The sequence below is a fragment of the Marinoscillum furvescens DSM 4134 genome, assembly GCF_003386095.1.
GTDB classification, from domain to species: domain Bacteria; phylum Bacteroidota; class Bacteroidia; order Cytophagales; family Cyclobacteriaceae; genus Marinoscillum; species Marinoscillum furvescens.
The window spans coordinates 100172-157842 of the sequence record NZ_QREG01000013.1 but is presented as its reverse complement, the minus strand read 5'-3'; the positions used below and the strand labels follow the sequence as shown (position 1 = coordinate 157842).

General features: G+C 46.4%; 48 protein-coding genes (1 of these 48 cut by a window edge). 25 read left to right on the top strand and 23 right to left on the bottom strand.

The features are described from left to right. A protein-coding gene (locus C7460_RS14390) for a fibronectin type III domain-containing protein (RefSeq protein ID WP_170148023.1) crosses the window boundary here: on the top strand, positions 1-1745 show its 3' portion. The gene continues 1081 nt to the left of window position 1, outside the view; the window shows 1745 of its 2826 coding nt (coding positions 1082-2826); its start codon lies beyond the left edge, outside the window; it ends in the stop codon at positions 1743-1745. Between the two features lie 12 nt (positions 1746-1757). On the opposite strand, the gene C7460_RS14385 is transcribed toward C7460_RS14390, so the two are convergent. The 5 genes from C7460_RS14385 to C7460_RS14365 are packed head-to-tail and all read right to left on the bottom strand — an operon-like array spanning position 1758 to position 6333. Then, positions 1758-2741: a hypothetical protein gene (locus tag C7460_RS14385; RefSeq protein ID WP_115868816.1), complete on the bottom strand. Its 984-nt coding sequence runs from the start codon at positions 2739-2741 to the stop codon at positions 1758-1760. Between the two features lie 9 nt (positions 2742-2750). Next, complete coding sequence (locus C7460_RS14380) at positions 2751-3374, bottom strand: HAD family hydrolase (RefSeq protein WP_115868815.1); 624 nt, start codon at positions 3372-3374, stop codon at positions 2751-2753. Next, positions 3371-4120 carry an SDR family oxidoreductase gene (locus C7460_RS14375; protein ID WP_115868835.1) on the bottom strand — a complete coding sequence of 250 codons (750 nt, stop codon included), beginning with the start codon at positions 4118-4120 and terminating at the stop codon, positions 3371-3373. The genes C7460_RS14380 and C7460_RS14375 overlap by 4 nt, the downstream gene beginning before the upstream one ends. 10 nt (positions 4121-4130) lie before the next feature. Next, the gene (locus C7460_RS14370; RefSeq protein ID WP_115868814.1) at positions 4131-5465 is read right to left on the bottom strand and encodes an FAD-binding oxidoreductase; all 1335 of its coding nucleotides are present in this window, start codon (positions 5463-5465) and stop codon (positions 4131-4133) included. A gap of 4 nt (positions 5466-5469) precedes the next feature. Continuing rightward, positions 5470-6333 carry a decaprenyl-phosphate phosphoribosyltransferase gene (locus tag C7460_RS14365; protein ID WP_115868813.1) on the bottom strand — a complete coding sequence of 288 codons (864 nt, stop codon included), beginning with the start codon at positions 6331-6333 and terminating at the stop codon, positions 5470-5472. 55 nt (positions 6334-6388) lie between these two features. Here C7460_RS14365 and C7460_RS14360 point away from each other — a divergent pair, with 55 nt between their 5' ends. Then, a complete protein-coding gene (locus tag C7460_RS14360; RefSeq protein WP_115868812.1) occupies positions 6389-7954 on the top strand; it encodes a hypothetical protein in 1566 nt (521 codons plus the stop codon). A gap of 60 nt (positions 7955-8014) precedes the next feature. Here C7460_RS14360 and C7460_RS14355 read toward each other — a convergent pair whose 3' ends face one another. The 3 genes from C7460_RS14355 to C7460_RS14345 all read right to left on the bottom strand — a co-directional run bounded on the left by C7460_RS14355 (position 8015) and on the right by C7460_RS14345 (position 11496). Then, positions 8015-8695: a TolC family protein gene (locus tag C7460_RS14355; RefSeq protein ID WP_115868811.1), complete on the bottom strand. Its 681-nt coding sequence runs from the start codon at positions 8693-8695 to the stop codon at positions 8015-8017. Continuing rightward, positions 8692-10164: an O-antigen ligase family protein gene (locus C7460_RS14350; protein ID WP_115868810.1), complete on the bottom strand. Its 1473-nt coding sequence runs from the start codon at positions 10162-10164 to the stop codon at positions 8692-8694. The genes C7460_RS14355 and C7460_RS14350 overlap by 4 nt, the downstream gene beginning before the upstream one ends. 63 nt (positions 10165-10227) lie before the next feature. Continuing rightward, positions 10228-11496 (bottom strand): glycosyltransferase, encoded by a 1269-nt coding sequence (locus C7460_RS14345; protein ID WP_115868809.1) that lies wholly within the window; start codon positions 11494-11496, stop codon positions 10228-10230. 232 nt (positions 11497-11728) lie between these two features. Here C7460_RS14345 and C7460_RS14340 point away from each other — a divergent pair, with 232 nt between their 5' ends. Continuing rightward, positions 11729-12889, top strand: a complete 1161-nt coding sequence (locus C7460_RS14340) for a polysaccharide pyruvyl transferase family protein (RefSeq protein WP_170148022.1) — start codon at positions 11729-11731, stop codon at positions 12887-12889. An 11-nt stretch (positions 12890-12900) separates the two neighbouring features. Here the strand turns inward: C7460_RS14340 and C7460_RS24080 are convergent, their stop codons facing one another. The 3 genes from C7460_RS24080 to C7460_RS14330 form a co-directional block, all read right to left on the bottom strand. Beyond that, positions 12901-13068 (bottom strand): hypothetical protein, encoded by a 168-nt coding sequence (locus tag C7460_RS24080; protein ID WP_221409531.1) that lies wholly within the window; start codon positions 13066-13068, stop codon positions 12901-12903. 83 nt (positions 13069-13151) lie between these two features. Beyond that, positions 13152-15038: an ABC-F family ATP-binding cassette domain-containing protein gene (locus tag C7460_RS14335; protein WP_115868807.1), complete on the bottom strand. Its 1887-nt coding sequence runs from the start codon at positions 15036-15038 to the stop codon at positions 13152-13154. A 79-nt stretch (positions 15039-15117) separates the two neighbouring features. Then, positions 15118-15966, bottom strand: a complete 849-nt coding sequence (locus C7460_RS14330; RefSeq protein WP_115868806.1) for a DUF6503 family protein — start codon at positions 15964-15966, stop codon at positions 15118-15120. Positions 15967-16107: 141 nt separating this feature from the next. Here C7460_RS14330 and C7460_RS14325 point away from each other — a divergent pair, with 141 nt between their 5' ends. From C7460_RS14325 to msrA, 3 genes are all read left to right on the top strand, one after another. Further along, positions 16108-17892: a M61 family metallopeptidase gene (locus tag C7460_RS14325; RefSeq protein ID WP_115868834.1), complete on the top strand. Its 1785-nt coding sequence runs from the start codon at positions 16108-16110 to the stop codon at positions 17890-17892. 60 nt (positions 17893-17952) lie between these two features. Beyond that, on the top strand, positions 17953-18285 hold the full coding sequence (locus C7460_RS14320) for an ArsR/SmtB family transcription factor (RefSeq protein ID WP_115868805.1): 333 nt from the start codon (positions 17953-17955) through the stop codon (positions 18283-18285). 275 nt (positions 18286-18560) lie between these two features. Further along, positions 18561-19181, top strand: coding sequence for a peptide-methionine (S)-S-oxide reductase MsrA (gene msrA / locus C7460_RS14315; RefSeq protein WP_115868804.1), 621 nt, complete (start codon positions 18561-18563; stop codon positions 19179-19181). Here msrA and C7460_RS14310 read toward each other — a convergent pair. Further along, positions 19178-19426 carry a DUF7218 family protein gene (locus C7460_RS14310; RefSeq protein ID WP_115868803.1) on the bottom strand — a complete coding sequence of 83 codons (249 nt, stop codon included), beginning with the start codon at positions 19424-19426 and terminating at the stop codon, positions 19178-19180. The genes msrA and C7460_RS14310 overlap by 4 nt on opposite strands. 464 nt (positions 19427-19890) lie before the next feature. Between C7460_RS14310 and C7460_RS14305 the strand changes: the two genes are divergently transcribed. Beyond that, positions 19891-20304, top strand: a complete 414-nt coding sequence (locus C7460_RS14305) for a Dabb family protein (protein WP_115868802.1) — start codon at positions 19891-19893, stop codon at positions 20302-20304. Here C7460_RS14305 and C7460_RS14300 read toward each other — a convergent pair. Then, entirely contained in the window at positions 20301-21497 is a 1197-nt protein-coding gene (locus C7460_RS14300; RefSeq protein WP_115868801.1) for a GAF domain-containing protein, read from the bottom strand. The two genes, C7460_RS14305 and C7460_RS14300, sit on opposite strands and share 4 nt — an antisense overlap. Before the next feature lie 212 nt (positions 21498-21709). Beyond that, the gene (locus tag C7460_RS14295) at positions 21710-22789 is read right to left on the bottom strand and encodes a formylglycine-generating enzyme family protein (RefSeq protein ID WP_115868800.1); all 1080 of its coding nucleotides are present in this window, start codon (positions 22787-22789) and stop codon (positions 21710-21712) included. A 161-nt stretch (positions 22790-22950) separates the two neighbouring features. On the opposite strand from C7460_RS14295, the gene C7460_RS14290 reads away from it, so the two are divergent. The 5 genes from C7460_RS14290 to C7460_RS14270 all read left to right on the top strand — a co-directional run bounded on the left by C7460_RS14290 (position 22951) and on the right by C7460_RS14270 (position 26686). Continuing rightward, positions 22951-23298 carry a VOC family protein gene (locus C7460_RS14290; protein ID WP_115868799.1) on the top strand — a complete coding sequence of 116 codons (348 nt, stop codon included), beginning with the start codon at positions 22951-22953 and terminating at the stop codon, positions 23296-23298. A gap of 71 nt (positions 23299-23369) precedes the next feature. Next, positions 23370-23813: an SRPBCC family protein gene (locus tag C7460_RS14285; protein ID WP_115868798.1), complete on the top strand. Its 444-nt coding sequence runs from the start codon at positions 23370-23372 to the stop codon at positions 23811-23813. A gap of 99 nt (positions 23814-23912) precedes the next feature. Then, positions 23913-24506: a nitroreductase family protein gene (locus C7460_RS14280; protein ID WP_115868797.1), complete on the top strand. Its 594-nt coding sequence runs from the start codon at positions 23913-23915 to the stop codon at positions 24504-24506. Positions 24507-24530: 24 nt separating this feature from the next. Further along, complete coding sequence (locus C7460_RS14275; RefSeq protein ID WP_115868796.1) at positions 24531-25250, top strand: pirin family protein; 720 nt, start codon at positions 24531-24533, stop codon at positions 25248-25250. 287 nt (positions 25251-25537) lie between these two features. Next, a complete protein-coding gene (locus C7460_RS14270; RefSeq protein WP_115868795.1) occupies positions 25538-26686 on the top strand; it encodes a DUF4493 domain-containing protein in 1149 nt (382 codons plus the stop codon). A 72-nt stretch (positions 26687-26758) separates the two neighbouring features. Here C7460_RS14270 and C7460_RS14265 read toward each other — a convergent pair whose 3' ends face one another. Beyond that, complete coding sequence (locus C7460_RS14265; RefSeq protein WP_245986370.1) at positions 26759-27790, bottom strand: PorP/SprF family type IX secretion system membrane protein; 1032 nt, start codon at positions 27788-27790, stop codon at positions 26759-26761. A 177-nt stretch (positions 27791-27967) separates the two neighbouring features. Between C7460_RS14265 and C7460_RS14260 the strand changes: the two genes are divergently transcribed. From C7460_RS14260 to C7460_RS14245, 4 genes are read left to right on the top strand one after another with little or no spacing between them, the layout of a single operon-like run. After that, positions 27968-32200, top strand: coding sequence for a PKD domain-containing protein (locus C7460_RS14260; RefSeq protein ID WP_115868793.1), 4233 nt, complete (start codon positions 27968-27970; stop codon positions 32198-32200). A 6-nt stretch (positions 32201-32206) separates the two neighbouring features. Beyond that, positions 32207-32794, top strand: coding sequence for a hypothetical protein (locus C7460_RS14255; RefSeq protein WP_115868792.1), 588 nt, complete (start codon positions 32207-32209; stop codon positions 32792-32794). Between the two features lie 21 nt (positions 32795-32815). Next, positions 32816-33175 (top strand): DUF4198 domain-containing protein, encoded by a 360-nt coding sequence (locus C7460_RS14250; RefSeq protein ID WP_245986368.1) that lies wholly within the window; start codon positions 32816-32818, stop codon positions 33173-33175. Then, complete coding sequence (locus C7460_RS14245; protein ID WP_147302961.1) at positions 33175-35985, top strand: FlgD immunoglobulin-like domain containing protein; 2811 nt, start codon at positions 33175-33177, stop codon at positions 35983-35985. The genes C7460_RS14250 and C7460_RS14245 overlap by 1 nt, the downstream gene beginning before the upstream one ends. Here C7460_RS14245 and C7460_RS23805 read toward each other — a convergent pair. After that, the gene (locus tag C7460_RS23805) at positions 35982-36137 is read right to left on the bottom strand and encodes a hypothetical protein (protein ID WP_170148021.1); all 156 of its coding nucleotides are present in this window, start codon (positions 36135-36137) and stop codon (positions 35982-35984) included. The genes C7460_RS14245 and C7460_RS23805 overlap by 4 nt on opposite strands. Positions 36138-36219: 82 nt before the next feature. On the opposite strand from C7460_RS23805, the gene C7460_RS14240 reads away from it, so the two are divergent. The 3 genes from C7460_RS14240 to C7460_RS14230 all read left to right on the top strand — a co-directional run bounded on the left by C7460_RS14240 (position 36220) and on the right by C7460_RS14230 (position 39102). Further along, the gene (locus C7460_RS14240; RefSeq protein WP_115868789.1) at positions 36220-37179 is read left to right on the top strand and encodes an L-threonylcarbamoyladenylate synthase; all 960 of its coding nucleotides are present in this window, start codon (positions 36220-36222) and stop codon (positions 37177-37179) included. 60 nt (positions 37180-37239) lie between these two features. Beyond that, positions 37240-38436 carry a phosphoglycerate kinase gene (locus C7460_RS14235; protein ID WP_115868788.1) on the top strand — a complete coding sequence of 399 codons (1197 nt, stop codon included), beginning with the start codon at positions 37240-37242 and terminating at the stop codon, positions 38434-38436. Positions 38437-38553: 117 nt separating this feature from the next. Beyond that, complete coding sequence (locus C7460_RS14230; protein ID WP_221409530.1) at positions 38554-39102, top strand: helix-turn-helix domain-containing protein; 549 nt, start codon at positions 38554-38556, stop codon at positions 39100-39102. A gap of 5 nt (positions 39103-39107) precedes the next feature. On the opposite strand, the gene C7460_RS14225 is transcribed toward C7460_RS14230, so the two are convergent. From C7460_RS14225 to C7460_RS14210, 4 genes are all read right to left on the bottom strand, one after another. Then, positions 39108-41036: a RecQ family ATP-dependent DNA helicase gene (locus tag C7460_RS14225; RefSeq protein WP_115868786.1), complete on the bottom strand. Its 1929-nt coding sequence runs from the start codon at positions 41034-41036 to the stop codon at positions 39108-39110. An 11-nt stretch (positions 41037-41047) separates the two neighbouring features. After that, complete coding sequence (locus C7460_RS14220) at positions 41048-43156, bottom strand: ComEC/Rec2 family competence protein (protein WP_115868785.1); 2109 nt, start codon at positions 43154-43156, stop codon at positions 41048-41050. Positions 43157-43225: 69 nt separating this feature from the next. Next, complete coding sequence (locus tag C7460_RS14215; RefSeq protein ID WP_115868784.1) at positions 43226-43657, bottom strand: GNAT family N-acetyltransferase; 432 nt, start codon at positions 43655-43657, stop codon at positions 43226-43228. Then, entirely contained in the window at positions 43654-44601 is a 948-nt protein-coding gene (locus C7460_RS14210) for a PhoH family protein (protein WP_115868783.1), read from the bottom strand. The genes C7460_RS14215 and C7460_RS14210 overlap by 4 nt, the downstream gene beginning before the upstream one ends. Positions 44602-44690: 89 nt before the next feature. Here C7460_RS14210 and C7460_RS14205 point away from each other — a divergent pair, with 89 nt between their 5' ends. Together C7460_RS14205 and C7460_RS14200 are read left to right on the top strand one after the other, a co-directional pair. After that, positions 44691-45473: an SAM hydrolase/SAM-dependent halogenase family protein gene (locus C7460_RS14205; RefSeq protein WP_115868782.1), complete on the top strand. Its 783-nt coding sequence runs from the start codon at positions 44691-44693 to the stop codon at positions 45471-45473. Continuing rightward, positions 45470-45781 (top strand): putative quinol monooxygenase, encoded by a 312-nt coding sequence (locus C7460_RS14200; RefSeq protein WP_115868781.1) that lies wholly within the window; start codon positions 45470-45472, stop codon positions 45779-45781. Before C7460_RS14205 ends, C7460_RS14200 begins: the two co-directional genes overlap by 4 nt. A 227-nt stretch (positions 45782-46008) precedes the next feature. On the opposite strand, the gene C7460_RS14195 is transcribed toward C7460_RS14200, so the two are convergent. Together C7460_RS14195 and C7460_RS14190 are read right to left on the bottom strand one after the other, a co-directional pair. Next, the gene (locus C7460_RS14195) at positions 46009-48879 is read right to left on the bottom strand and encodes a T9SS type A sorting domain-containing protein (RefSeq protein WP_115868780.1); all 2871 of its coding nucleotides are present in this window, start codon (positions 48877-48879) and stop codon (positions 46009-46011) included. Between the two features lie 109 nt (positions 48880-48988). After that, complete coding sequence (locus C7460_RS14190; RefSeq protein WP_147302960.1) at positions 48989-49471, bottom strand: hypothetical protein; 483 nt, start codon at positions 49469-49471, stop codon at positions 48989-48991. 127 nt (positions 49472-49598) lie between these two features. Between C7460_RS14190 and C7460_RS14185 the strand changes: the two genes are divergently transcribed. From C7460_RS14185 to C7460_RS14175, 3 genes are all read left to right on the top strand, one after another. Continuing rightward, the gene (locus C7460_RS14185) at positions 49599-52523 is read left to right on the top strand and encodes an ATP-binding protein (protein WP_115868778.1); all 2925 of its coding nucleotides are present in this window, start codon (positions 49599-49601) and stop codon (positions 52521-52523) included. Then, positions 52523-53422 (top strand): mechanosensitive ion channel family protein, encoded by a 900-nt coding sequence (locus C7460_RS14180; protein WP_115868777.1) that lies wholly within the window; start codon positions 52523-52525, stop codon positions 53420-53422. The genes C7460_RS14185 and C7460_RS14180 overlap by 1 nt, the downstream gene beginning before the upstream one ends. Positions 53423-53522: 100 nt before the next feature. Next, positions 53523-55679 (top strand): M3 family metallopeptidase, encoded by a 2157-nt coding sequence (locus C7460_RS14175; protein ID WP_115868776.1) that lies wholly within the window; start codon positions 53523-53525, stop codon positions 55677-55679. Positions 55680-55953: 274 nt separating this feature from the next. Here the strand turns inward: C7460_RS14175 and C7460_RS14170 are convergent, their stop codons facing one another. Beyond that, positions 55954-56154, bottom strand: a complete 201-nt coding sequence (locus C7460_RS14170) for a YwbE family protein (protein WP_115868775.1) — start codon at positions 56152-56154, stop codon at positions 55954-55956. Between the two features lie 627 nt (positions 56155-56781). Here C7460_RS14170 and C7460_RS14165 point away from each other — a divergent pair. Continuing rightward, positions 56782-57417, top strand: a complete 636-nt coding sequence (locus tag C7460_RS14165) for a hypothetical protein (protein ID WP_115868774.1) — start codon at positions 56782-56784, stop codon at positions 57415-57417. The last annotated feature ends 254 nt before the right edge of the window (positions 57418-57671 follow it).

Here is a 57671-nt window from a genome sequence, read left to right as displayed (position 1 = left end):
AGTGGGTAAAATCTGAACCTATAGAACTACCCGGCGCCAACAGTAACCCTCCTGTGTTGGCTGCCAACAGCTCAGTAACTCTGCCCGTGAGCAACAACACCTCCGAGTGGAATGAAACGTTGAAGCTTACAGCCACACCAGGCTTTCCGTCTTACGACTGGTACCTTGATGGCTCTTTCATTACCAACACCTCTGAGCCTGAGCTCATGCTCAATGATAGCTCTGGCCTGGAGTTTACCTCATCAGATGCTGGAGTGTACGAAGTGCGTATCCCACAGTACGGAGCATGTGGCGGAAGCAGTAGCGAAAGCACCATTACGGTCACCTATACCAACCCTCAACCTACCAGCAACCCTCCATCAGGCCTTACGGCCACAGCTCTGTCTTCCAGTGAAATAAGGCTCGACTGGACAGACACCGGATATGAAATCTACTACGAAATATGGCAACAGCGAGCGCATACGCTGGATATTATCAATGGCACCGGATATTTAGGTGAAGATTTCTACTATCGTGGAAAAGTAGACGCCAACATTACCACATTTACGGCTGATGACTTGAGGCCGGATGCTGATTACACGTTTGTAGTCCGTGCCATTCGTCCCAATGAAGCAGGAGCTACTGCCTCTGATGCCGTAGATGCCAGCACAGGCAATGACACACAGGCACCTTCAAAGCCTTCCAGTTTTACCACAAAAATGGTCAAAGAAGATGCGATCGAAATTAGTTGGGAACCTGCTGATGACAATGACGTGGTGGTGAAATACGAGCTCTATGATGCCGAAATCAAAATAGCAGATATCCTGAGTGACACGCTGGATGGCAACCCCGCTGATGGATCTCCGGCTCCTCCTACCAGCTATGTAGTTACCAACTTGTCTCCAGCGACCTCCCATACTCTAAAAATCCGCGCTGTAGACTATCAGGGCAATCGGTCCCCTTTTTCTGAGATTATCAGTATCAGTACCCCTGGAGGCAATGGTGTATTGTATACGTACTACGAACAAGGGTTTTGGCCAGAGCCTATGGCTACTTTTTTCGAGACAGACCCTGCCCCAGTCACCAGTGCGCAGACCTCCAACTTCGATGTGGATGTGGCAGAGCGCAAAAACAGATACGTAGTAGCGTATGATGCTCTACTGGAGATCAAAGCAGCAGGAAACTACACCTTTTATACCAAATCCAATGATGGCAGCATGCTGTATATCAATGATCAGGAGGTAGTAGACAATGACGGCACGCACAAGTCCAGAATACGACGTGGGGTGCATCGGTTTACCAAGCCAGGGCTTTATCCCATTCGAGTGGTCTTTAATAAATACCACACCATGTATACGGGTGATGCGGAGCTAGTAGTCAAATACCAGCAAGGTGTGCCTAATGATCAAGACCAAAACAAGCACGATGATGGCTATGACTCAGCCTACGTCATCCCTGACAGCAGACTATATCTTTCGGATAAAATGGCGGACCCACTCAGTGCAAAGCCTGTATCAGCAAATACCCTGAACAGACTCATTCTGTTTCCGAACCCTACGAAAGCCACCATCAGGCTCCAGGCCGACAATAGCAACTTTCAGCAAGCAATGACCTATGAGATCTACCACCTTTCGCAAGGTCAGGAGGTAATGTCTGGCGAAGTGCAATTTGTCAATGGCCAAAGCGAGATCAACCTTATGCAGCTCCGACGGGGCACTTACCTGATCCACATAGGAGATAAGAAAATGAGGTTTGTGAAAAACTGACCCTTCGTTTGATCAACCAGTAATACGATCTTCGTACCACCTTTCTACCAATGTGAGAAAGGCCGGTACGAAGATTATGATTTGAGGCACCAGGAAGAGACGAGTTTCTACCACGGTGCTTTTCAAAAAATGAATAACCACCCAAATAGGCACTATCAACCAAAACCAGCCTCTTAGCACAGAGTGAACCTGCCCAAGTCGCCACACTACTATCAAAGGCACCACACTTAATGTACCCAGCAGCAACGGCACCAGGCGAGCAAAGCTCAGGTTAAACCACAGATACTCAGAAGCAGAGGTCATGCCATGGATACCCACAGCTGGTTGCAACCCAAAATACCATCGAACCGCAACAAAGGCCACTCCATACACTAGCATGGCTGCTCCTACGGCTATCAGGCGACTTCTAGCAAACATTCTGGGATGTGATGTCCCCAGCGGTACCAATATCATCAATGGAATCAATCCGCTCGTTTCACGGTTGAGCGCTGCAAGCAGCATGAGTGGCACTACCCACACGTAGCGTTCTTTTAAGATCAGCAGTGCAGCACACAAGTATGCAATCACATCAAAATACGTATCGAAAGACAGGTCCGACTTATAAGCACTGCTCGCCATGCTGTAGCTAATGAGTATCAGTCCCACTATTTGCAGCATTGGATTGGAAACACCCAGCTGTCGGAAATACGCCACACTTAGCAAACAGATAGCCAAAATCTGTAGGAAATGAATCCCATAAAACACCACACGAGGCGATAGGACGGGCACCGTGGCTTTGGTAAGGTCCAGAGCGCCCTGAACCACTGCAGTGGAAAGCACCCGGTATTGCCAGGGGTTGTAAAAGGGAGATTCGCCCGCCACCTTTCGTTGGTGCCTGTTTAGCTGCAGCTCCCATGGCACCGCATCACCGTCAGTTACATGCTCATATACTACATATCCCGACAGCAACACAGCGATGCCCAAAAGCATGGCTACCGATATTCTTTGATGGATCATAAGTCTATTTTAAATGGTCAAAAAAGTGTCCGCAGCCTTGCGGCGAAAAGGCCTGTAATAGCAGAAGTTGGCCAGCTCCAACATGGGGAGATCTCCTTCAGTATCACCATAGGCATAGATGGGACGATGATCGGAAAGACAGAGCTGCTGCCGAATCCGTGTTACTTTTTCCAGTCCCTGACAGTTTTGCCCTTCTATCCTGCCCGTGATCTGTCCCTTGTTTACCTCTAGCTCCGTAGCAATTACCTCTAGCCCCATGGCATGCCCCCAAAGCGCCACCCATCTACTGGGAGATGCAGAGACCACCACTACACGATGGCCAGCAGCCTGATGTTTACTCAAACAGGACAAAGCTTTAGGCCGAAGTATAGCGGGGAGCTCGTCCGTCACAAATCGCGAACAATACCCTTCAAATTCGGATACGCTCATCCCTCCAAAAAAATACTTCAAAACCTCCTCTTTTCCCTTTTGCCGGCTCCACAGACCTGTAAGCGTCATGCCAATAGCAGGGGCCAGATACATTAAGCCACTTCGGTATTTATGCTTGCCATGCACATAGCAGATCAGCGCAGCCAGTGAATCCTGAGTTGTTATGGTACCATCAAAATCAAATAATGCGAGGGGTTTTTTCATAACTTCAGACGTTTGAATAACTGTTCGGGAATGAGTGCAATGCAGGTCATTATCAGTTTCCAGACAGGTAGGACATACACCACATTGTTGCGCTTATAATAAGCTCGGCAAATAGCTTTTGCCACTTGCCCAGGAGCGGCCGTGAGGCTGGCAGGCAGGTCCAGAGATTCGGTCATTCTTGTAGCTACAAACCCCGGCTTAATAGTGGCTACATGTACACCATAGTGGTAGCATCTACTTCGCAACCCTGACAGGTAAGTAGTGAGTGCAGCTTTGGCACTTCCATAGAGGAAATTGCTCCCCCGTCCTCGATCGCCAGCCACAGAGCTTACCCCAATGATCGTACCCAGGCCTCGGGCATTAAACTCATTTGCCACCAGATTGAGAATAGATACCGCTCCTGTATAATTTACCTGGATGATCTGCTCTGCCTCGCGCCATTGTTTCATTCCTTTTTCTTGTTCGCCCAAATATCCAAACAGGCAAACACACAGCTCGGGCACGATTTCCAGAGACTGAAAGAAGGTCTTGTGGGTGCCAGTGTCCGTAGCATCAAAATACCTCGACTGCACGCTAGATCCTGAGCGAATTTGGAGGTCATTGGCTATCCTGTGCAGGTAATCTTCATTTCGCCCCGTGAGTATCAGTGACCACCCCTCAAAAGCCAGGCACTCGGCTACAGCCATGCCTATATCTGATGTACCTCCCAGTATCAATGCCGACTTATTTGCTGGTATTTTGCTCATGCGCTCTTTATTAAAGTTCAAGCCTGCGCGAAAGCAGGGATTCGAATTTTTTAAATGCTCCGGTCAACTTGCGTATGCTCCTAAACTTATCGATACGCGGGTACCCCTGCTGCAGCACATGACGCTTGCTCCGAGCGTCCTTGGCCAGGTAAATTCTACCTCCATGGGCCACTACAAGCTCATCTAGCTCATCTAGCAAAGCAAAAAGCCTCGAGCTCATGGGTATGTCCAGCGCAAGTGTATAGCCAGGCATAGGGAAAGAAACCGGGGAGCTTTCTGGGCCCATTAGCTTGAGTACTGCCAAAAAGGAAGCGGCGCCATGCTTGCAAATTCGCTCCAAAACAGCATCCAACGCCTGCTCTCCCCCATCAAAAGGCAACACAAACTGGTATTGCAAAAAGCCTTTCCGCCCATACATTCTGTTCCAGTCTTTTATTCCATCCAGAGGATAAAAAAACGTATCGTAGTGTACCTGAAAATCCTTTTTACTCCATCGGTATTTGGCATAAAAATATGCGTTGAATAGCTGCACTGCAGGCCGACTGAGGGCAAAATGTGGAAAATGAAAAGGAATCTTCCATCCAGCTGCCTGATGAACCGTCAAAGGCTCTTTTTGATGCTTTTCGGCCAAATCCCTTCTGGTGCTATGCTCCCCGAGCATCACTACACCTCTACCCCGGTGCTTACCTCGCGCCAGACAGTCTATCCAGGCCACGGAGTAGGTAGCGTCACCATTGGCCCTGAGCAGCTCCAGTAGTCTCTTCAGGTTAGGAGCTACTATATTGCGTTGGTTGATATAAGAAGTCTCTATTTTCTTGAGCTGCAGAGTGACATCCAATATCACGCCTGTGAGCCCCATACCTCCGCAAGTATGCATAAAAACATCTCTGCTTTCTGTAGCGCTACAGTGCATCAAGACGCCATCGCCTGTCATGAGCCTGATCCGACGAATAAAGTTGGCTATACTCCCTTCTGCATGGTGGTTTTTGCCATGCACATCAGCAGCCACAGCGCCCCCAAGGGTCACATTTTTGGTACCAGGGGTTACAGGCAAAAACCAACCCTTCGGCACAATCACCTCCAAAATATCACGTAGTGTAACTCCACTTTCGGCACGCAAGACACCTGTGTAGGGGTCAAAAGAAAGGATTTTATTGAAATAATGTGTGCTGAGCACATGTTCACCCAGCGAAGCATCACCATACGACAAGCCAGCACCGCGTGCTATGACTTTTGGCGACTCCCGCAGGAGCTTTTGCAACTCCCCTGAGGTACGGAAAGAGTAAACGGTGCTTTCCACTTCAGGAAAATTGTTCCAGTTTTTTACCGACTGTACTTTGGCCATAGGCTTATAGATAAAGGGTGATGAAAAATGCCAGCACCCAGCCTGCCACCGTAAACTGAATGATTTTATCCGTCAGAAAGATGCGTGTAGGCGATCCACTTTTGCCGGTAACGAGTGTGATCTGCAGATACCTTAGTATCCCACCAAAAACGAATACCGAAGTGATGTAGAGGTAATTTTCACCTATCCTGTCTCTGACGTTTTCACTAAACGTATACATCAGATATGAAACCATGATCACTCCAGCGATTAGCGAAAGGCAGGTATTGATAAAATCCAGCGTATAATACCTGCACGACTTACGGCGTTTTTTGCCTATCTCTTTTTCGAGTATCAGGTCATGCCTTCGTTTGGAAAAGGTAAGTAGCAAGGCCAGCAGAAAGACCATAATAATCAGCCATTGGGAAATAAAGATATCACCCAACACTCCTCCTGCCACTACTCGGATGAGAAATCCTGATGACACCAAAAACACATCCACTAGCGACACGTGCTTTAGACCAAAGGAATAGCCAATATTGACCAACAGGTAAAGCAACACAGTGAAGCAAAAACCGGGTTTGAGCATATATGCCCAAAACAATCCTCCAGCACCGAACACTAACATTACTCCTATGGCCGTGGCTACCGGTACTTTGCCAGAAGCTATGGGGCGATTTTTCTTCTGAGGGTGTTTGCGATCTTCGCGAAGGTCTTTGAGGTCATTGAGTATGTAAACAGCAGATGCCACCAAACAGAAGCTGAAAAAACCTTTGATCATCAGCCATACCAACGCTTCATCCAGAATATTTCCTGAAAAGAAAAGTGGTACAAACAAAAACAGGTTTTTCACCCAGTGGTGCATCCTTATAAGGAAAATGTAACGCATGCGAATGGTTTAAATCCATACATTTGAATCATTACAAAAATTGAGATTTTTCTGCATGAAGGACCGATTTAACTACTTACAATCCAATTACATAGCACTCATCGACCTGATGATTTGCTTACCTTTTCTGATCGTACCGCTAATGCTGGATGTACCCTACAGGGTGAACATCTTCCTGTCATGGGAAGGCGCCTACCGACTCCTCTTGGGACAGTTTCCTTTTGTGGATTTCGGATTGCCTTTGGGCTTTGGCTACTGGCTGATTCCGGCTTTGTTTTTTAAGCTCTTCGGACCGGAGCTGATTACGCTCATCAAAGCGCAGGTTTTTATCAATGCCCTGAGCCTGCTGGCAGTACGCGGTATCCTGTACCAACTGCGCATTAAACCTCTGCTCGTATCTCTGGCGCTCATTGTCTTTTGTCTCACCTATGTGATTTTCAATTTTTGGCCCTGGTACAATCATTCAGTTATTGTATTTGAGCTTATCGCCCTATACTTCATCGTGCGGAGTGCTACTTCGGGTAGCTACCACCTCGCAGCCCTGATTGCTGCTTCGCTATTTGCCTTTTTGGCCTTTTTCACCAAACAGGATGCCGGAGCCATTGCTTTTGTGATCGGAGCAATCGTACTGTTATACCAGGGAATTTCCCATGGTGGCGCGGTACCACTTCTCACCTACATCATTTCTTTTATGGTGATAGCCACCATCACGATTGTTCCACTTATTCCGCATGATTTTCTGTACTGGTTTAACTATGGCCAACCTCCGCACAACCCAAGAATCGGCCTAATTCCTATTTTAGACGTGGTTTTTAGTGCTCGCGCCATTTGGGAAAAAACCTACCTGCTACTCATAGGCGCCTGTTTGCTCGCATTACCAGCGACTCAGCGCAATCAAATGCTCAAAGACCGTCATGTAGTCATTCAACTCATCATCACAGTGGCACTCATCGGGCAGGCCATGATCACACGTGTGAGCAGTCCACTGCCCACCAATCACATGACTTACTTTCATGCTTTTGGAGTAGTGATGCTCTGCAGGTTAGCACCTGCAATATATCTCCGCACTCAGCGATGGACAGGATTTATCCCTGCGGCTCTGATGGTCACGCTCTTGTTTTCTGGAGGTTACTGGAAATACATGAAAGGCATTCTAGGCCTCACCGCCTCTAAACATGACAGCAACATCCCACGCCGTGCAGAGCCATGGAAAACCACCGATGTAACGGGCTTCAAAAACGTGAAAATGCCGTCAGAAACTGTGCAAGGCATCCAACAACTGCTAGCCTCACCATTGGCGGGCAAAGAAGACCTCAAAGTGCTTAACATGACAGAGCTTACTCCTTTGGCGCTAGAGCTCAACTACACCCCTCCCACTAATCAGCCGTTGTGGTATCACCTCAACGTGGGCATATTTCAGAAAGAGATAGATGAACTCTCCCGGCGTGTGCGTGAAGGACACTATGACCTGGTACTCTTTCAAGACATTCCTGGCCTTATTCACTTCTTCCCATATGATGTACAAGCTACTCTCAAAGAACATTATGAGCTAAAGCAGCGATTTCTGGCACCGAGAAAGCTAGAAAACAGCTACATAGAAGTCTATAGTCAGGAGCCATAAAAAAGCCACTGTACGCACAATGCGCAAGTGGCCTGGTAAAACAACGAGGGAAATTATTGACTATTGAATGCTTTCCAGCTCAGTGCCAAGCAGCTCTTCCAGGCTGGCTTTGGCACTACGCAGCGTCGCTTCTGCCTGATAGTAGGTGATCTTACGCGCATTGTATGCCTCACGTGCCACCGAGTAGTCTTGAAAAGATATCTCACCTGCTGTAAACTGATCTTCCTTGGCCTTGAAAGTGTTTTCCATATCCATCAGCACTTCCTCCTGCAGTCGAAAGATCTTTACTTCTTTCACATAGGAATGGTACCTGCGTAGCACTTCTGCTTCTAGTGTCTTGCGCTGATCCTGAACCACGGCCTGTGCCACCTCCACTTGTTCCTTTCGCTTTTTTGTGGTCACAGGTATGGTAAAAAACATTCCCAGGGTAATACTGCCACGTACATTGTATCTGGGCAAGAACTGTGACCTGTTGTAGACATCCTGCTCCGGGTCAATATTAAACTCATTGAGGTTACCCGAAACCTGCACAGTATTGAGCCACTCGAGATTAGACAGTTTCACATCATACTCAGCTATTTCCAGCTGACTCTGAGCCATGTCGTATTTCGGGTTGTTTTGCAGTGCTACACGTACCAGCCGTTGTGCAAAGGCTTCGTCATACTCCTGAAACCCCTTAGCTACCTGCCCGAGAGCTACGGTATAGCTGATCAACATCAGCGTGCTTATCAGTATTCTCATGCTTCTAATTCACTTTTTGATTGTACAATTGATTGGGATGAGCTGGATGTAGTGCCATTACGACGGTCCAACTCTCGCGCCTGCGCCAAAATGGCCAGTGCTGCCATTACCAGCAAATCCACTGGTTTGGCAAACAGAGCGTTTTGTGCATAGTGTGCCACAGTAGCAGCAAAAAAGGGCACCAGCACAGTTAGTACTATTGTTTTTACTTCTGGGTCTTTTACCTGGAAAAACCGATCTACCCCTACGGCTGTAACCACAAACACAAACCCCATGAGCAGCACCAAACCGATCCACCCAGACTCCATGGCGGTCTCCAGGTAGCCACTGTCCGGATCAAAACCGGCAAAAGGATGCCCCGGAGCATAGCTAAGTCCAAAAAACGCTGTGGTATAAACACCCCCACCAAAAGGATGCGATCGTACAAACGGTTGATAACGAATCCGCTTGTCATCGCGCACACCCATAGAGGCATCTTCAGAGGGCATAAATGCTGACCGTATGCGGTTGACCTGCCAGCCATGAAAGGGTCCAAAGAAAATCACTGCAGCCACCACTCCTATGCTTACAAGCATCATCATCGATCGGGCCGATCGCATCGTAAGCACGATATAAAACAGCATACCTACAGCGATCATGGCATAGCCGGTGCGTGTCCCAGAAAAGCTCAACCCTACCAATATCACCAGTGCCATGAGTCCATACCAAAAGCGTGTTTTGCCGGAAGACCGGATAGCTAAGACCATGCATGCCAGAGCACTAAAAGCAGTAAATATCCCGTATGCGGAGGGATCTGAGAGGAATGAAAAGTTGCGCAGCTCCCCCCATACCAAATAAATACTTACCCGGTCAGGGTCAGCATAGATCCAGCGTAGCTCTGCCTCCGAGAGACCAAAAACTTCCTGATGTATGCCGTATAATGCCACAATTACCGCCATGGACAACCAGATTTTCATGAAATAGCGCAGATGCTTTTTGTGCAGTGATACCTGTAGAAATAGCAGGTAAAGGATAAACAGAACATTGCGCCGCAGCGAAACCAACCAGGCAAGTTTCGTCCCCATAGGATTAAAGACCTGTATCAGGTGGTATCCAATCATCAACAAAAACATGATCGTGATAGGGTTAAAGAAATTGGACCAGTCGAGTTTTTCTTTATTGGTAAGCAGCATGGCGCCAAACATGACCATCACTAAGAAGTCATACACCACCCCAAACGGAAAGTCCGTTTGAAAGGTCCGCTGAATGTAAAACATGAAAATGCTAATGAAAAACAGCACCGCTAGCCCCCACTGGTAGCGATATACGATGAGTATCACCGCTGTAGCTCCTATCAATGCGGCCGGCAAAAGCATGCCTTTGGCCACAGGTATAAATACCGAAAAATAGGCAATGGCTACAGCCCCGGCTACCAACAGCACCAAAAGTGCCAGCTGCGCAGGTTTGTGTAGGTGTCTAATGGCTTGCATATCAACGGAGAAATACGATTTTCAAGAAAATGAGCAGATACACTCCCATGAGCAGCATTTTGATCAGCAATCGGACAAGTTGCGCGTCGGATTGCTTGCGTCTGTCTGTATAGGATTCGGTGTATTTTGCCATGAGCGTTGTTTTGTTAGTACTTTTAAAAATTTACTTGCCCGGTCTTCCCAGCTATTCGAAGCGGCAAATTCCATCCGCATTTCCTGCTTGTAGTCATCATCCATGATGATGGACTGGCGGACTTCACGGATAAATGCTTCGTGAGAATCTGCCACGCTTACCACGCCACCAAACCCCTTGATTTCCTCCGAGAAAGGGGTGGTCACCACTGGCTTGCCAGCAGACAGGTATTCGTTTACTTTGAGCGGATAAATACTTCTGGTGAGCGTATTGCATAAGAATGGAATGATGGCACAGTGAGAATGCTGCAAATAAGCAGGCAGTTGCTCCAACTTTTTCTTTCCGGTAAAAACGACATTGGCATGCTTATGCAACCGGTGCTGCCTGTAGGCGTCACTACTGATGGGACCCACCATTAGTAAAATGTGATTGGTCAGTCGCTCGGCGATTTTTACGAGCAGTTGATAGTCCAGGCGGTGGCAGATATTGCCACAGTAGACCACTACTTTCTTATCTTTTGGAAGCTTCGAAAGCTCAGGGGGCACCGAAAGGGTTTCGTTCATAGCACGCTGAAAGAGCCTAACATCTGCAGCATTTGGAATGACTTCTACCTGATCATTTTGATCGGACTTGAGCCTGGCCAACTCTCCAGAGGTAGTTACTACCAGATCGGCCTTTTGGGCAGCTACTTTCTCTTCTCGCGTGCCATGTTTAGCCACATAGGGCGACTTGCTGATGTCGTCTACACAGTGATAAATGCTCGGACGTGGCCAAAAATCATCAGGAAAATGATTTCCATACAGAGGGTTGAAACTGTTGATATAAGCGAAATCTCGCAGCTGAAACTTATTGATAGTTTTACTAATGACGTGGAATACAATCTTGTCATTGATGCGAGCCAACGCATGAAAGAGCTTGCCTTTTGGGAGCCAATTGATGGACCAGGTCATGCGTGGAGTGACTACCACAAAGTTGGGAATACCGGGTATGGGGCGTGAAAAAGAATTCCAGCCAAATAGCAGAGCAGGTAGTCTCCTCCAAATTTGGCGAGTGCCTAGCCCTAGCAACACATCCTTTATAGTAAAAGGATTGTCCAGATAAAACACCCTGTGTTCCCGGGCAAAAACCTTGGCTAGGGAGAGAATGGTAGAAGAGTATTTACCGTCCCAACGGGACAGAGCAAGTATCATTATATCCATGACTTAAAGCTAGCCATTGCCTGGAGGGGCACAGGGTATCTGTGGCTTACAAAACCCTTACAGATTTCAGCAAAATCCTTACCTCCCCATCCTTCTACACAAGCTGGTTATCAAGGCATTACAATCACTTACAATCCCCTTACGAAATCACCAAAAATGCAAGTTACCTGTACCTAAGCCTTACCTTTCTGCATTGAGTTTAGGTATGACACAAACAAAACGCAATCGATCCATGAATGCACCGAAAGTAGGAATCATGACTTTTTGGGAGACCAATGAAAACTATGGACAGCTGGCACAAGCGTGCGCCCTTCAGATTTTTCTGGAAGAGCACGGATTTGATCCATTTCTCATCAAGTATGACAAGTCCAGAGCTGTAAAAGCTCAGAAGCCCGGGTGGCTGGAACAGACTTTTCGAAAAGACTGGACCAAGCTACTGGATCCTGAAAAGGTATTAGACAAAGTGAAGTCCTTCACCGAGGAAGCAGCACCCGCCCCTGATCGTCACTTCGATGACTTCAAAGCTGACTTTATAAAATTTCACCACAAGCTATACAGCTCTCCTGAAGAACTCAGGAACGACCCGCCCGAAGCAGACATTTACATAACGGGAAGTGACCAGGTATGGAACCACCTCTATACTGGTGATCCTGCGCCCTTCTTACTTCAGTTTGGAGCTGATGACACGCTTCGTGTAGCGTTTTCGGCAAGCTTTGGCCATAAGTCACTCCCTACGCACACACAACGGGTGTATCAAAACTACCTGAGATCATTTGATGCGGTGAGTGTGAGAGAAAAAAGCGGTGTAGACCTTTGCCAGGCACTCGGATATGAGGGTGCTGTACTTTTGCCAGACCCCACGTTGCTGATCGCACGAGACCGATGGGAACAATACAAGAAACCCGTAGACGCACTCAATGATAACACCAAAAAACGGGTGCTGATCTACACCATTGGCAATAGGTCTGAAGAGATCAAAGCTCAAATACTAAACTACATGGAAGCATATCCTGATGCGGAAATTACGCACGTATCTATTAATAAAGATCGAACAGGAAACTGCCACCCCACCGTACCTCAATGGCTGGAGCTATATCACAAAGCCGATCTGGTGATCACGAATAGCTACCACGGCATGCTGTTTAGCATTATATTCAATAATAAATTTATCGTGCTCCCCAGCGGTGGTGATAAAAAAGGCATGAACGAAAGGCTATATACCACTCTGGAAAAAGTAGAACTTGAAGATAGATTGCTTACTCGTTTTGTACCCGAACGAGTGGAACAACTCATTCAGCAGCCAGTAGATTGGCAGGGAGTAAACGAACAAGTAAAAGATTGGAGCCGTCAGGCAGATGTTTTCATCGAGCGCTTACCTGTACCAGCACATTAGTGCTGGTACCGCTAAGTGCGGGCTACAAACAGGTAGAGCGGCATAGTAGCAATGCTAGCAAAGCCAATCCCCACCAGGTCGCCAGACAGACCGTTTAACTCGACCAGCCCTAACCAAAGCAAAAACACCGAAAAAAGTAATCTTAGTATACGATCTATTTTGTCAACGTGATGTCTCATTAAAAACGAAAATGGCAGTGAAAGTGATATCAACAAATGAATCAATTAACAATAATAACTATTCATTGAAAATTATCCAATAATTAAGCCCGTTCACTGAGTTCAAGCCATCTCATCTCTTTTTCTTCGAGTGTTGCTTTTACCGTATCCAGGTCTTTAGCAAGCTGCTGTAACTCCTCAAAATCCGTTTTTTGATTCATCTCCTGCTCTATAGCAGTTTTACGCTCTTCCAGTTTGGCAATCTCGCCTTCCAGCCCATCAAACTCCCGCTGCTCATTGTAGCTTAATTTCTTTTTTGATTCTTTTGGAGCCTCGGTGCTTTGGGCTGACTGTTCTTTCTCCTTAGGTTTGGTCTCAGGTTTTTGCTGCATGGCTGAGGGCATCAGGCCAGAAGCTCGCAAGTCGGTATAGTTGCCGGGAAAATCCCGCACTTTACCACTTCCCTCAAATACAAAAAGATGGTCTGTAAGGCGGTCCATAAAATACCTGTCGTGCGAAACAATCATGAGGCAGCCTTCAAAATTTTCGAGGTACTCCTCCAAAACATTGAGTGTCATCAGGTCCAGGTCATTGGTAGGCTCATCCAGTATCAGAAAGTTGGGGTTTTCCATCAGCACACGCAGTAGCTGCAATCTGCGTCGTTCTCCACCACTGAGCTTCCCCACCACATTGAACTGCATCTTTGGCGGAAACAAAAACTGATTGAGCAGCTGCGAGGCAGTTATCACAGAGCCATCGGACAGCTTGATCACTTCGGCTACTTCCTGCACCACATCCAGCACCCGCATATTAGGATCAAACTGCTGCTCCTCCTGTGTATAAAAGCCAAACTTAGTGGTCTGCCCCACTTCACGTTTGCCGGTATCTGGGGAGATTTCTCCAGTAAGAATATGAAGGAAAGTAGATTTCCCAACGCCATTAGGACCTACGATGCCTACGCGCTCTTTACGCTGAAAAGTATGGTTGAAGTGCTCCAGAATCTTCAGGTCATCAAACCGTTTGGAGACTTGCTCCATGATGAGGATCTTCTTACCCTGGCGTTCGCCTGTTAGGTTCACCTCCATCTCCTGACGGTTTACATTTTTGGAGGCCGTTTCTTTGGTTTCATAAAATGCATCCACCCGGTACTTGGCCTTGGTGCCCCGAGCTTTGGGCTGTCGGCGCATCCAGTCGAGCTCTTTGCGAAGTAAGTTTCGGGCTTTGTCCACCGTGGCAGCATCCTGTGCCTCGCGTTCGGCTTTCTTCTCCAAAAAGTTTTGGTAGTTGCCTTTATATCTAAAAAGCTCCCCTTGATCAATTTCCAATATTTCATTGGTGACTCGGTCCAGAAAATACCTGTCGTGCGTCACCATGAGGAGTGTCATATTGGCTGTAGCCAAATAGTTTTCCAACCATTCGATCACTTCCAGGTCCAGGTGGTTCGTGGGCTCATCCAGTATGAGAAAGTCTGGATTGACTATCAGAGCTCGAGCCAGGGCCACACGTTTCCGCTGCCCGCCAGAGAGCTCCCCCATCTTCTGATCGAGCCGGTGGATGCCCAGCTCACCGAGGAGCTGCTTTACCTGACTTTCATAGTCCCAGGCACTGAGCTGATCCATCTTGTCGATAAGAGACGTAAGGTCCGGAGCATTTTCCGGGTCTACAGTAGCCTGATGAAGCGCGAGCTCATAGTCACGGATCACATTGAGCTCGTCTATATCTTCAGCAAAAACGGCCTGCACCACATTGTCAGCGTCATCAAAATCCGGATTTTGAGGCAGTATAGACACACGGATTCCTTTTCTAAAAGAAACTTCACCACGGTCCGGTGTTTCTAGTCCAGCAATGATCTTGAGCAATGTGGACTTACCACAGCCATTCACGCCTACCAGCGCTGCTTTTTGTCCCTGGTCCAACCCAAAGGTGAGCCCTTCAAAAAGCTGGCGCTCATCAAAACTCTTGGCTACATTCTCTACCGACAGATAATTCATAGCCGCAAAGGTAGAAGTACTGGCGAATAGTTGCCGGGAAAGTTTTACTTCCTCGGCACTTTATCCTCGCCTACCCATTTTACAATCCTTCATGAAGCCTCGCGCCGGCTGGTTTGGCAAATGCCTCCTCGCGATCTACTGACGGCTTAAACTGCACATCTTTCACATCGATGGTGGTGATATGCTCCCCTACACCGTCTTTCCACCAGTGGGTATCGTACCCGGTAGCCAGCCATATGCCATCCACCTCCTGTAGTCCTTTGAGGATCATGATTTTCTCTGGTGAGTGTCCCCCATTCGGGAAAAAACCTGGATAGGTCACGATGTATCTGAGTGCGCCCATCTTACTGGTCTGTTGATCTATGTAGATGATGTAAAAATCATCTGGCGCATCACCCGTACCCGAAGTATAGGTCACCTTCACCAGGTCGTAATTGCGGCCATTGAGCTGCTGCGGTTCCAGCTGTTCATATTGAGTACCTTCATCAGCCAGTACAAAAGGCAGCCCCACAAAGTAAAATGGTGTCATGGACCAAAAACGAGGGTTTACGGGCAGTTCTGCCGTGTCTGGAAACACCCAGGCGTCACGCCCATCCCAGCCATAGCGAACCTCTCGATTAGTGGCTAGCTCGTGTACCGAACGCGCTGACCACTGATCTACGAGCTGATAGCTGTTTCGCCGCGTTTTGTCATCCAAAGGCTGATAGTCAAAATGAAACCAAAGGGCACCGTTGGCAAACCATTTTTCCATTCCGCCATGGGCATTGATAGCGTCTAGCAGCCGACTGCCCGCTGCAGACTGCTGCATGCGCGTTTCACTATCGGCTACACGCTCTGCAATCCAGGACTGTGGGATCCAGCCAGTTTCATCTGGCTGTTGGCAAGAAAAAGACAAGATTATAAGTAAAACGATTAAGGTATTTTTCATTAGTTGCTGTGCTATATTTTCGGTGCAAAGTGAACACACAAAACGGAGATAAATCGCCATTAAGATACGTTTTCGCTACCAAAGTCTCTTCATTGACGTTTTTCATTGATTATCTTCGAGCCAGCAATCAAAACCCAAATTATGCGCATCCTTTATTTCATTTTTTCGTTGGTAGTTTGTTTTGGAGTTTCTGCTCAGGAGCCGATTCACTATGAACTGGACCTTACCAATATACAGCACCACGAGCTGGGCATAACGATTACCTTCCAACAGCTGGACCAGGACAACCTCACCCTCCAAATGCCCAATGCATCTCCTGGGAGGTATGCCTTGCACAACTTTGCCAAGAACGTATACGAAGAAGCAGCTTATGACCAAAATGGTAAAGAAATAAAGCTCAGGCGCCTGACGCCCTACAGCTGGGAGGTACCTGTACAGGACGGTTACGTAAGGTTTCGATATACGATCTTTGGCAACCACGCCGATGGTACCTACATGGGGGTAGACGCTCGCAAACTACACCTAAACATGCCCGCAACCTTTGTGTATGGAAAGGAGCTAAAAAACCGTGAGATCCAACTAAGCATACCTGGCATGCCTGACGGCTGGAGTGTGGCTACTCAGCTACAAATGCTTACAGACAGTTCCTTTAGCGCACCAGACTACTACTACTTCTATGATAGCCCAGTAATGGTCGGAGAAATTGACTGGCGCCGATGGGAAGTAGCTGGCCAGACCATAGAGATAGCCATGATGCATGAAGGCACCCCTGAGGAATTAGACAATTACACCGAGTGGGTAAAGAAGATCGTGGCAGAACAAAAACGAATTTATGGCTCTCTCCCGGATTTCGATTTTGGGCGCTATACCTTTTTGATTGCTTACAATCCATGGGCAGTAGGTGATGGAATGGAGCACCGCAACTCTACGATATGTACCAGTAGCGGAAGCCTGAAGGAAAACGAACACGACCTGATAGGCACAGTAGCTCATGAGTTTTTCCACGCATGGAACATAGAGCGTATCCGCCCCCAATCGCTAGAACCCTTTGATTTTGCGAATGCTAACATGTCTGAGGCGCTATGGTTTGGAGAAGGGTTTACCTCTTATTTTGATGACCTCACGCTGGTTCGTACCGGCATCATCACGCCTGAGGGCTACGTGAATGGACTTATCGGTGGACTCAACTATGTGCTCAACAGTCCAGCCAGAGCCTTCCGCTCACCAATGGAAATGAGCCACCAGGCCACCTTTGTAGATGCCGGCACCGCCAATGACGCCACCAACTACTCCAACAACTTTGTAAGCTACTATAGCTATGGCGCTGTAATAGGACTCGGCCTGGACCTGACGCTCCGCAGAGACTTTAACAAAACACTAGATGACTACATGCAGCGCATGTGGGAGCGCTTTGGCAAACCAGAGCAGCCCTACACTATGCAAGACTTACAGCAAGAACTGGCCGACTATACCAATAGTGAGTTTGCGGAAGAATTTTTCACCTCACAGATATACGGAAGTGAGCTGCCAGATTTTGAACAGCTCTTCGCTGACTTTGGCATCAAGCTTTCGCTAAAAAACCCCAATTCGGCATACTTTGCCAACCCGAAACTATCACGAGAGGGCGTGGTACAGTCTACTGTGCTGCGTGGCACGGCCTTTTATGATGCGGGTATCGAAAAAGGAGACCAAATAATAAGCGTGGATGGACGTGAGGTAACTAACACGGCGGACCTCAACCGAACGATTAACACATTACAAGTAGGTCAGACCTATACTATAGAGTATATACAGCTAGGGGAAATCAAAACCGGAAACTTTACCGCCAGACAAGACCCCCGGATCACCTTGTCATTTTTACCTGAAGAACAGCTAAAAAAACGTGTAATTAAGCGTCGTGCGGAGTGGTTGCGAATCAACAACTAAATCACGTTATAACCTTTTAGGTATAAAAAGAGTACATTGTAATATTGCTATCTTACAACCATGGGTATCACCAAGTCAAATTTATTTACTGAAGAGCAAAATGAGTTTGCTCGGGTGGCCAAAGCACTGGCTCACCCAGCGCGTGTCGCGATCATCGACCACCTCATCAAACAAAACGCCTGTATCAATGGTGACCTGGTACAGGAACTGGGACTGGCACAGGCCACAATCAGCCAGCACCTGCGCGAACTCAAAGAAGTAGGTATTATTATGGGTACTATAGAAGGCACCAAAGTAAGCTACTGCATCAACCCTGAACGATGGAAAGCTATACAGCAGCTGTTTGAAGCTACCTTTAGTAGGTTTCAGGATGATGATGGTGTTTGTTGCTAGGTCGGATGCTGCTGCACCTAAAAAAGAAAAGCGCGACCTCCGAGTGGAAGCCACGCTAATCTATCACCGCCTAACCTAACCTATTATTCTTTTTTGTCTTTGGTGTGTCCAAATTGTTAATGTCATAACTAACTTTATGAGCATTTGGTTCACCAGACTATTATCTTTTTTTCTTATTATTGGTTCAGCAATTAATCAATTGATTATCAAGTTGCTGTACATCCCCTTAAACTCTTCTTCCGCCAAAAATGTTGTACTAGAAAGCAAAAATTTTTATGCGAATTTTCACTCTCTTTTTTCTATCCTTAATTTGTATCTCCTGTCAATCCAAAAGTGCAAGCACTCATGACCAGTCTACAGTGTCTCAATCACTGGATACAGCCACTTTTGCTGGGGGCTGCTTCTGGTGTGTAGAAGCGTCTTTCGAACAGCTGAGAGGCGTACAAGAAGCAGTATCTGGCTACGCTGGCGGAGACAAAGCTACTGCTGATTACAAACTGGTTAGCTCTGGCCGTACCCAACATGCCGAGACAGTTCAGATATATTTTGACCCGAAAGTGATCTCCTATGAGACGCTCCTGGAGGTTTTTTTTACGGCCCACGATCCTACCCAGCTCAACCGTCAGGGCCCCGATGTAGGCCCTCAGTACCGATCAGCCATCTTTTATCACAACAATCAACAGCAAAAAACTGCCGAGCAGGTAATGAAACGCATCGCTCCGGATTTTCCTAAGCCCATCGTCACGGAGCTTAATCCCTATCAGACTTTTTACAAAGCTGAGGACTACCATCAGGACTATGAGGCCAACCACCCTTTTGACCGCTATATCGTGAATGTATCTCGGCCTAAAATCGATAAGGTTCGGAAGAAATTTCCAGAATTGCTGAAAGACTAATGCTCACGTAAGGCATCGATCAGCTCCTGCTTGGTCATTTTGGACCTACCATCGATGCCTACTTTTTTTGCCTGCTCGTAGAGGTCTTCTACGCTTCGCTCTTCGTAGGTATCGGCCTTACCTCCTTTATGACCACTGTCTGGCGTATTGGCTATACGTGCAGCTTTTTCCTTACTCATTCCTCTGTCTCTCAAACCTTCGTATTGCTCGTCGTTTTTGATTTGCTTTCCGTGATCTTCTGCCATTGTTCCTTCATTTACATTTAAATGAACTACTTACAGGCAGGGCACATTGTTTGGTATTTGGTAAGCCGTAAGCATTTGGTAATGATTAGCTGATTGTGTGAAAGTCGAATGGAGGCTGCTCAATGCGAAACAAGGATTACTCAATGCTTAGCAAGGACTGCTAAATGTACAACAAAGACCGTTCAATGCTCAACAAGGACCACTCAATGCACAGCAAGGACCACTCAATGCTTAGCAAGGACCACTCAATGCACAACAAGGACTGCTCAATGTACAGCAAGGACCGCTAAATGCTCAACAAGGACCACTCAATGCTTAGCAAGGACTGCTCAATGTACAGCATGAACATTCTCGATGGTTGGCCATTGCTCTCAGTATCGAATGTTATTTCACTCCTGTTGCATCTGGCATAGCTCCTGACGATTACTTAACTTCCCTCTCCAATTTAAACGTCGATTTAAAGCATGATGCAAAAACGTAATTTTCTTAAACGATCACTGGCAGCTGTGGGCGCAGCAAGCTTGCTTCCCTGGAACGTGTCTGCAGCACCTAAAAAAGGTAAATCCATCATTGATGGACAGTTTGTTCATATGGTCTTTTTTTGGCTGAAGCCCGAAACGAATGTAAATGACTTTATAGCGTCCACCGAGGGCTTTCTCAAAAAAGTAAAAGAGGTAAGAAAGTACCATCTGGGCACCCCGGCAGGTACGCCCAGAGAAGTGGTAGACAACAGCTATACGGTAAGTCTGGTGGTAACCTTCGAGAGCAAAGCTGACCAGGACAGGTATCAGGAACATGAAGCTCATGTAGCCTATGTAGAGGCCAATAAAGACAAATGGGATACTGTGAAAATATTTGACAGCTGGGGGGCGCTTTAATCCCCCAGTTTTTCCTGAATAGCTGCAAATAAGAGACGAACGCCATGTTCCTCCAAATTAAAGGACACAGTAGGTTCTTCGTGTGTATGTGTATTGAGTTCGTCTACAAGCTTAGGCATGTCCATGTCTTTTAATCCATCAGCCTCTATGATCAGTGCAGCGTTGAGCCCAGAACGCTCGGCAGATATTTTAAGTTTGGAAGTAAGGCCTTCGTTTAATAGCCTGGCTGCTAGCTGAGACAGCACCATCGCTATCAACGAAGAGGCAAATGCTCTGGGTGTGGATATAAAAGGGTCATACTCAAACTCACCAAGGGACACTCCCCCACTCTGTCGGGTAATATGACGGGATAGCTCACGACCGGACTCTGCTACATGCAGGAGTGTGGAGGATTCTGCAGGCTTTAGTACGTCGGTGAGTGCATCCATGCTGTCCACCATATCTTCAAGGCTCGCCTCTATATTATACAATCCGTTTTGGCACCGCTCCAGTGCGAGTCGTGCTTTTTCCAGGTGATCTCTTACTTCCTCTTTGCTAGTGACTTTACCATAGAGCGCTGACTCTGCCATTCTGAGCAGCATACCGATTTCTGTGGTAGACATATAGCCTACAGAAAGACCTTCACGAATCGGAGGAACCCCATCATGAAGCTCATCCAATGCCGGACCAACAGCCGACTGAAGCATCCTGGCTCTAGAAGTCTTTTGTGTCTCATTGAGCTTTTTCAGACGATTGTCTACGAGTTCGGCCAGGTGTTCCAATGATTTTCGGTGTTGCTGTTCGAAAGCACGCGGCTTGGTATCCAACACACACAAAGATCCCACCACCTGATCGTTGGACTTGATGGGCATACCCATGTAGGATTTTATGCCATATTTTTGAATAAACTCCTGCGGAATCTCGTTGTTGCTATCTGTATCGCCTACCTCGAATGGTGCCTGGTGAGAGACTACAAACTGACATAAGGAGGCATCTTTAGAGGATCCCTTCACATTGATGAGGTCATCGGGCAAGCCATAATGAGCTTTGAAGAACTGCACATCCTCCATCACCAAAGAAACGAGCGCAATAGGCACACCAATCTTGCTTGCAGCCTCCTCTACAATTGCTTTGAGTTCTTCATCTTCAGCTTCGGCAAGTAGCTCACGGGTAAATCCCTGATGTTTAGCATGCCTAAACGATTCTTTTTTCATCTGATTACCAAAAAGATACAATGTTGTTGGGGTTGTGTTGGGAATAAGTACGTTATCCTAAGATAAGGCCTAAATCCCAATAATACAATCCCTCCAAAAGAACTTCAACTTTAGCTATGTTAGATAATGCTTACATTCTGCATGCAAAGCCTACACTAAAACGCGCAGGCTGCTGCACTCAATTACCTGAACGCTCAAGGTGTTTACATGATTCATTTGGACACCACACACCTAAAGCCGGTATGGTTAAACCCTGAGTCTTTGCTGGAACTCATCCTTCGAGACACACGATAACCGCTACAGTAGCTGTCATTGCATAGAAAAGACCCTCCTCTGATCACGTGCTTGGGTGTGTAGGGTTCACGCGGGTCATAATATTGAGCCGAACCTTTAGGGTTTACTACCGTGCCTTCAGCGGCATCTTCTGTGTAGGCTCTCACATCGTACTTGTCTAAGCACCACTCCCATACATTGCCGGCCATGTCATAGAGCCCGTATCCATTGGGAGGAAAAGATTTTACAGGTGCTGTGGTCTCATAGCCATCGAGCACATAGTTTTGATAGGGAAATTTACCCTGCCAAAAATTCGCCTTGTCGCTGGCATTTTCAACAGACTCATTGCCCCATGGGTATTTGCTATCGGTCTTACCCCCCATAGAGGCCCACTCCCATTCTGCTTCAGTAGGCAATCTTTTCCCGGCCCATTTGGCATAAGCTATGGCATCTTCCCAGGCTATATGCACCACAGGGTGGTCCATGCGGTCTGCTATGGTACTCTCAGGGCCTTCGGGGTGGCGCCAATCCGCCCCTATGGTCCATTCCCACCACTGGCTGTAGTCCTGAAGGTTTACCGGGCCATCCGTACCTTGAAACACCAATGACCCTGCCTGCAAGACAGAATCTGCCGGCTTGGGCGTACCCTCTGGCAGCTGGTTCTTGAGTTCTTCCCAATCAATGTCTTTTTCTGCTACTGTAACATAACCTGTAGCCTCTACAAACGCTGCAAACTGGGCGTTGGTCACTTCGGTTTCATCCATATAAAACGCACTGATTTTCACCTCATGCCGCGGAAACTCGTCTTCGTAAGCCTGATCCGACTTACCACCCATGGTGTAAGTGCCTGCAGGGATGAGTACCATTCCTTCAGTAGACACTTCAGGCTGTGAAGTAGGTACTTGTTCAGCTGTTGGTTGGGTTTCGGTAGGTTTTTCACTGGAAGCTGATTGCTTTTTTGGTTGGCATGCATTGAGCAAAAGCACAGCAAGCAAAAAGAAAAGGGTTGATTTTAGCATACGAAAAGTGATCGTGTTATGATTATCGTGCAATGGTAAGAATTTTTCAGGCAGTTACCCATCCTCTGTGAGGGAATGGATATGATTTTCTCACTACTGGATAATTTTGATATGTTTATGGCGTAATTTATCGCAAAACTCTCTCACTAAAGAATAAGTTCATGATCAAAGGTGTGCACACCATGTTTTACAGCTCACGTCCTGAGGAGCTGCGAGCATTTTTTCGAGACAAACTAGGCTTTCCGGCACGTGATGTAGGCGAAGGCTGGCTGATTTTCGACCTACCGGAAGGAGACATGGGCGTCCACCCTACCGACACTGCCGATGGTGCCAAATCCGGCACGCGAGACATTTCTTTTTACTGTGATGACATTGCGTCTACGGTAAAGGACCTAAAAGAAAAAGGTGTGGAATTTGAAGGTGACATAGAAGATCACGGTTATGGACTGGTGACTTTCATCAAAGCCCCGGGGGACTTTCTGATCCAGCTCTATGAGCCAAAATACTAAATGCAGATAGTGGTGATGAGTGATAAAGCTGTTATCTTCTGAAAACGTTTTATCACTAACCCCCTGCGAAGATGAGTAATCCCGTTCACCTACAAGTGTCTAAGACCATATCGGCACCACTTAATAAAGTTTGGCATACCGTAGCCCTTGGCTTTGGCAATGTAGCCGACTACAACCCAGCCATAGCTAGCAGCCATCTGGAATCCGACACAACATCCGGCGTAGGCATGATTCGCCACTGCAATTTCCCAAAATCAGGCTATATCAAGGAGGAAATAATAGATTGGCAAGAGCTAAAAGCCTTTAAACTACGCTTTATAGAATCTTCAGTACCCATGGCCACCCTCGAAAGCAAATTCACTTTCGAAGAGGAAGAGGGCGCCACGCGTGTGGTACAGGACTTTTGGTTTCGCATGAAAGCTCCAATTGGATGGCTAAGTCCCCTGATGAAAGGAAAAATGAAGCAAACGCTCATCACCGGTCTGGAAGGACTACAGAAACACCTATCTAACTGATTATCAACAACAAAAACACACACTAGCTCATTTTATCAATTTATATGTAACTACATTTAATGTATAGTCGTTTATTAGCGAACCAACAAAGCAAAAACAATGGACACGCTAATATCAAAAGAAGCAAAAACAGAAGCGACACTGATACATGCAATAAAAGACCGGTGGAGTCCTCGGGCATTTGCTGCAAAACCTATAGGTGATGAGGAATTGCAAAACATGCTAGAGGCTGCACGGTGGGCACCCTCTAGTATGAATGAGCAGCCATGGAGGTTTATCTACGCCCATAAGGGAGAGCCTGCGCATCAGCAGATCGTAGATACCTTGATGTCGGGAAACCAAACCTGGGCTCAGCATGCACCATTACTAATAGTCACGATAATCAAAACGACATTTGACCGCAATGGGGCTCCAAACCGCAGCGCCCAACACGACCTGGGTCTGGCCATAGGCAATCTGACTATACAGGGCACGGCAGATGGCCTGAGTTTTCACCACATGGGTGGGGTTCACTTTGACCAATTAGCTGAGGCGTTTGCCATAACTGATGGATATGAACCTGTAACCGTAATAGCGGCAGGGTATCAGGGAGACCCAGACACATTGACCGATGAGCTCAAATCACGCGAATTGGCTCCTCGTAAGCGATTAACAGTAGATGAGTTTGCAGGACATGGCAAGTTTATCCGCTAATTCTAAATACTAAAAATACAGATCATGACCGTAATAAAACACAAGTCAGACAGCCGCGGACAGGCAGATTTTGGCTGGTTGCACAGTAGACATACGTTTAGTTTTGGACGCTACTTTGATCCATCCCGGATCAACTTCGGCGCACTGCGTGTACTCAATGATGACATAGTGCAGCCCGGGATGGGGTTTGGCACACACCCTCACGACAATATGGAAATCGTCTCGATACCGCTAAGCGGAGACCTGGAGCATCAGGACAGCACAGGCAATACCGAAGTGATCCGTACGGGTGATGTACAGATAATGAGCGCTGGCTCGGGAATTACCCACTCAGAGTATAATCACTCCAAGTCCGATCCGGTAAACTTTCTCCAAATCTGGGTATTGCCAAAAGAGCGTGACATTACGCCCAGGTACCAGCAGATAACTTTTGATCCTGCTCAGCGAAAAAACAAACTGCAAACCGTAGTAGCGCCTGATGATGACCGGGCACTTTGGATCAACCAGGATGCGTGGTTTAGCCTTGCAGATCTATCTCAAGACAAATCCCTTACCTACCAAACACGTCAGAAAGGGAATGGCATTTACACTTTTGTGATAGCAGGCGAGGTGAAGGTAAATGAAGCAAAGCTAGAATCTCGTGATGCACTAGGAGTTACTAGTCTGGATGAAATAGGCATCACAGCAACTACAGATGCACAACTATTGATTATAGAAGTACCTATGATAGAAAGCCCATATTAAAACGGATCACCGAAAATAGGTCCACCATTAAAACCGCCCTCTAAAGTCCAAAGCTGATCGACTGTGACTTTTAGGGCGGTTTTTTATTACCCCAATCTAAACCAGTAGAAAAGCCTGAGCCTCTATTATCTATTAAAATTAAGCAACAACGAACGGCATATAGACCGCCAGTACCCCAATCGAGGTAGGGCCACATTTACTGCTTTCGCAGCATAAAAAGGAGCTTGTATCAGCGGACCTTTACATCATCAATCATCTATTAAATAACCGCTAAACACTTTTCAATTATGCTAGTAAAAAGTAAAATGATTAACAAGCTGGTCCTGCTCACTGCAGTGATCATGAGTGCAGTATTTTCAAGCTGCGAACAAGATGAAGTACCTACACCTTCAGGTGAAACAGGCTACATGGCTGTCTCACTGAATGTATTCAACGTGGAAAGCATTCCCGGTAACAGCTCGGGAAGAGTGAGTCACGCTCCCAACCTGGGCCTCAATGATTTTGGGCTTACCATCTATCAGCAAGGCACCAACAACATCGTTTTGCAATACGCCGTAGGACAAATCCCATCTGACACCATTGAAATCATGGAAGGAGCCTATACAGCCGTACTGGACAATGAAAAGGATGCTGACATCACCATCGGCCACTACTCTGGCAGTCTGGATTTTAGCATCCAACCGCAGCAAGCCACGGACGTCAATGTCACCGTAGACTTGCAAGAAGTGTATTTCCAGTTTACACTCCCGGCATATTTCTACATCACCCACCACATCACTGTAGACAATGCAAGCGGACCTGTGGTAGTAGCAGATCAGGCCAATCCTTATACTGAGCTTTACCTGCCTACATTAGCAACTGCTCAGTCTTACGATTTTGCAGTAGTGAACAACCAGTCTGGATCCGTGATCGGTACCAGCTCGATAGTATCTGACACCAAAGGCAAAGGATACAACCTGACTATCACCCAACTGCAAGGTGAAGGATTATTCTCTGTGACCGTCGCTCCGATCGTGGTAGAAGATGAGCCGTTCACGCCGGTACCTACTCAGATTGAAGGATTTACAGGATACTTTGATGGTGCCAACTGGACTTCAACCAACAATGGATCTGCCACTGGCTACCAGTTCTCCCCTACAGCGTTGAGCTTTGATTGTCCTTCTGGTGGAGGTGGTTTTACATCCACTATCACGGTACCAGACAGTGGAGCTATTTCTTTCGATTATGAGTTGATCATCAGAACATCGGGTCAGTATGGAGACCGCATCGCCTACTCTGTAAATGGCGTAGAAACTCGCCTAAGTGTGGCAGGAAACGCCAATGGCACCGTATCCGTGCCCGTAGCAGCTGGGGACAGCTTTCAGCTGAGCACCTGGGGTACTACCCAGTCATCCAGCTACTATGGTTCCTTCAGCAACTTTGTATTCACATATTAACGATCATAATTTGGTCTAATGAGGGAAAGGGGGAGCCGAATAGGCTTCCCTTTTTTTAGTGCCAGGCGGCTACTAAAACAAGAAAGGTACCGGACACCTGAGCTCCCGCACTTCACGCGATGGCTTACGCGGATCAGCCAAGCTAAAGGCATAAATGATAGACACTTCATGAGCGCCACCACTGCCAATACCCAAGTCAGAAATGGTATAATCGAAGCTGTAACCGATAGTAAGATCGCCAGTATTGAAGCCAATCATAGAAATGATCGATTCGCTGTTTTTAGTACCTGTAAACCCATCGATAGGGATGCCCCGATACCAGGCGCCCAGCAAAACAGGCTCTAGTGTAAAATAGATTCCTGCATCGAGCTGCTTAAAGGAGCCCTGCTGCTTATAGTTGATAGAAGGCGTAAAGCTGCGTTCACGTCCTTTTTCTGGTCTTCTTGCTTTGGGATTGATATCAGAAAACAAGATCTTATAACCCCCATGGAGGGAAAACTTTCGAGGTAAAGGAGACTCACCCCCTGCCAGCGATTGATTGGGCTCCAATACATGGTGCATGGCTGCTCCAGCCCACATTTTGCCATTGTAAAGCACACCTCCAAAGGCCAGGTCCACAAACTGGGCATTCATGCCGGTATTGAAGGCCTCAGAACTTACGGGGCGCACCTGCCCTGTATTGTCAAACTGGTCACCAAATGTCAGCTCACTGAAATTGATATCGCGCCAATAATACGACACCTCCACCCCTGGCCTAAAAGTCCAGTCGTAGGTCAGATTTACCTGATAGGCGTATTGCAACCCTATATTGGTAGACTGTAAGCCCGCGATCCCCTCTTCGTCTCTGTTTACAATAAGTCCTAGCGCACTGTATTCCTCTTCAAAGAAATAATCGATGTAAAATGAATAGGTCCGGTAGTTGGCATCTATCTGCGGCCACTGATTGCGGTAGTTGATACCTGCACGTCCCTTTTGATTAATCCCTACCAGGCCGGGATTGAGGTACATCGGTGCAGCATAGTACTGGGAAAACTGAGGATCTTGTGCATGAGCTGTGTTCGGAGACCAACAACCAAAAACCATTGAAAAAACAATGATTTTCACAAGAATTGCGAGGCGATATGGATTTGTGGAGATCAAATTACGCGTATAAAGGTATTTTGATTAAAGTTGCTAAACTAGGTAATGTAACGTAAAGTTTAGCGTTAGTATTTTATGCTAAATTTACATTGTGTTGTGTCAGCGTGACAATTCCTGCATATATAACCCTTATTTCATTTGATGTCAAAGATTTTACGTTCAGGAGTATTTTTAGGATGGATGGCTTTAGGGCTCTTTTTCGGAGCTTCTGCCCAAAATATTACAGAAACTCAGTGGTATTTTGGTAATTCACCGGATCATTTGGTGTTTGACAAAAATGGCCGTGCACCTGTAGAAGAAGCGAATCAGGCCGTACCTTTTGGGATAAACGGGTCTGCGGTGATCGTGGACCAGGATAAAGGCAACCTGCTTTTTTACAGTGATGGAGAAAACATCTACGATGCCAGCCATACGTTGCTTCCGGGTTTGGGTGCCAATCGCCTCAATGCAGACCTGTCCAGGATTCATCCGGTGGTCACCAGCCCGCTAGGCGATGTATCATCGCAATTTTACTTTTTTACGCATACAGGTACTTCCATCGACTATTCCATAGTGGATGCTTCTCTCGTGGGCAACTCCGGCGTGTCGCAATACCCACTCGGAGACATTACCACTATCAATCAGCGCACCGGACTCACCGATGTGGGTGAACTACTTCGTATAGTCCCAAATGCTGATGGCGTACGCTACTGGCTCATCACTCAGGACATCAACACACTGGAGTTTCAAGTAACCGACATAAATATCGGAGGCATAGGTGCCACCAATACTTACAGCCTGATGGATAGCATCGCTCCTTTCGAAGCAGCGAACCTGGCTATAAAAGAAGACAGCACAGGTACTACTATCGCTTTTGTACCCCGGCAGGCCAATCGAAACACGCTACTGGCAAACTTTGACCCTATTACAGGAGAACTCACCTTTCAGCAGCAGCTGACCAACACTGGCTTTAATGACCAAAATGACCCGGTGATCTTTGATGCTGAATGGTCTGAAGACGGCAGCATCCTCTACCTCTCCCGCACTGGCGATAGCACCTCATTTGGTCAGGTACTACAAATAGACCTGCTAGACACCGCAGCAGCCACCCCGCGGGTTCGCACTGCGGTGGATTCGCTACACCGAAGCTTTGGCTTGCGAAAAGGCATAGACGGACGTATTTATCACCTGTATCAGGAAATGGTAGATGGCCCTTACAACCTGGGAGCAATCTTGAGCCCAGACAGCACCATAGACGAAACATTCATCTACAACCCGCTCGTGTTCGACGTGGATTACAATGGCAGGCAGTTTCCAGAGTTTGCCCCCGCATATATGCCTGGCAATTATTTCGATATGTCCATTACCTATCTAGACTCTTGCGAGCATAGCCCCACCAGGTTCATTGCACAAGTTGACCCATTACCCAACAACTACTTCTGGGCGTTTGGTGATGGAGGCTTTGGTGCTGGCCCTGCCCCTATCCATGAGTATGATCAGCCTGGTGGCTATTTTGTAACACTCACTGTAGAACTAAATGGATACATTCAGTCGCAAATACTTCCCTACGAATATAATCCAAGTGACTCTGTGGACCTTGGAAATGACACAACGATATGCGTAGAAGATTCACTTATTCTTGATGCAGGCGCAGGCATGCTACAGTACACGTGGAGTACCGGTGAAACCACGCAAACAATAGAAGTCGATACCACTGGCACCTATTGGGTGGAAGTAGTAACCAGCTCTGGATGTACGGCTTATGACGACATAGTGGTGACGGAGTACGGCGTCCAGCGAAACCTGGCCAATCAATGGTACTTTGGCGAGCAGGCAGGCCTTGATTTTAATTTTACCCCACCACAGGTGCTGGAAGACGCCAACCTCATGGACTCGCCCGAAGGGTGTGCCACCATCTCCGATCAGGATGGGCAACTACTCTTCTATACCAATGGCTCCACAGTCTGGAACAAAGAACATCAAATAATGATAAATGGCTCCGGCATTGGTGGAGACAGTACTTCTGCCCAATCTGCCATGATCATCCCTTTTGCCAATGACAACACCATGTTTTACATCTTCACCACGGAGGAAGTCTATGGAGACCACACCTTCAACTTGAAAATGTCCATTGTAGACATGAAAAAGGACACTGCCAGAGGACAGGTAATGATTAAAAATGTGCCCATCATCGAATGCAGTTCCGAACGGGTGACAGCCTCTGGATTTACAGGCACCCCCTGGCTCATGGCTCATGAGTATGGCAACAATCATTTTAGAGGCTATCAGATCAACAACAATGGAGTAATAGGTGCCATACACTCCGTGGCAGGCACCCATCATATATTTCAGGAAGAGCCACGTGCTACAGGCTACATGAAATTCGCACCAGGTGCAGGTATGCTGGCCGTAGTGGTGCCCGGCAGTCCCAATTACATTGACATTCTTGATTTTGATGTGGCTACAGGGCAGGTGAGCAATTCACGACTAATCAACATAGACGAACCCGGTAGCCAGGCATACGGCTTAGAATTTTCTACAGACGCCCTCAAGCTCTATGTGACCACCACAGGAGCCACTTCGCGTGTAATTCAGTACGATCTGGACAGTCTCAACACAGACAATGAAGTAGCCGACATAGAAGCTACAAAATTTGTATACCCAGACGCTCCACCTACCTCATACGGAGCCATGCAGATGGCCCCTGATGGACAGATCTATATTGCCATAGAAAACACCAACCAGCTAGCCACCCTCTCCTCCCCAGCAGGTGATGATGCCGGAGCGAACTTACAATTATCTAGCGTAGATTTGCTTTCACGTACGTCACGAATGGGACTACCTAATTTTACCCAGCAGGTGAGCTCACCATCTATGCAACCATCCATCACTACAGAAGTAGCCTGCCAGGGTGTAGAAACACGCTTCTCAGGCACTGGAAGGGATTCTAGCATTGAGTATTTCACCTGGGACTTTGGCGATGGCACGGTGATAGGCCCAGAACTCAACCTCACCGATACCTCTCATGTATATACGGTAGACAGCACTTACATCGTCACACTGACATTAACCAACAGATGTGATACGGCATTTACTCTTACAGATACCATAGAAGTCTTTACCATACCTGAAGCTCCAACAGTACCAACAGACACGTCACTGTGTGGAGGAGACATTGAGCTGGCGGCGTGGGACTCGGTACGTACAGATCTCAATTATTACTGGTCTACCGGTCAAACCACCCGTACGGTTACTTTTAGCAGTCCTCAGATTGTGGATGTAGCCATCATCAGTGATGAGGGCTGTTCATCAGATACGGTCACAGTCTTTATAGGTCAGGATGAAACGGTGATAGACATAGGTCCAGATGTGCAGATCTGCCAGTTTGATGATTTGTTACTTGATTCCAATGACCCGGGACCGGACTATCAATGGTACCGCGACGGTGTACCTGTAGGTAATCAGCGTACCCACCAGGTGAATACCAATACTCCGGGCACCTACATGTATCTGGTAGAAGTCACCAATGACATCACCGGATGTATATACACAGACAGTGCCGAAGTAGTGATTACGGCTGCCCCGGTCCATGAGCAGGTAGACGTGGTACCCGCAGAATGTGGTGAAGCGAACGGATCTTTTGCGCTCAGCGTAGACCAGACTGGAAACTTCAGCTACCAGGTAACAGGACCTACCAATGCCGGACCGTTTAATTTTGATGGACCAGGCACCACCCCACCGGTGACCGGTCTTCTAGCCGGCACATATGAGGTGACTATGGAAAATACCGTGACAGGCTGTAGTTATCTGGCCGTTTACCTGCTGGAAGACAATGCTCCATATGAAATGGAAGCAGTTGCGGAAAGTGAGTGTGCTAACACGGGAGATATTGCGATTACTTTTGGTGAACGTATACCAGCACAAGTGGAAATCAATGTGTATGATGATGCAGGTGCCAATGTATTTACACAAAGTCAGGAGCTGACAGAGCGCATTGTACGTGTCAACGACCTGGATAGTGGCAGCTACTTTGTAGAAGTCAGAGACCTCAACCCGCCGCACTGTGTACAGACAGACACCGTGCAGCTTGTGGTAACAGATGCGTGCTTCAGGCAAATATTTGTACCTAATGCATTTAGCCCAAATGGCAATGGACAAAATGAAGAATGGTTTGCGTTTCCTAATGAATATATTGAGAACTTCCAGGTTTACGTATACAATCGCTGGGGAGATCTGGTCTTTCACTCCAGCAATAAGAACTTCCGCTGGGATGGCACATTTGCCGGGCAATATGTACAGCAAGGCACCTATGCGTACAGAATGGTATTTACCAGTTCACTGGAGCCTGAGCAAGGCACCATCGAACAGTATGGCTCAGTGACAGTTGTAAAGTAAAACCACATGACCTTTTTTGATCAAATATATGAGCGACTTTTCCCTTCCAAACAAGCCGAAGGTGTAGTGATGCAGGAGCTGATCAAGCGAAAAGACTCCTACTTAGAGGACTATAACCGCTGGAAAAACAGCTATAAAAAAACGGATATGGTGCAGGCAGTGGCTGACAGCTACCGCTTAAAGCTAGACCGCATGGTAGGTGAACCAGATGTACACATCCTAAACACATCACTGTCCAATGGTTTTGCGATCTCCTACCACGAGCACTTAGGGGTGACCGAGTTTAAGTTTTTGTTCGACTGGCTGGCAGAAAAAGTACAGCAGCTCAACTATAAAAAAGCCAACGCAGACATAACCATTACTGAGAAAAAGGACTTTGTAGAGACCAAAGAGAAATACTACTTCAAACCCCGGCAGCTGAAAAATGAAACCGAAGAACTGCGGCAGTATTTTGGAAACATTTTGATTGAGCATATCGTGATAGACAAAAGGCCAAGCTATATCAAGCTGACAGCCAACACCTACAGCGATCGTCAGTATCAAAAACCTGACAGTTTTGAGCTTTTGGCTAAGTATTTGTTTGAAAATACCTAGAACGCACTAACAATGAGAATTATGAAATACATACTTTTTATCCTGTCGGCCATCTTAATGGTCGGATTGTTTTCGTTTAAACCTGCAAACACACAGCTACTTCCTACCAAACTAAAGATCACTGTACTGGACGGTCTGGGCAATCCCACCGAAGGAGTACAGGTAAAGATCTTTAAGTCTGAAGAGGAATACCGCAAAGACGAAAACCCAGTGGCAATTGGCCTAACAGATGAAAAAGGAAGAGTGACCTTTAAAGATGTGGAGCCTATTTCGTACTTCATTGATGCACGCAAAGGTGACATGAACAACGATGGAGAAGGTGTACAAACAGCCATATTACAAGAAGGTCGCACCAATAAACTAAACACAGTCATCGAATAGTGAAGAACGCACTCACGCTCACTGTATTTACGATTTTATGTTTTTCGATCCGGTTGCCCCAGTCGCAACCGGATTATTTTTTATCTTTTGTTTCTGCTCCTTCTGCCATAGGCAGCAAAGAAAACCCCACTGCACGATTCGAATATGAGCGGTCCATTTTGGCTGACCCATCTACAGGCGAACTTCCTTCGAATATTCGGAGCAAAGAACTTCAGTTTAGTGCTTCCATACCATCACGAGAGGCATTTGCCCGGCAAAACAACCTGCGCTACACCGAAACCACCTATACTGCTGTCGGACCCTTTAACGTAGGTGGCCGAACACGAGCTGCTGCTTTTGATGTTCGAGATGAAAACACCCTGATAGCCGGTGGTGTATCAGGAGGCATATGGAAAACCACCGACGGAGGCGTGGCCTGGCGACGCACCTCCGACCCTACCCTTAGAAATACTATCACCGCACTTGCTCAGGATACCCGTGAAGGAAAAGAGGATACCTGGTATTTTGGCACTGGAGAGCTGGTAGGCAACTCTGCCAAATCTCTGGCAGCGCCCTATAGAGGGGCAGGCATTTACAAATCCACTGACAATGGAGACTCCTGGCATGTATTGCCTTCCACTGTATCCGGATACACCCCAGATATATTCAACAGCCAGTTTCAATACACCTGGAGCATCTGCACCAACCCGGACAACCAGGAAGAAGACGAATTACTCGTGGCCACTTTTGGGGGCATTTTGCGCTCCAATGATGGCGGAAACACCTGGACCGCAGAGTTAGGTCAACGCCTTTTTGACTTACCCGACACTGAAGATCTCAACAATTCCACAGCACCCTTTTACACCAATGTACAACGCGCAGGTAATGGTGTATTCTACGCTACCTTATCTACCAAAACCAGCTCCAATCAACGTGCATCTGTCGCTGGCATCTTTGCCTCAGTAGATGGAAAAAACTGGACCAACATCACTCCAGGGGGCTTTCCTGAATACCACGAGCGCACAGTAATGGGCGCCTCCAGCGATGGGAAACACATCTATTTCTATACGCAAGGCACACAAGTTTACCTGTGGAAATTCACCTGGCAAGCTTCTACCCCTTATGTTCGTGGCCAGTGGCGTGACCTCACTGGCAACCTCCCTGCCTTTGGTGGCTCTTATGGCGACCTAAACACCCAGGGCGGTTACAACATGGCCATCGCTGTGCACCCCGACGACCCTACCACGGTATTCATTGGAGGCACTAACCTTTACCGGTCTACCAATGGATTTGCAACCTCCTCTTCTACTCAGTGGATAGGAGGCTACAGCACAAAAAATGACGCATCTGTGTATGAAGGGCACTATCCGGATCAGCACTTAATGTTATTTTATCCATCAGATGGGCGAAAAATGATTTCTGCCAATGACGGAGGGTTACGCAAAACCAACAACAATGAGGCAGACTCTGTAGCGTGGTTTAGCTTAAACAACGGCTATGTCACCTCGCAGTATTATACCATAGCGCAGCGCCATGATGCTGCCACCAATGAAATCATAGGAGGTATGCAAGACAATGGTACGTACATATCAAACCGGGGAGGAGAAAGCCCCACCTGGGACCGTGTATTGGGCGGGGATGGCGGGTTTTGTGCTATCACTCCAAATAGAGATTTTGTCTATGTATCCTTTCAAAACAGTCAGATCTACCGGCTCATTTTGAATGAAGATCAAAAGTTGCAGTCCTTTGCGCGTGTAGATCCTATAGGTGGAGGCAGCCGCGAAGGCCAGGGTTATCTGTTTATCAACCCGTACATTCTGGACCCAACCAATGCCAACCGGATGTTTCTTGCAGGAGGAGACGTGCTGTGGCGCAATGACAACCTTTCGCAAATTCCTGCTGGTTCGCAAAAACAAACGCTTGTGGGGTGGTCTGAAATAGAAGACACGCAATTAGCAGCCGGTACCTATACCGCCATAGAAAAATCCCCGGTACAGGACCTACTCCTGGCTGGCGTCACTGAAGAAACCCCTCGCATTCAAAAAATAATGAATGCCTCTGACCCTACTCAATCCGATGTGGAGACGATCATTTGGCCCGAATTCCCCAAAAATGGACACATCATCTGCATTGCGACTCACCCGGAAAGTCCTTCCGAGTTTGTAGTGGTATTTTCAAATTACAACGTTCCTTCAGTTTTTCACACCACTGACGGAGGCGTGACTTTTACAGATATCAGCGGTAATCTGGAGCAATACCCAGACGGCACCGGGAGTGGACCTAGTGTAAGGTGGGCCGAAATAGTCCCCACCACATCGGGCACAGCTTACTATGTAGGCACCAGCATAGGTCTCTATAGCAGTGAAGCCCTCAACGCGAGCAATACGCTATGGCTAAAAGAAAGTGATGACAAAATAGGCAATGCTGTAATAGCCATGATGGACTATAGAACGGTAGACGGTAAACTTATCATCGCCACTCATGGCAACGGAACCTTCCGCTCTTTTATACCCAATGCCAAGCTTTACCAACCTGGCAGCAGTGACTACACGACGCTACGTATCCACCAAAACTACCCGAATCCATTCCATAGAGAGACCGAGATCGTGTATGAACTGCCCGAAGATGGACTGACACGAATAGACATCTATGATAGCCAGGGAGCGCTCGTGAGAAACCTCTTGTGGGCACCTCAATATAAAGGAGTCAACCGGATCTCCTGGGATGGCACCAATAGTGCAGGAGTGCAATTAAAACCGGGAATCTACAGCTATGTAGTTCGGCAGGGAGACCAGCAGCAGGGAAAAAGGATGATCTATCGCCCCAACTAACGATAGGTAATCAGCGCCAGCGCATATGCCGCCACCATAAACCAAAACTTGTAATTGAGCAGGTTAGGTATGATGGACAGTTCCATTAGAACCAGTGCCAATACTATAATTACAGAGATTAATCGAAGCGTATTTCGGGTACTTTTATTCATAGCCGTAGGTTTATTTCGTAAATATATACCGCCTTATACAGTTGTCAATATTTTTGAAGATAATTGTGGTTGAATTGCGAAAATGGCAGAAATAGGTACCAATATAGCTGATGCAGTCACCCTCCTACGCGAAGGCAAACTTGTGGCCATGCCCACCGAAACCGTCTATGGTTTGGCGGGCAATGCACTGAATGAGGCTGCTATTTTGGACATCTTCAAGGTCAAAAACCGACCAAAGTTTGACCCACTGATTGCACATACAAACTCGCTGGAAAAGGTGAAAGCTATTGTCTCCCACCTCCCCTACAAAGCACAACAGCTAGCCGAGGCATTTTGGCCCGGCCCATTGACGATGCTTCTTGAGAAAAAGTCCCATATACCCGATCTGCTTACTTCCGGACTGCCTACGGTGGCTGTACGAATCCCAAAACACCCTGTCGCTCTCGAACTCCTCGGCGAACTTGATTTTCCACTAGCTGCACCCAGCGCAAATCCTTTTGGCTATGTGTCCCCTACTACGGCACATCACGTAGACAAGCAGCTAGGCAGCAAAATTCCGTACATTCTGGATGGTGGCGAATGTTCGATAGGCATCGAATCAACCATCGTAGGGTTTGACGAAAATGAAGAGGCCATAGTCTACCGGCTTGGAGGCAAACAAATAGAAGACATTGAAGCAGTAGTGGGTTCGGTGCATATACAGGTCAACCATAGCTCTGATCCTATGGCTCCGGGCATGCTAAAGTCACACTATGCCCCTGGCAAGACCCTGCGCATTGGAGATTTGGAAAACCTAATGGCTGAACATTCCAATGAGACCTATGGAGTCATCAGCTATCAGCGGCAGTTTGAACATTTAGATGCTGACCGCCAAATAACACTCTCGCCATCAGGGAATCTGGATGAAGCAGCCAGAAACCTGTTTGGGGCACTTCGCTCCATGGATGAGCGAGGCGTAAGCATTATACTCACAGAAAAATTTCCCGATATAGGGCTCGGCAGGGCGATTAACGACCGTCTCAAGCGGGCCTCAGTAAGATAAAGCTGCGGAAGCTTTGCTTTTTTAAACAGATCAAACAATTTAGCGCTAAAATAAGTGGATATGAGAACCATAGATGATTTTAACTTTAGAAACCGAAAAGCACTAATACGTGTAGACTTTAATGTTCCACTCGATGAGAACTATAAAGTAACGGATGACACACGTCTGAGAGCTGCTGTTCCTACGATCAAAAAAATAATAGATGAAGGCGGATCTGCGATCTTGATGAGCCACCTGGGCCGACCAAAATCGGGTCCTGAAGAGAAGTTTTCACTCAAGCACATCATTCCAGACCTCAGCGAAAAACTGGGAGTGAGTGTACACTTTGCAAGTGACTGCATCGGCGAAGAAGCTGCCGAAAAAAGCAAATCGCTTGGAAATGGTGAAGTGCTGCTTTTGGAAAACGTACGTTTCTATAAAGAAGAAACGAAAGGAGATGAAGCATTCGCAAAAAAACTAGCCAGCCTGGGTGACATCTATGTAAATGATGCCTTTGGTACTGCACACCGTGCACATGCCTCTACTACTATTGTGGCAGGCTCTTTTAAAGATAAGTGCTGTGGATATGTGATGAAGCAAGAGCTCGAAAACGCAGAGAAAGTTCTGGGTGAGCCTAAGCGTCCATTTACCGCAATCATGGGAGGTGCCAAAGTTTCAGATAAAATATTGATCATTGAGCGCCTGCTGGATGTAGCCGACAATCTGATCATAGGTGGTGGTATGTCTTACACCTTTTCTAAAGCAGAAGGTGGTAAAATAGGCAAGTCGCTACTCGAAGCTGACCGCATGCCACTCACCAAAGAGCTAAAGGCTAAGGCAAAAGAAAAAGGTGTAAACCTCATACTGCCTGTAGATACAGTGATAGCTGATGATTTTGCCAAAGACGCCAACAAGCAAACCGTAAAAGCAGGAGAAATCCCTGACGAATGGGAAGGTCTTGACATTGGCCCGGAATCTGTGAAGTTATTTGCCGATGTGGTAGAAAAGTCACAAACTATACTCTGGAATGGCCCAATGGGTGTATTTGAATTCCCGGCCTTTGCAGTAGGCACAGAAGAAATTGCCAAGTCTGTAGTAAAAGCAACCGAGAAGGGAGCGTTTTCTCTCATAGGTGGAGGAGACTCAGCATCTGCAGTCAATAACCTGGGGTATGGAGACAAAGTATCTTACGTAAGTACAGGAGGTGGTGCACTTCTTGAATACATGGAGGGTAAGGTACTCCCTGGTGTAGCTGCGTTAGAAGAGAAAAAAGACTGATTTTAAAGGATTTTTATTGAGGATGTCTAAAAAAGAGTGTGCTTTTTGGTACACTCTTTTTTTTATCCTGCTGATTATCAAAAAAATAGGTATTTTTGACCTAAAGAATCCTCCATTGTGATGGAAGAATGGAAAGTCTGGGAAAACGAGCAAATCCGCAACAAGTTTTTGGTCAGTAATTACGGTGAAGTAAAATCTCTTTATTTCGACCCGCCTAAATTGCTTAAACACTACAAAAACATGGGGTACCGTGCTATACCTACACGTAAGAAAGATGGGAAGAATACCCTAATCTACGTGCACAAGGTAGTGGCAGAACTCTATGTGCCCAATCCTGAAGGTCATACCCATATCATCTTCAAAGATGAAAACAAGGGAAATCCTGAAGCTGCTAATCTAAAATGGGTAAGCAAAGAGGAGTTTAAGGAGCACATGAGCAAGTACCATAAGTCTGCGTATACCTATGATAAGGAGTTTACCCCTAACAACAAGCTAACACGTACGCAAGTGGCAGTAATCAAAAAGATGATGGCTGACCCTAATCGAAAAACACGTGTGAAGATCATAGCAAAACAGTTTGGGGTATCTGTGGGGACCATTTTTAGTATAAAACGCGGAGACTCCTGGAAACATGTAAAACCAGCCGGCTCCAAAAAAGGAGAGTAACTCTCCTACTCATCCCCTTTAGTCATCGATGCCTCCACGGACTTATTGGCTACAAATCGCTCATCGGTAGTAATCAGCACTTCTTTTCGGTCCAATAGTAACCTTAAAGCCATCACCAGCTCCTCCATATGGATCTGGTCAAAATGGTTGATGATCTCATCTTCTGATTTGGGCTCACCTTTCAAAAACTCCAATACTGGCTGAAATGGCATGGCTTGTTGCTTCTTGTGACGCGACAGGCACACATCACATACTCCACAGTCCAGATAACTCACCTCATCAAAATACATCTGAATCACCCTACTGCGGCACTTGGTGTTTTGTGTTACGTATTCTTTTACGGCATTCATTTTATCCAATGCTACCTTGCGCCTCCAGGCAATCTGATCCTGATCCAAGGGCAAGTTTGCAGCGTCGTACCTGGGTGTCAAAAACGTAATACGTGGCTGATCACTGCTCTTTTGATATACAATGACCTCAGCCTGATGTAAAAATTCCAACTGCTTAATGGCCCGATCTACGGATTCCTGCAGCAGTTTGGCGATATCCTGCTCTTTGATGGTCGTAAAAGCAGTGAATGACTCTCCACCATACAACCTTAGCAAGGTCTTAATTACCGGATCAAGGTTTCTGTTTGCCACCTGAAACTTATAGAGCTCTTTTTGGTCTAGCTGAAAAATAAACCTGGATTGTTCTTTGAAGGATTCATTGAGCTCAATCAATCCTGCATCACTAAGTTTATTTAATGCGTGGTATGTCTCCACAGATGGCAGCTCAAAGTTTTGTGTAAATGCAGGAAAATCGAATTCAAAACTCGAATAGGCGTTGCTGCCTACGGCCAGTTTGTAATAATTGGCTAGTGCCTGATACACTTTACGAATAAACGCCACGGAAACCGCGGATTGCTCCGTTCTACGCTGCAAATTCTCCAGGTCCACAGCTGCAAAGAGCTGTATTGCAAACGCCTTTTGTTCATCTCTCCCAGCCCTACCGGCCTCCTGATAATAAGCTTCCAAAGTGTCTGGCAGGTCGTAATGGATGACCGTCCGCACATCTGGCTTATCGATCCCCATACCAAAAGCATTGGTGGACACCATGACTCGAGTATCTCCCGACACCCAGTGATCTTGCTTGGCGGCACGTACAGAGCCGGCTAAACCAGCATGGTAAAAATCGGCCTGAATTCCCTGTGACCGTAAAAAGGCGGCAATTTCCTTGGTTTGCTTCCTACTCCTGACATACACCACACTGCTACCTGGCACTCGTTGGAGTATTTCAAGCATTTTGGCCTCTTTATGCTCCAGCTCAAATACCGAATAGCTAAGGTTTGCGCGTGCAAAACTCTTTTCGAATACCCTCGCCTCTGGCATTCCTAGCTTATCAAGTATATCTTTTTTGACTTCCCGAGTAGCTGAAGCTGTGAGAGCAATGACTCGCTCTACACCCATATTTTCAATGAAATCTGCGATTTCCAGATAGGGTGGCCTAAAGTCATATCCCCACTGAGAAATACAGTGTGCCTCATCCACTGCCAACATGGAGATAGTCATCTGTCGGGCACGCTCCAAAAACAGCTCTGTTTTCATGCGCTCAGGAGAGACATAGATAAATTTCAAATCACCATAGATACAATTGTCAAGGGTGATATCAATCTCTTTTCTACTCATTCCTGAATAGATCGCTGCAGCCTTAATCCCTCGTTTTTTCAGCTGTTCTACCTGATCTTTCATCAGCGCAATTAGCGGCGACACCACTATACAGATTCCTTCCAGGCACAACGCAGGTACTTGAAAACAAATGGACTTACCACCTCCGGTAGGCAGCAGCGCCAATACCGTCTGGCGATCCAAAACGGCTCCTATAATCTCGCTTTGCAGTGGGCGAAAGTCTTCATACCCCCAGAATTTCTTTAGTACATCTATCGGCTTACTCACGAAGTATCAAGTTAAAAAAACGAAAGAAATTTCCTACTCTCATTAAGCTCTTCAGGGCCAAAAATCAGCTCATAACTACCATCGTACGTCAGGCTATGAACATTTGTTTTATGAGCTTTAGCTTTCCTCACCTGATAGTATCTATGTCCAGCCCCGAGCAACTGCAGACCTGTCGTTTCTAAGCTATCCAGCCAAACAGTGTGATCAGGAAAAAACACCACATCGGCATGCACAGGGTGTTTCTGAGCAAAGTCTGAAAGGTCCTGTTTGATGAGGGCTACACGTTTTCCGTGCCATTCTATCAGATCAAAAAAGGCGTGTCGCTCTACAAACTCACTATCTTCGATGAGCTGTACATTTTCCTGCATTTTGGGCAATCCTAGCGCCAGTCTGTTTGGGTTAATTTGTGGGGGAAGTTCACTAAAATGCGCCATAGCTTCCCGATCCAATAACAACAGTGCTTCCGTCCCCGATATGAGATCGATAGCAATACCTTCTTCCAATTCATAAAACACAAGCTTGCGCTGGTTGACACGATCGATTTCCCTGAAAATCACATGGGTATTCCAAACCATAAAGCCCATAGCTGCTAAAACGAGGTATTTGTACCTGTAACTTCGAAAACCGATAATCAGACATATCAGTGAAAAATACACTACCCAAACCTCCCATGATTCCATATAGAGCCAGTCGAAAAGCGGAAACGGTAAATACCCAATACTCATCACGACCTCATTGATGACCCAAACAAAGTACTCGTACAATCCTCCCAGAAATGCACCCAATGGCAAATAAATAGCTGCACTAACAACCACCACCAACCCGCCAACCATCATCACAGTGGCAGCGGGAATAACGACCAGATTGGAGATCAGAAAATAAGTTGGGAATTGATGAAAGTATAGCAACGTGAGCGGAAAAGTAGCCAACTGTGCTGCCACAGACACACAGGTAATGGACCACACATAGTCCAGTACTTTACCTTGAATGTCCAACAACCGGTACAAGGGTCCGTGCAGCAGGACAATGCCCAGCACAGCAGCAAATGACAGCTGAAACCCCACAGCATATATGATTTTGGGATTGATTAGAATCAACAAAACAGCGGCCACACCCAGGGAATTGAAGATATTGGACCGTCGCTGTAAGCCATCACTTAGTATCACTACGCTAAACATGGTAGCCGCTCTCATCACAGATGGAGAAAATCCTGTAACCAGTGCATACAACCAAATAATCGTCAGAGATAGCAATACAAAAGCCACTGCTCCTACGAGCGTGTTTTTGAAGCGTTTAAAAGCCAGCGAAAGCAGCAGGTAAACAATACCCACATGGAGTCCTGAAACAGCGAGCACATGCATAGCCCCTGCTGAGGAATAGGCCTCTTTTAGTTCACTGTCCAGGTAATCTTTTACCCCCAGCAGTAACGCCACCACAATCGCCTGCTCGCGAGTTGACCTTATACACTCAAACAGCAATTCGCGAGCTTTTACACGAATGTGAAGTGCCATGGCCAACAGGCTGTTGGGCGGTGCATGACCAAGAACTTTCACATCTTCAGAGCTCACAAACGCATGTGCGTATATGTTTTGCAAAGAAAGGTACTGCCGATAGTCAAATTCATAGGGGTTCTTTGGCGTAGCGACCTCAAAAAAGCCTTTTCTTACTACGAGCACATCTCCATAGGTATAGGTAGGTGCATTCGATTTTTTCACATAGAGATACACCTCACCAGTAGTCTCATACACACCTGAGTCTACACGAAGATGGCTTACTTCTACTTCATACCTATAGTAGTCTTTTCGCTCTACCAGGTCTGATGTAACACGTCCGGTAAATGCTTCTACTCGATCAAAATGTGTGTAATGGTTATGTCCATGCCGATGGTCACTCCAATAGTTTAGTTGGGTCCCGAGAACTACCAACAGCAGCATACACCAGGAGCCTCGCCAGTTTGCTGGTAAAATGTAGTATACCAAAGCCCCTAGCGTCACGAATGCGAGATGGTAATGCCATGAAACACTACTCCAGTCTGTAGGCACAAAATAATCCGCAAGTAAAACACCTGCTATCAGGCACATAGCAATCCTGACAAACGGAAAGGCGGTCCATTTATACATAACTAGTTCTTCGGTATGAATATCCGAAGAACCGGCTTAACATGCAACGGGAAAATTGTTTTTTTAAGTCTAACTGTGCTTAAACATATGGTAGTGCATGATGTTGCATTCTTCAAACTGCTCTCCTTGAGTTTGAAAATCAAACTTCTCATATAGAGCCACAGCCGGTAGCTGTGCATGCAAATAAAGGTAATGGCCACTGCCTTTTTGATCTTTGATATCATCTAGCACCGATTGTACCAAAAGACCTCCAATTCCTTTGCCGCGCTCTGTGCGCTTTACGGCAAAGCGCTCCAATTTGATTCCTTTATCAGTCACTCGCCAGCGTGCAGCGCCTATTGGCCGACCCGCATCATCTAGTGCTACAAAGTGCCGTGAAACCTCCTCAAATTCATCAAATTCTTCATCACGATCCACCCGCTGCTCTATCACAAACACTTCCTGGCGGATTTCGAAGGCCTTTTGCTGCAAGTCCTCCGTATTGGCGAGCACTACCTTCATGACTTCTCCTGACTTTTGTTATAAGCTCTCACTATGTCTTTTACCAACTTGTGACGTACTACATCTTTTTCATCCAGCTCCACAAACCCTATTCCATTGATGCCTTTGAGTACATTCAGGGCATCCATCAAGCCTGACTTTTGATTGCGTGGCAAATCCACCTGAGAACGATCACCCGTAATGATCACCTTAGAGTCAGGCCCCATCCGAGTCAAAAACATTTTGATTTGCATGGGTGTGGTATTTTGAGCTTCATCTAGCAGCACATAAGCGTTGTTGAGCGTACGCCCCCTCATATAAGCCAAAGGAGCAATCTCTATCACACCATTTTCCCGATAGTATCGAAGTTTTTCGGAGGGAATCATGTCATTAAGTGCATCGTATATCGGACGCAGGTAGGGATCTATTTTTTCTTTTAAATCACCAGGTAAAAACCCAAGATTTTCTCCCGCCTCTACTGCAGGCCTGGTAATGATGATTTTCTTTACTTCCTTATTTTTGAGTGCACGCACTGCCAGCGCTACCGATATGTACGTCTTACCCGTACCCGCCGGACCTATCGCAAATACGAGATCGTTGGCATCTACGGCTTTCACCAGTGCCTTTTGATTGGTGGTTTTGGGAGTGATTTTAAATCCCCTGGTACCAAACACCAACACATCATTAGCACCTACATGTGCCTGAGCATGCTGCTCCTCATTGATATAGGATACCACGTTTTCATGTGTCACCTTCCCAAAACGGTTGTAGTGACTCAACAGCGAATTGAGGATGTCGTTGATTTTTAGGATTTGTGGGGCAGTCCCCTGAATGCGTATCTCGTTTCCTCTTGAGATAATTTTGCTCTCCGGAAATGCAGAAGCAATTTCTTTTATATTCTGATTTTGGATTCCTAAAAAATCCACCAGGGAGATATTTTCGAGCGTTATGACCTTTTCTAGCAAATGAACGGGTGATTTATACTGGTTTAATTTTTGTTGCTTTTAGAATTTATATTTTTGCTTCAAATTAAAAAAATATTTCCGTTGCTTGTATGGCTCTAGTCACATTTATGTCGGATTTCGGTACGGAGGATCACTACGTAGCAGCGGTAAAGGCGGCCATTCTCCGCTCCAACCCAAGTATTACGGTAGTAGATATCAGTCACCACATTTCCCAATCTGATATAGGGCATGCTTCTTACGTACTCAAAAGTGTATACCGGGACTTTCCTGCCGGCACTGTACACCTCATTGGTGTGGATCTTGCGAGCAAAGAGCCCTCACGCTATCTCGCCGTAAAACTGGAAGAACATTACTTTGTAGGTGCCGACAGTGGCATGTTTAGTCTGCTCAGTACCCAACGCCCTACAGCCATTGTAGATATAAACAGCCTCAACCCTGTAGAGAGTTCCTTTGCGGCTAAGGACATTCTAGGACCAGCTGCTGCTGCCCTGGCTAGTGGTAAAAACATTCATGAAATGGGACCAGCAGTGGATGGAGTGCAGGTGCTTTATGCCCGACAGCTCAAAGCCTCCAAACGAGAAATTGCAGGCAATGTGGTACGGGTGGATCACTATGGCAACCTCATCACCAACATTGATCAGGGTGAATTTGAAACGATCAATAAGATCAACGGGAATAAGCCATTTGAAATTTGTTTTGGGCGAGAGCGTGTGCGAAAGCTCAATAAGCTTTACCATGAAGTAGAATCTGGTGAAGTATTTGTGCTTTACAACAGCAATCGTGTACTTCAGATAGGCATACACAATGGCAACGCCTCTGAACTATTGGGATTAAACCTGGACGCTCCGGTTTCCATCAATTTTGAATTATGATAACACGTATCGTAAGAATGTCCTTTGCTCCCGAGCACACCGCCACCTTTGAAGCAGTATTCTCTGAGAGTAAATCCAGGATCCGAGCTTCAGCCGGGTGTGAGTATCTTTCGCTCCACCGCGACCACCACCACAGCAACGTCTACTACACCGTGAGTAAGTGGAAATCTCAGGCAGATCTGGACCGCTACCGCAACTCACAGCTATTTGCAAATACCTGGGCCAAAACCAAACCACTGTTTAACGACAAGCCACAGGCACATTCGCTAGAAATGATCACGGAAGTTTCTACCCCAGCCAACGACTAAAAACGTTTATTGAACGAGTAAAAAGACCTCATCACGTGTAGCAACATAGTTTTACGCTCGAATGATGACCAATGGTCTAATTCATAGCTGGTTGTGGTCCCTCGTCGCGTACGAGGGACTCTTTTTCACCGTCATTATACAACCACACACCCTCGTTTGATCACGAGCAAAAAAGGCCCGGGTATCCCCAGGCCTTCTTCTTTTCCCACGATTCTTTGTAAAATCCGCTACTTCAGCAGCTTCTGTGTAAAGCTTCCTTGGGGTGTTTCTATCTTCACGATATAGAGTCCCTTTGGTAAGTTGGACACGTCGATTACTTCTTCACGAACATCTGTGAGCTGATAACTCCCAGTGCTTTTACCCTGAAGATCTATGATGGACACATGAGCGGATATTCCATGCGCTTCTGGAAGTGTGATGCGCATAAAAGATGCGGCGGGATTGGGATAGATGGAGGCATCCACAGTGCTAGCCGTTAATACCGGATCTGGCTCCTCCACTACTGGTTCAGGATCTACTCCTATCCTTGCCAAAAAGGTATTACTACTTGTGGAATGAGCTGTTGCATCAGTAGTAGCAATAGAGCCATTAAAAATTCCACTTACGTACAGGTTATCAGGGGAAATCACTCCAATTCCATTAGTCATACTCGCTTGACCAACCACTGATTTAACCCAATCCAAATCACCGCTGGCGGTATACTTAGCAAAGTAGAGATCGTATGACCGGTCACTGTAGAGTTTCACCCCACCACCAAAATCAATGGAATCCCGATAGGAAGCTGCTACATAAACACCTCCTGCTGTATCTAATGCTATTTCACCGTAATTAAACCCAAACAACCCCTGCTCCTGAATGCCTTTGATCCAAACAAGCTCACCTGAGTCATCGAATTTACCAACCGCTTTACTGTAGCTGGCGTTTTCTGATTCCACATCGAGTACAACATCTCCAAATTTCGCTTCCTTCCCATGCCAAATGGACAAGTGACTATTTCCGTCTAGGTCCACAGCAATACTCATAGGCCAGGTAGACTGACGTGCCGGACCTCCTCCATACACTTTTACCCAGTCTAGTGCTCCAGTTGGTAAAAATTTTGCAAGCAAAACATCACCATCTTCTTCACTCAGATTTAAAGTAGAGTCCGAACCGATCACGATATTTCGTGATTGAAATTCCCCAGCGAAGTAAATATCATTGGAGCCAGCAGGGTGACTATGAAAAGCCAAATATTCCGTGCCATTTCCTTCAAAAAATTTCAACCACTTTTGTTCACCCGTATCACTTAGCTTTATGATCAGTGCATCTGAATTGAAAGGAGTATAAGTCACTCCATTTATTACTGTTTCTCTATTTAACGTACCTGAAACCACCATGTCTCCAGAGGTATCTAACGTCACAGCAGCTATATCAAAATTATCATAGGCTTTGAGCCTTTTTATCTGACCATTAATGCCACATACACCTACCAATGAACCATCTGCTGATCGTTCAGTGATCTCGCCATAACTGAAGCCTTTATCATAACCTACAACAAAAGCTACTTCCCCACTTTCGTGAAGGTAGAGCTGAGAGGCACCTACAGAACTAGAGCTCGCATCTGGGATAAAATGAGACCATACGATATCCTGGTTTTCATCCAACTTGGCAATAAACCCACCTCTACCATTGAAGTCCTCGTCGTAAAATGCGCCTACACCCGAATTGAATCCCAAAACATATACATGCCCATCAGCATCTACTTCCACGCCTCGTATTTGCATTGTCCCAGCAGAGGAGCTAGTTTCAATCATCCAGCTTTCATTTAGTTCTTTATCCAGTTTTCGGATTTGAGAATTCATAAAAGCACTCGCTACTAAATAATTTGACCCTGAACTTACAAACAGATCGTAAGCATGCCCCATACCAGTGTTAGATATAGATGCTCCCTGAGCATCTAGTCGCTGTAAATAAGTTTCTCCATAGCCTTCGTATGCTATGATCGATTCGTCACCTTCGGTACTGGCATAAAGAATTGACGACCTGTCAAAAGGAGAAGTAAAAATCAGATTTTCTCCACCATTGGCATCAAACCTCACCACTCCATATCTATACGCCCATGATGAGGAAGAGACCAAGTTGCCCCAGGTGATGTTGTCGTAGAAATTAAATGCCAAAAACAAGTCTCCACTTTCGTCGATCCACAAATCCTCTGTAAAGCTGGTGCCTTCCTCTACAGAATGCTCTGCGGACACTACCCATTTGTGATGGCCATCCACTTCCAATCCTTGTATAAAGGCTACAGGTTCATAAATTTTACCATTTACCGTAGTATCACCTATTTGCATCTGCTCTCCTGTAAAGCTACCTGATACAAAAACAGAGGTATCTGTGGCCACAACTGACTCTACGCTATATGCCAATTCCTGGCTCCAGATTTTTTCACCCGCTAGATTCGTTTTGATCAATAAGTCATTCGCGGCAATATAGAGGTGATCACCAACCAAACAGGCATCATTAAAAACAGAAGCCAGGTATTCATAGCCCAAAGCCTTTAAGGACTCAAAATTACCATCCTGGCTAACTTTGGCTAAGAACATGTCACGATTTCCTTGCTTGGTGGCCGAAAGACTTCCAAAGCTAATGGTACCAGTATTGAGCTCTCCTACCAAATAAACATTCCCTGCTGCATCCAGTAGCATTTCATGTTTGGCATAATAATCTTTATCACCATTCGCATATAGCGCATCCTTGAGCCATACAATGGACCCGGTGCTACTCAGCTTAACCAGGTAAGTGCCATAACCGGAAGTAGTGATGGTCTGATCACCAAAGGTGATTTCACCGAAGTAGCTACCAAAGGCATAGACATTTCCGTCTTTGTCTCTGGCAATACTACTGACATCATTGCCTGCAGTGCCTCCAAAAACATCGAATGAGGTCCAATCTGGAGCATCTCCGAGGTTCTGTGGTTCTGGTTCCGCTATGCGACCCCTAGGGTTGACATGATGTTGAATTTCAAAGTTAGGAAATGGTTTCGGTTGATTTGTTTGCTGGCCAAAGGTGTGGTTTAGCACCAATATACACACCAGCAGTGTTGACGTAAACATTTTAGTCATAGTGAACTAGTAGTAGGTTAAAATGAAAATAAATATTAGAATTATTCAATATTAAATAACACCGATTAGTTACCCAAAAGGTATATGCAAAAAATAAGAAAAGAGTGAATTAGTGCCCGGTACAAACAGCTACTCCATCGAAGAGGTAATCTTCGTTTTGGCCTACATTGCCAAAGGCGAGCACCATGTGCTTGAAGTAGCCGTCATTCATGTGGATTTTGATGCTACCGTCCATATCCAGAAAGGAATCATAGGTAAGTAGGCTACCGTCCGGAAGCGATTGTTGGTCCAGTACTGTAAGGCTTTCCCCGGTAGCTCCATCCACGGGCTCAAGTCTAAATGCAAGCTCTCCTACTTCACTGATGTCTCCAAAGTGTAAATGTGCCGGATGTACGTACCCCTCAGATGTATTTTCCAACTGGATGTGAAACTGTAATTTTCCTGGAGCCAGCTCCGTGACAACTATCTCACCTTTTACCGGGTTGTAATTGGCTCTGTGAAGCAAATAGGATGAGCTTCGAGTATTGTCTTCTTCTGGGGCGCAGCTGACTACCATACTGCACACAAATACTACAAGGAGTAATCGTTTCATTTTTCGGGTTGCGCTTTTTATGGTTGCACTAAGATAACAACGTAAAAACGGAAATCATTTATATTCATAGATAAAACTATTGCAGGGATTCTGCGTATTTTGACTGCCTCGTAAGGCTAACTTAACTATGTACGACATTTTTTCCGACTTAAAACCCGACATCAAACAACTGATATCAGGCCCTTTATATCAGGCATTCGAGCGAGAAATCCACCGTGAACGTGAATTGCTCGCCTCTCTTGCTTCATCGCTTCGGGCTAACCTGGAAGCTACCAGTGATAACACCCAGGCGCTTTCTCATCAAAAAGCCACGAGCCTGGAATTACTCAATGATGCGGAAGAAATTACCACCTCAAGCGAGTTTGCAGATTTCGCACCAGAATTTACTGATGCACTCGGCAATCGTATCTACAACCTACCCGTCAGCCTAAAAGTAGAGCAAGCTGCCGATCGATTTAAAGGTCTTTCGGACGATCCGCCCTCCACACGCTTGCTCAAACTCACGAAGAGGATTTCGTTCAAAATCACCGATACTCCAAGGCGGGCAGCCAATGTATTCCGTAGACAAAAGCATCCAAGGCGATACTGGTCACACTGCGTCCCCCTACGAAGGATCTCCAAACTGTACTTTGAGCGCGAACTCACCCTCAATCTGATAGGGATCAGAACCACCTATCTGCCAACTCTTTCACAAGCTTACCAACTTTTGATGGAATGTTCGATCACTTCCAGTCCGGTTCCGGACGGCTTTCTCGGAACACTCGATGACCGGCTCCATCAAAACCAAAAAGAACTAAAAGAGGCTCTGGAGGCTTTGTTTGAGGACTTGTGGCGTGCTTTTCTGGAAGCCTGCGAAAAGGCCGATACCTGGGAACAAAAAGGAAGCCCCTACGAAGAGGGAATCATCGAAAAAAGACTCCAAAGCACCCTCCAACAATGGGAAACACAAGACCGACACTGGAGCAATACTTTTGATGTGTTGTTTGAGGAGTGGCGCTCTGATATGGAAGTGGAAACGCTTGTGGCATTTGCAGAGCGTGACCTGGAAACTTTTGACAGCAGTCTAAAAAAACAGCTGGATGATAGTGTATTTGTTCAACTACATGCAGTATCGGACTTTATCAACAGCACCCGAAAAGAGGTAAAACCAGAAGATGAAGAGCTACTCTCAAAGCTCAAGAAAATCAACTATCAGGCACAAAAGCAATTGGATGAGCAGCTGATGCCCAAACTAATGGAGTTGCTTACTGGCAAAAGCATGCTCAATTCACTCGCAAGGTTGCAAAATGACCTTACCAAGGCACTTGATCGGATGATCACGGAAAGAAAAATTGCAAAAAATGCGATTGACTACCTGTCACCACTCCCCGATTCGGAGATAGCTACTATTTCCTTGCATGAGCTGATTGCTTTCGAAATATTACCCACGCTCAACACCAAACTGGAGCATGTCCGGTCCTTTACGCTGGACAAGCTCAACAGCTACATCACGCTCACTGGCGACCTCAATCACATCATTAGCTTTGGCATTTCATCTGCCATCAAGCACGCCGAGGAAGACCCCAAGGACCTCAGCGGGACCTATGAAATAGTAACTGAAAGTTTGGACAGATGCCAGCAGCGCATCGAGGAAGTACAAAGTGGGCTCAACGAGCTCCGCAATGAAGTGAGCACACAAATAGGTGAAGCCGTAAAAACCTATGCTGAGGCCATTCAAAACCTAACCAACAATGAGAATGTACGCACCATGCGGATGCGCATTCTAAAAGCCAAAGCTGTACAGCAAACCAAAGCCTATCGCCAGCAACTTGTGGAAGGTGCAAGGCAGCGAATGGTACAAGCTAAAAGTGTGCTCACACGTTCTTATCAAAACACCATCGACTGGCTGGGGCATACCCGTGAGCGTTTTTTGATTACTGCAAAGAAAGAGACCCCATCGAGGGAAATATCAGACTTCTTATCAGAATCACAAGAAATCATCAATGCACTTCCGGTAATCTATCGAAACCTCTACCGGATAGAGCCTGTGGCAGACATGGAACTATTTGTGGGTAGGCAGCAAGAGTATGCCCAGCTCACCAAAGCATACGACGCCTGGAACGTAGGCCGCATGAGCTCAGCAGCCCTTACTGGTGAAAAATGGAGTGGACTGACGTCAATGGTAAATTTCACCAGTGCCAACTCGCCTTTTAACTACCCTGTGGCCCGGCTAAAATGCATGACCAGTATCAATGCCACTCAACAGTTGATCGAGTTTTTTCACACACTGATAGATGTGGATACAGATGATCTGGGTGAGATCGCTCAAGCCCTAAATGAAGGTACTCGACGTGTCATTATTATGGAAGACCTACAAAACCTCTATTTGCGTAGAATTGGAGGCTTCAACACACTGTCTGAATTACTGGCCTTAATTAGTAAAACCAGCAAAAACGTGTTTTGGGTGACTACCTGCACGATATACGCCTGGGAATACTTTACCAAAACCATTCACATTCAGGATGTATTTAGTTATCACATCCCATTGCAAAAACCGTCCGAAGAAGAGCTCAGTGCCATTGTAGAAAAACGCAACCGGATCAGTGGGTACAAAATTCACTTTGAAGCAGACAGCACTACGGCTTCCGCTAAAAAATTCACCAAACTCTCTGTAGTGGATCAGCAGGCATTTTTGAAAAAACGGTTTTTTGCCAGCCTGATTGACTTCTCAGAAAGCAACATCAGTATGGCACTGACTTTCTGGCTGTTGTCTACGAAGAAGATCGATAAAAATGAAATCATCATCAGTGAGTTCAAAAAACCTAACCTCAACTTTTTGCAACTGCTCTCACTGGATAAAATCATGGCACTTCACTTGCTGATCTTGCATGATGGCCTCACGCTAGAACAATTCGAGCTGGTGCACCGCAGCGGCAAGCAGCATGCGTTCTTTAAATTATCCATGATGCTTGAAGACGGCATTTTAATTCAAAAGAACGAACACTTCCTGGTCAATCCATTGGTGTATCGCAGCATCATCAGCTTATTAAAATCTAAAAACCTCATTCACTAATGTCTCGCATATTACGCCTTTCGTTTATTCTTTGGGGCTTTATCGGAGCCATCACTTCCTATGGGCAATCACCTGAAAATGAAGACCTGTCTGAACAAGGGCCAGACCTGTCTGAAATCTTTTCAGCACCAAAAGTGCTCTGGGCGCTGGCATTTCTTGCTGGTGGATACCTGAGTATTCGGATTGTCTCCAAAGCCATCCAACTACTGGCTGAGCGCACAACCCAATACCGGATTGCGCTAAAAGGCCTGGTGCCTGTCATCCGTATTCTGGGGTGGGTCACGATTATTTTCATCATTATAGCAGGGATTTTCCAACCGCCCATCTCTACTGTACTGGCGCTATCGGCCTCTGTAGGCGTAGCTGTTGGTTTTGCATCGCAAGACATCCTCAAAAACATCTTTGGGGGCATCATGATACTCTTTGACCGACCATTTCAGGTAGGGGACAAAATAGAAGTAGGAAGCCACTATGGAGAAGTCACCGAAATAGGTCTAAGATCGACGCGCATTATAACGCCTGATGACTCTTTGGTGTCTATCCCAAACAGTGTGATCATGAATGGATCTGTATCCAACTCCAATACCGGTGAAGCCAACTGCCAGGTGGTGGCAGAGATTTACCTCCCCATTACCATTGATACGGTGCGTGTACGTGAGCTGGCCACAGAAGCAGCCCTTGTTTCCAAACACATTTATCTCAACAAGCCCATTTCAGTCTTGTTTTTCAACCAGGTAATGGCAGGACGTTCGTTTTATAAAATGAGACTCAAAGCCTATGTGATGGACATTCGCAGTGAGTTTGCTTTTAAAAGTGAAATGACAGAACTGGTCATCTCAGCCCTACAGCAGGAAGGCATCCTCAAGGTAGATGAAGGCATCATGTCAGTAGACGAATGACCATTCTCATCCTGTCATGTCGCCACTCATACGATTTCCGTTTTGAATGGCAATCATCCCTTGTAATTTTCTCCACTTAGAACCCATTAAACCTATTCTTATGCAACACATCACCCCAAAAGCAGCCTACTTCCTATTGGCAGCAGTATGGCTTGCCGGCTGCAACCCTTCGTCTGAAAAAGAAACAACCAGCAGCACTACCGACAATTTATTACTACAGGAGTGGACAGGACCCTACGGCGGACTACCCGCTTTTGATCAAATGCAACTTTCTGACCTCAAAGAAGCCTTAGAAACTGGTATGACCAATCACCTGGCTGAAATAGAGAATATCGCCAGCAACAGCGAAGCACCTACCTTCGAAAATACCATTGTAGAAATGGAAAAAGCAGGTAAGAAGCTGGACAGGGTGTTTACCTACTACGGCATCTGGAGCAGCAACAAATCCACACCCGAGTTTCGGGAAATCCAAAGCGAAATGGCGCCAAAAATCTCGGATTACTCTTCCAAAATCACGCAAAATGAAGAGCTGTTTGAGCGGATAAAAGCAGTATATGAAGCATCTATGGAAACTCCCCTACCAGATGACCAGCAGCGCGTAGTAGATTTGATCTACACCCAGTTTACTATGAGCGGTGCCAATCTGGATGCCGCAGCAAAAGAGCGCTATGCTGCTATCAACAAAGAACTGTCCGTACTCTACACCAGCTTTTCTAATAATGTGCTGGCCGACGAGGAAAACTACGTGGTATACCTCACAGAAGACCAGTTAAGCGGCCTACCCGAATCGTATGTGAAAGCTGCTGCCAAAGCCGCAGAAGATCGTGACAAACCGGGCATGTATGCTGTGACCAACACCCGCTCTTCTATGGATCCTTTCCTCACCTACTCCGATGAGCGTTCGCTGCGTGAGCAAGTATGGAAAAACTACTACTCCAGAGGTGACAATGGGGATGAATACGACAACAATCAGAACATAGTAGAGATATTGAAGCTGCGGGACGAACGTGTGGAGCTACTCGGATATGACAATTATGCCCAATGGAGGCTACAAAACCGTATGGCCAAAACCCCAGAAAATGCCATGAACATGATGGAAGCCGTGTGGCCAGCAGCCATAGCGCGCGTGAAAGAGGAAGTAGCAGACATGCAAGCCATAGCTGATGCTAACGGTGATAACATCACGATAGAGCCATGGGACTACCGCTACTATGCCGAAAAAGTACGCAAAGCCAAGTACGACCTTGACTCTGATGAAGTGAAACAATACCTACAGCTGGACAAGCTACGAGAAGCCATGTTTTTCGTGGCTGGCGAGCTATTCAACTTCGCTTTTGCCCCTGTGGAAGAAGGTAAAGTTCCGGTATTTCACGAAGATGTAAACGTATGGGAAGTGACCGACAAAACCTCTGGCGACCTGATTGGACTGTGGTACCTGGACCCTTTTGCGCGGCAGGGTAAGCGCTCCGGAGCCTGGGCTACTACCTACAGAAGCTATACATCTTTTGAAGGGGAGCAAGTAGTGCTCGCCTCCAACAACTCCAACTTCATCAAACCTGCTCCCGGGGAGCCTGTACTGGTTTCATGGGACGATGCAGAGACGTTTTTTCATGAGTTTGGTCATGCACTGCACTTTTTGGCTTCCGATGTAAAATACCCTACGCTCAACAGTGGCGTGCGTGACTATACTGAGTTTCAGTCGCAGCTGCTAGAGCGCTGGCTGGCTACAGACCCCGTGATAGAGAACTACCTGGTGCACTACGAAACCGGCGAACCTATGCCGGCAGAGCTCATAGCCAAAATCAAAAAGGCTAGCACCTTTAATCAGGGATTTGCTACTACTGAATACCTGGCATCTGCACTGATGGATATGTACTACCACACCACAGATCCTGAGCAAATAGAGCCTGATAGCTTTGAGCGCGAAACGCTAAAAGAGCTGGGTATGCCTGACGAACTGGTGATGCGTCACCGATCTACCCACTTCGGGCATGTGTTTAGTGGTGAGGGCTATGCTACGGCCTACTATGGTTACATGTGGGCGGATGTACTTACTTCAGATGCTGCTGAGGCCTTTCAGGAAGCTCCTGGCGGGTATTATGACAAAGAGTTGGCTGACAAGCTGGTAAAGTACCTCTTTGCGCCAAGAAATGCTATAGATCCGGCAGAAGCTTACCGTCTGTTTAGAGGAAGAGATGCTAGAATTGAGGCATTGATGCGCGACCGTGGATTCCCTGTAACCAGCCCAAAAGAATAAGTAGAAAAAGCTATAGGATGCCTATAAATAAAATGCCCCCGGAAACCGGGGGCATTTTTGCTTACCTCTTGTTTTTTTCACCTAACCTAACCAATCTAAGAGATAAGCGAACTTCACTATGAAAAAACCTGATACAAAGATGCTATGCGGCACGTTCATGTGTAGCCTCATCTCGACGATTGGGGTGCATTTCACGACCAACGACCTCTTTTGCACATTTAGTGAAAGATTATCCTTGCTAAATAGCTGATTGTCTGACTCCTAAGCAGGATATCTAGTCCTCCTCCAGCACCTCCTGTACGCGACCTACCTCCCCTGTCTCCAGGCGCACTTTTATGCCATGCGGATGTGTAGCTGACCGGGTCAGCAGGCGCTCCACATATCCTTCGGTGCGCTCTCCTGTGCGTTGGTTGTGTTTTTCCACAATGGACACGAACGTGCCCGGTCTAATCTCGCTGCGCTTTGGTACTGCCATTTTTTATCACAAAGGTAAAATAGGTGGTAGACATTTGATCGGAAGCTAATGAAGGAAAACTAGCGTATACTAAAAGCTGCAAGGAGGTCTTCTGTGGTTGCAAGGGGTTCTGAAAGGATTGCAAAGACTGCACCAAAGGCTGCAAAAACCGCTCTGGACACTGCAAAAACCGCTGGAGTCATTGCAAAGACCTCTACAGCGCCTGCAAAGAACACCTGTAGGCTTGCAAAGTCTATTTAGGTGGCTCCAATACCTTCATAGGGTGCTGCAATGTCCTCTGAAATAATTGCATGGACCCGTCCTAAAATTACTTGACAGGTTTTTGCTTAATGCTAATAATAGTTTACAATGATAAGTGATAATCCTAATTGTACTTTACCTGGATGACTGTAATCCCAGATGAAGTATACAGGCTAGGATTAAGTCCTGCTTTAGTTTTACTGTAGATTGATTAATCCTTCATTGGCTTTACGGTTTAAATGGTTGTACTAAATCTGCTCTACATGCTATTGGATGTGATTTCAATAAGCGGAATTAGGTGTTAGACATTTTTTAGTTAATAATATTTTGAAATAACGGCATGTAAACTTATTTTCATTTCCATAAATCAATTTTAAACCTAACCCTATGACTGACACACAAATAGATGAGGTGGAAATGTTTAGAACAACTCAGGCTTATCTGGATCAAAACGCCGCTATTTGGAGCTCTATTCCCGTGATTGTTACCTACAAAACAGCCCTATCTGAATTACTTTCGGATATCAGCTCAGCACACACAGATCAACTGAGATCACAGGTGTACTTGGGAGCTACCGTTCAGAAAATAAAGCGAAATGTAGCTATCAAAATGGATATTCTGGATGATGTTTTGGAAGCATATGCCGAAGACACTGGTAAGGAAGAGCTGAAAGAACAAGCCGACCAGTCGAAATCCGATTATTTCAGGCTACCCAATGAAGATTTTGAGTTAAAAACGAAAAGCATGCTGTCGCTGATAGCGCATCATCTGCCAGACATGACTGACTATGGCATGAGCAGCGAACTGTTAGATGAAGTAAAAAGCTCAATGGACAAGTTTTTGGAATTGCGAGGCAAGCCGCGTGAGTTTCGCATAGCCTCCACCCGAGCCACGAAGAGTCTGGAAGACTTATTTGCTGAAGGCAAACAACTGGTACGTCGTATGGACAAGGTGATGAAGCTATTCAAACATTCCAATCCGAGCTTTTATCGCGGTTATCAAGCTGCAAGAACGTTGATTTGACGGTTATGTATCCCAAAAAAAGCCCCGGGAAATTCCCGGGGCTTTTTTGCTTGCCTCTGTATTTTTTCACCTAACCAAACCAATCTACGAGGCAAGCGAACTTCACTATGAAAAACCTGATGTAAAGATGCATGATCTTACATGCTCTCGATCAGTTACTCGACACACGCCCTTTCATGCTCGTTGAGAGGTGTATCCAGGCAGGTAAACCATAACCATACATTTGCGGAGTACTGAGATGATGCCAACGTATG

What these genes read in the sequence shown, in the direction of transcription:
- C7460_RS14205 (WP_115868782.1), top strand. Translation starts at nt 44,691, where the DNA reads ATGGCTCTAGTCACATTTATGTCGGATTTCGGTACGGAGGATCACTAC.
- C7460_RS24080 (WP_221409531.1), bottom strand. Translation starts at nt 13,068, where the DNA reads ATGAGACATCACGTTGACAAAATAGATCGTATACTAAGATTACTTTTT.
- C7460_RS14250 (WP_245986368.1), top strand. Translation starts at nt 32,816, where the DNA reads ATGAAATACATACTTTTTATCCTGTCGGCCATCTTAATGGTCGGATTG.
- msrA (WP_115868804.1), top strand. Translation starts at nt 18,561, where the DNA reads ATGCGAATTTTCACTCTCTTTTTTCTATCCTTAATTTGTATCTCCTGT.
- C7460_RS14235 (WP_115868788.1), top strand. Translation starts at nt 37,240, where the DNA reads ATGAGAACCATAGATGATTTTAACTTTAGAAACCGAAAAGCACTAATA.
- C7460_RS14270 (WP_115868795.1), top strand. Translation starts at nt 25,538, where the DNA reads ATGCTAGTAAAAAGTAAAATGATTAACAAGCTGGTCCTGCTCACTGCA.
- C7460_RS14185 (WP_115868778.1), top strand. Translation starts at nt 49,599, where the DNA reads ATGTACGACATTTTTTCCGACTTAAAACCCGACATCAAACAACTGATA.
- C7460_RS14295 (WP_115868800.1), bottom strand. Translation starts at nt 22,789, where the DNA reads ATGCTAAAATCAACCCTTTTCTTTTTGCTTGCTGTGCTTTTGCTCAAT.
- C7460_RS14280 (WP_115868797.1), top strand. Translation starts at nt 23,913, where the DNA reads ATGGACACGCTAATATCAAAAGAAGCAAAAACAGAAGCGACACTGATA.
- C7460_RS14375 (WP_115868835.1), bottom strand. Translation starts at nt 4,120, where the DNA reads ATGAGCAAAATACCAGCAAATAAGTCGGCATTGATACTGGGAGGTACA.
- C7460_RS14165 (WP_115868774.1), top strand. Translation starts at nt 56,782, where the DNA reads ATGACTGACACACAAATAGATGAGGTGGAAATGTTTAGAACAACTCAG.
- C7460_RS14275 (WP_115868796.1), top strand. Translation starts at nt 24,531, where the DNA reads ATGACCGTAATAAAACACAAGTCAGACAGCCGCGGACAGGCAGATTTT.
- C7460_RS14380 (WP_115868815.1), bottom strand. Translation starts at nt 3,374, where the DNA reads ATGAAAAAACCCCTCGCATTATTTGATTTTGATGGTACCATAACAACT.
- C7460_RS14320 (WP_115868805.1), top strand. Translation starts at nt 17,953, where the DNA reads ATGGGTATCACCAAGTCAAATTTATTTACTGAAGAGCAAAATGAGTTT.
- C7460_RS14260 (WP_115868793.1), top strand. Translation starts at nt 27,968, where the DNA reads ATGTCAAAGATTTTACGTTCAGGAGTATTTTTAGGATGGATGGCTTTA.
- C7460_RS14325 (WP_115868834.1), top strand. Translation starts at nt 16,108, where the DNA reads ATGCGCATCCTTTATTTCATTTTTTCGTTGGTAGTTTGTTTTGGAGTT.
- C7460_RS14180 (WP_115868777.1), top strand. Translation starts at nt 52,523, where the DNA reads ATGTCTCGCATATTACGCCTTTCGTTTATTCTTTGGGGCTTTATCGGA.
- C7460_RS14305 (WP_115868802.1), top strand. Translation starts at nt 19,891, where the DNA reads ATGATGCAAAAACGTAATTTTCTTAAACGATCACTGGCAGCTGTGGGC.
- C7460_RS14345 (WP_115868809.1), bottom strand. Translation starts at nt 11,496, where the DNA reads ATGGATATAATGATACTTGCTCTGTCCCGTTGGGACGGTAAATACTCT.
- C7460_RS14340 (WP_170148022.1), top strand. Translation starts at nt 11,729, where the DNA reads ATGAATGCACCGAAAGTAGGAATCATGACTTTTTGGGAGACCAATGAA.
- C7460_RS14240 (WP_115868789.1), top strand. Translation starts at nt 36,220, where the DNA reads ATGGCAGAAATAGGTACCAATATAGCTGATGCAGTCACCCTCCTACGC.
- C7460_RS23805 (WP_170148021.1), bottom strand. Translation starts at nt 36,137, where the DNA reads ATGAATAAAAGTACCCGAAATACGCTTCGATTAATCTCTGTAATTATA.
- C7460_RS14215 (WP_115868784.1), bottom strand. Translation starts at nt 43,657, where the DNA reads ATGAAGGTAGTGCTCGCCAATACGGAGGACTTGCAGCAAAAGGCCTTC.
- C7460_RS14255 (WP_115868792.1), top strand. Translation starts at nt 32,207, where the DNA reads ATGACCTTTTTTGATCAAATATATGAGCGACTTTTCCCTTCCAAACAA.
- C7460_RS14335 (WP_115868807.1), bottom strand. Translation starts at nt 15,038, where the DNA reads ATGAATTATCTGTCGGTAGAGAATGTAGCCAAGAGTTTTGATGAGCGC.
- C7460_RS14355 (WP_115868811.1), bottom strand. Translation starts at nt 8,695, where the DNA reads ATGAGAATACTGATAAGCACGCTGATGTTGATCAGCTATACCGTAGCT.
- C7460_RS14350 (WP_115868810.1), bottom strand. Translation starts at nt 10,164, where the DNA reads ATGCAAGCCATTAGACACCTACACAAACCTGCGCAGCTGGCACTTTTG.
- C7460_RS14290 (WP_115868799.1), top strand. Translation starts at nt 22,951, where the DNA reads ATGATCAAAGGTGTGCACACCATGTTTTACAGCTCACGTCCTGAGGAG.
- C7460_RS14170 (WP_115868775.1), bottom strand. Translation starts at nt 56,154, where the DNA reads ATGGCAGTACCAAAGCGCAGCGAGATTAGACCGGGCACGTTCGTGTCC.
- C7460_RS14330 (WP_115868806.1), bottom strand. Translation starts at nt 15,966, where the DNA reads ATGAAAAATACCTTAATCGTTTTACTTATAATCTTGTCTTTTTCTTGC.
- C7460_RS14300 (WP_115868801.1), bottom strand. Translation starts at nt 21,497, where the DNA reads ATGAAAAAAGAATCGTTTAGGCATGCTAAACATCAGGGATTTACCCGT.
- C7460_RS14190 (WP_147302960.1), bottom strand. Translation starts at nt 49,471, where the DNA reads ATGAAACGATTACTCCTTGTAGTATTTGTGTGCAGTATGGTAGTCAGC.
- C7460_RS14175 (WP_115868776.1), top strand. Translation starts at nt 53,523, where the DNA reads ATGCAACACATCACCCCAAAAGCAGCCTACTTCCTATTGGCAGCAGTA.
- C7460_RS14385 (WP_115868816.1), bottom strand. Translation starts at nt 2,741, where the DNA reads ATGATCCATCAAAGAATATCGGTAGCCATGCTTTTGGGCATCGCTGTG.
- C7460_RS14365 (WP_115868813.1), bottom strand. Translation starts at nt 6,333, where the DNA reads ATGCGTTACATTTTCCTTATAAGGATGCACCACTGGGTGAAAAACCTG.
- C7460_RS14195 (WP_115868780.1), bottom strand. Translation starts at nt 48,879, where the DNA reads ATGACTAAAATGTTTACGTCAACACTGCTGGTGTGTATATTGGTGCTA.
- C7460_RS14370 (WP_115868814.1), bottom strand. Translation starts at nt 5,465, where the DNA reads ATGGCCAAAGTACAGTCGGTAAAAAACTGGAACAATTTTCCTGAAGTG.
- C7460_RS14220 (WP_115868785.1), bottom strand. Translation starts at nt 43,156, where the DNA reads ATGTATAAATGGACCGCCTTTCCGTTTGTCAGGATTGCTATGTGCCTG.
- C7460_RS14285 (WP_115868798.1), top strand. Translation starts at nt 23,370, where the DNA reads ATGAGTAATCCCGTTCACCTACAAGTGTCTAAGACCATATCGGCACCA.
- C7460_RS14310 (WP_115868803.1), bottom strand. Translation starts at nt 19,426, where the DNA reads ATGGCAGAAGATCACGGAAAGCAAATCAAAAACGACGAGCAATACGAA.
- C7460_RS14360 (WP_115868812.1), top strand. Translation starts at nt 6,389, where the DNA reads ATGAAGGACCGATTTAACTACTTACAATCCAATTACATAGCACTCATC.
- C7460_RS14200 (WP_115868781.1), top strand. Translation starts at nt 45,470, where the DNA reads ATGATAACACGTATCGTAAGAATGTCCTTTGCTCCCGAGCACACCGCC.